The organism is Roseateles sp. P5_E8 (genome assembly GCF_054177665.1).
The window spans coordinates 1-56,889 of the sequence record NZ_JBGCUM010000027.1 but is presented as its reverse complement, the minus strand read 5'-3'; the positions used below and the strand labels follow the sequence as shown (position 1 = coordinate 56,889).

The window sequence follows — 56,889 nt, the reverse complement described above, 5'->3', positions numbered from 1 at the left end:
GGCGCTTGTCACCCCGGCCGTACAACTGAAGGTGCAGTGATGCTGACCGACCTGATGCCCATCCTCTCCACGCTGCGCCGCCACCGCATCGCAGCCGGCCTCATCGTGCTGGAGGTGGCGCTGACCTGCGCCATCGTCACCAACGCGCTGCACCTCATCCAGACCCGCGTGCAGGCGCTCAACACGGACAGCGGCATGGCGGAATCCGAGATCGCCTTGCTGTTCCTGCGCGGCAGCAAGCCGCAGCCCCCCGAGCGAAGCGCTTCCATCGTCGCCGAGGACGTGACGCGGCTGCGCGCGCTGCCGGGCATCAAGGCGGCCACGGTGGTCAACCAGATCGCCTACGGCAACAACAGCAACAACAGCGGCGTTTCGCTGGAGCCTGATCCCAAGAGCCGGCGCATCTCCGCAGCGCAATACACGGCCGACGACCAGATGCTGCAGACCTTCGGGCTGAAGTTGCTGGAAGGCCGCAACTTCACACCGGACGAGGTGCTCGACAGCTTCCAGGTCTTCAGCGTCGCCGAGCCCAAGATCGGCCAGCTCATCATCAACAAGGTGATGGCCGACAAGCTCTTCCCCGGCAGCTCGGCATTGGGCAAGACGGTCTACATCTTCGGCAGCTCGCCGTCGACCATCGTCGGCGTTGTCGAAACGCTGACGCACACGCAGCTGCACCGCGCCCGTGGCGAGGGCGACGGCGCCGCGATGATCCTGCCGCTGCGCGGCGGCGGCATGTACATCATCCGCACCGAGCCGGGCCAGCTGGACGCGCAGCTCAAGGCCGCCACCGCCGTGCTGGAAGCGGGCGACCAGGGTCGCGTCGTCACCGATGCCAAGCGGCTCACCGAGATGCGCGCCGCCTTCTACGCGCAAGACCGTTCGATGGCCTGGCTGATGGGCGGCGTCTGCGTGGCGCTGTTGCTGGTCACGGCCATGGGCATCGTCGGCCTGGCCAGTTTCTGGGTGCAGCAGCGCACCCGCATGATCGGCACGCGCCGCGCGTTAGGCGCCACCGAGGGCCAGATCCGCCGCTATTTCCAGCTTGAGAACCTGCTGCTGACGACGACCGGCATCGCCATCGGCCTGGCCGGCGCGGTGGCCCTGAGCCAGCTGCTGATGCAGACCTACGAGGTGCCGCGCTTGCCCTGGGGCTACCTGCCGGCTGGCGCGGTGTCGCTGTGGCTGTTGGGCCAGGTGGCTGTGTGGGTGCCGGCCAGGCGCGCGGCGCGGCTGTCGCCCGTCGCGGCACTCAGGAGTTAATCCCGGCGCGCACCGGGTCATGCGCGAGCTGGCAGCATGCGCGCATGACGCTTCTCCGCTCCTGGCGCCGCCTCGCCGGCCTCGCACTGATCACCGCCACGGCGCTGGGCCTGCAGGTCGGCTGCGCCACGCTGGACGAGCGCCAGCGCGGCTGGATCTTCCAGCCCGGTGACCGCACCTGGGCCGGCGGCGTGGCGGCGGCGCAGGGGATGGAGGACGTCTGGATTCCCTTCGACAGCCGCATCGCCGAATCGCGCGGCGCGGCGGTGCGCCTGCATGGGCTGTGGCTGCCGCAGGCCGACCCCAACGCCCCCGTGCTGCTCTACCTGCACGGCGCCCGCTACGACGTGCGCGGCAGCGCGCCACGCATGCGCCGTATGCACGAGCTGGGCTTTGCCGTGCTGGGCGTTGACTACCGCGGCTTCGGCCGCAGCTCGGCGGGCCTGCCGTCGGAGGCCATGGCCGCCGAGGACGCCCAGGCCGCCTGGGACTGGCTGGCGCGCCAATACCCCGCCAAGCGCCGTTTCATCTTCGGCCACTCGCTGGGTGGCGCCATCGCCGTGCAGCTGGCCACCCAGGTCGGCGATGAGGCGGGCCTGATCGTCGAGGCCAGCTTCACGTCCATCCCCGACGTCGTCAGCACCTTCCGCTGGGGCTGGCTGCCGGTGTCGCCGCTGATCACGCAGCGTTTCGACGCGGCCTCGCGCATCGCCGAGGTCGGCTCGCCGCTGCTGGTGGTGCATGGCAGCCAGGACAGCCTCATCCCCTACCGCCTGGGCCAGGACTTGTACGAGCGCGCCCGGGCGCCCAAGCGCTTCGTGCTGGTGGAGGGCGGCTCCCACCACAACACCAATGCCGTCGGCCAGGCGCAGTACCGCGCGGCACTGGCCGAGCTCTTCGGGCTGGGATCAGGCGGCCTGTAGCCACGTCGTTGGGCCCGGAGCTAGCGAGCCAGCAGCGTGTCGCGCACAAAGCGCACCAGGGCCCGCGCCGCTTCGGAGCCGGCGGGCACCGGCAGGGTCAGCGCCTGCACGGTGTCCAGGCCGACCAGCAGCTTCCAGCCCGGCAGCAGGTTTCGCAGCGGCGCCGGGTTCGGGTCGGCCACCGCGCCCATCGCCTGCAAGGCCGGGATGGCTTCGACGCAGAAGTCCGGCGCGATGACCAGGCCGGCGCCATGGCGGGCCAGCGCGATCAGCCCGTCCAGGTCGCTGCCCCAGGCCGAGGCCTGCAGGGACACGTCTGCGCGCCGGCCATCCTCGTGCTGCCATTGGCTCGCAAAAGGCTCTTCACCCTGGCCCAGCAGCAGCATGGGCGCCGTGAGCAGATCCTGCGGGCTTTGCGCTGCGGCATGCTGGCCGTTGCCATAGGCGCGGACCTCGAACTTCATCACGGGCTGGGCCACCCAGGCCTCGGGCGGCTTGCTGGTCACGCGGAAGGCGATGTCCAGGCCTTCGCGCATCAGGTCGACGCGGCGGTCGGTGAAGAACAGTTCGTAGCGCACGGCGGGGTGCAAGGCCTGGAAGCGGGCCAGCAGCGGCGCCAGCACATGCCGGCCGAAGCCCGCGGTGGCGCTGATGCGGATGGTGCCGTCGAGCTGGTCGCGGGTCTGGCGCAGGGCCAGGCGGGCGCTCTCGGCGGCCTCGCGGACGGCGCGGGCGCGGGAGTGCAGGCGCCGGCCGGCTTCGGTCAGGCCCAGGCTGCGCGTGCTGCGGGCAAACAGCGTCAGGCCGACGGCGCCCTCGATGGCGGCGATGCGGCGGCTGATGGCCGCGCGCGTGAGGCCGAGGTCGCGGGCGGCCTGGGCGAAGCTACCGGCCTGGGCGACGCGGGCGAAGAGTTCCAGCGCATTGGCGTCCAGGGCTTCCTCGGCGACCGTCTGGCGGCGGCGGCCGATGGCGGGGAGTTTCGGTTCCTTTGTCGACATTTTGTTGACGATATGAGGCTTGTTGTGGATCTAGCGGCTGGAAAGTCGCCAATCTAGACTGACTCAGCCGGTGCCGCAAGCGTGCCGATCTGAGGTTTATCGATGTCCAGCCTGCCTTTGACCCCGTTCGACGCCCTGCCGCGGCCCATCCCGGCGACGAGTGCTCTCGACGACGACTCGGAGTCCGGCGGGCTCCAGGTCCGGCATGTGCCGACGCCCTTGCGCTGCAACGACGGGCGCCTGCTGGCGGCGCAGTGGTTCGAGCCCCCGCCGGCCGTAGGCGTGAAGGCGGTGGCCGTCATCGGCGCGGCCACGGCGGTGCCGGCCAGCTATTACCGCCATTTCGCCGAATGGCTGGCGCAGCGGGGCTACGCCGTGCTGAGCTTCGACTACCGCGGCATCGCCGCATCGCGCGAGGCCTTGCGCCCGGGCGAGGACGTGCGCCTGCGCGACTGGGCGCGTGTCGACATGGCGGCCGCCTTGCATGCGGCGGACAAGCGCCGGCGTGAGGAGGCGGCGCGCCAGGGGCGCGAGCTGGGCCTGCTGTGGGTGGGGCATTCGCTGGGCGGCAATTCGGTCGGCCTGGTGCCGGGGTTTGCGGACAAGGTGGACGCCGTGCTGGGCGTTGCGGCGCAAGTGGCCTACCTGGGTCATTGGTCGGGCTTTGCACGTGTGCAGGGCTGGCTGTTCTTCCACTGGATGTTGCCGCTGCTGGTGCGCCTGCTGGGCCACGCGCCCGGGCGCATGCTCGGGCCGCGCGCGCAGGACCTGCCGGCCGGCGCCGCGCTGGAATGGGCCGCCTGGGGGCGCACGCCGGGCTTCTTGTTCGGTGACGACAGCCTGGCACGCGAGCGGACGTATCACCGCTTCGAAGGCGCCGTGCATCTGTGGAGCATCACGGACGACCATCTCTTCGGCCCCGCAGCGGCGGTGGACGCGCTGGCCGGTCAGTTCAGCGCCGCCCGGGTGCAGCGCCACGTCGTCGCGCCGGCCGAGCTGGGCGTGAAGAAGATCGAGCACTTCGGCCCCTTCCGCCGTGACCTGGGCGCCAGGCTCTGGCCCCGGCTGCTGGCGCCCATCGAGGCGGCAACGCCGCGGCTGGCGGCGCGCCTGCCAGGGGTGTAAGCACCACACATTCACGGTCGCGTCATGACGGGCCGGCAGCATGCGGGCCATGCCGACGCCGCAAGACTCCGCTGCCGCCGATACGCCCACGCTGTCGGTGCGTACCGTCTGGATCTCGGACCTGCACCTGGGCACGCCCGGCTGCCAAGCCAGAGCCTTGCTCGACTTCCTGCGCGACGTCGAGTGCGAGACCCTCTACCTCGTCGGCGACATCATCGACGGCTGGCAGCTGCGCCGCAGCTGGTACTGGCCGCAGTCGCACAACGACGTCGTGCAGAAGCTGCTGCGCAAGGCGCGCAAGGGCACGCGGGTCATCTTCATCCCCGGCAACCACGATGAGTTCGCCCGCAAATACTTGACGCACAACTTCGGCGGCGTGGACGTGATGGAGGAGGCCATGCATGTGACGGCCGACGGCAAGCGGCTGTGGGTCACGCATGGCGACCTCTACGACGGTGTCATCCAGTGCGCGCGCTGGCTGGCCATCATGGGCGACCTGGCCTACGAGTTCACGCTCAAGGTCAACCGCTGGTTCAACCGCGTGCGCGCCAAGTGCGGGCTGCCGTACTGGAGCCTGTCGCGCTACCTCAAGCACAAGGTCAAGCGGGCGGTCAGCTACATCAATGAGTTTGAGAACGCCGTTGCGCGCGAGGCCAAGAAGCGCGGCGCGCATGGCGTCGTCTGCGGCCACATCCACCATGCCGAGATCCGCGAGATCGACGGCATCCTCTACTGCAACGACGGCGACTGGGTGGAGAGCCTGACGGCGCTGGTCGAGCACTTCGACGGCCGGCTGGAGATCATCGACCGAGGCGACCAGGCGGCGCTGCCGGGCATGCTGCCGGCGCTGAAGCCGGTGGCGCTGCCCGAGCCCGAACTGGTCAGCTGAGCTTTAGGAGCGCCTGGCCAGCGCGTATCTGCACGCCGGTCGCAATGCCCTCGGCCAGCTCGAAGCCCGGCGGCACGAAGACGATGATGGTCGAGCCGTGCTCGAACCAGCCCATCTCCTGGCCTTTCGCATGCGGTGCGTCGCAGGGCATCTCGTGGGCGCCCTGGCGCCCCAGGTGCAGCAGCACGTCGAGGAAGTGCAGGCGGATGCTGGCGACGAGGATGGCCGCCACGGGCACCAGCGCGATGGCGTGACCGCTGGCCAGCGTCATGCGCACCACGGCGCGCTCGTTGCGGCAGAACAACCGCTCCACGCGCTTGAGCGCCACGGGGTTCACGTTCCAGGTGTCGCCGCTGAGGTAGGTCACATGTTCCACCGTGCCGTCGGCCGGCGCGTGGAAGCGGTGGTACATCGCCGACGTCAGCCGCAGCGTGACGAAGCGGCCGCCCTCGAAGGCGCTGGCGTCCTGCGTCGGGCCGAACAGTTCCCCGGTTGAATATGGAAAGCCCTTGGCCTGGTAGACCTGACCCTGCCGCACCACGCCGGTCGCGCCGACGATGGCGTCGCTGGGGCTGGCGAAGACCTCGGGCCGCGCATCGAAGACGCGCGAACCGGGCTTCAACTCGCGGGTGAAGCAGTCCTTCAACGAGCGGAAGTTCTTGTGCTTTGCTTCGCTCAGGTCCAGCGGGATGAACCACTGCCAGACTGCAATGGTCAGCTTCGTCAGCGGCGGGCTCTCGATGCGCGAGAACCGGCCCATCAGTTTCGTGAGCGCGATGCGGGGCACGCGGTTGGTAAGCAGGAAGTTCAGGTCCTCCTGGGCCACCAGCCGCTTGAACCAGCCGGCGCGGGGCAGGGCGCTGTCATGCGTCCCGCCGTCCAGCGCGGGCGATGCGTCTTGGTTTTTCATCGCGTTGTCCATTTCGATGTCGGTGCACTTGCGGGCCGAGCGCCGGGCCGCTCCCAAGCCGGCCCGCTTGGCGATGTGCTTGCGGCTGAACGCCGCAAGCATCGCCGTCCCCTCGGGGGACCGACCAGGCTCGCCCGCGTGCAGCGGGCGCGAGACTGGGCGAGGGGTCAAAACTTCTGGCCGAGCATCTCGCGGAATACGCTGCGGCGAATCGACTTGCTGGTCAGCTCCGGCGCCGTCCACCACCAGTTGTCGGCTCGCATCTCGTCACAGGCGGCGACGAAGCGGTCCATGACCTCGGCGAACTCGGCGTCGCCATAGTTCAGGCTGAAGATCAGCCGCCCCGTGCCCACCCAGCTCAACGCCAGGCCGTGCTTGCGCAGATAGAACTGCAGCATCCAGTGGTAGCGACCGGGTTGGTCGTACAGCACCGTCCAGATCGTCGACAGGTTGGCCATGCGAACCGGCGCGCCGGCTGCCTGCAAACGGGCGTTGAACTGCGCGCAGCGGGCATTCCAGCGCTCGTCCAGCCCGTCGTACAGCGCCGCCACCTCGGGCCGGGCGATGCGCTTCAGGAAGGCCGCCATCGCCGCCACCACGTAAGGGTGCGCATTGAAGGTGCCGCGCGCAAAGCAGATGTCGGCCGGCCGGTCCTCGCGGTAGCGCTGCATCAGCGCGCGGCTGCCGCAGACGACGCCCACCGGCAGCCCGCCGCCCAGCGTCTTGCCGTAGGTGACGAGATCGGCCTTGACGCCGAAGTACTGTTGCGCGCCGCCCGGTGCGAGGCGAAAGCCGACAAAGACCTCGTCGAAGATCAACACGATGCCGCGCGCGGTGCAGACCTCGCGCAGCTTCTTCAGCCAGGCCGTGTAGGCCTCGCGGTCATAGCTGGCGCGGCGGCTGCCGTCGATGAGGCTGGAGTCGCCCGGCGCGCTCACGTTGGGGTGCAGGGCCTGCAGCGGGTTGACCAGCACGCAGGCGATGTCGCGCCGCGTGGCCAGCACCTTCAGCGAGCGCTCGGCCATGTCCTGCAGCGTGAAGGTCTCGCGCGGCGGCAGCGGGTTGCCGGGGCCGGGCTGCACGTCCTCCCACCAGCCGTGATACGCGCCGGCAAAGCGCACCAGGCGCTTGCGCTTGGTGTGATAACGCGCCAATCGCACGGCCTGCATGACGGCCTCGGTGCCGCTCATGTGGAAGCTCACCTCGTCCTGGCCGGAGGCAGCCTTCAGGCGCGTGAGCACGTCCAGCACGCAGGGGTGGTAGGCGCCCAGCACCGGGCCCAGCTCGCTCGCCGTGGCGACGGCTTCGGCGATGCATTCCTTGTAGGCGTCATAGCCCAGCACGTTGACGCCGTAGGAGCCGGTCAGGTCGTAGAGGCGGTTGCCGTCCAGGTCCTCCACCCGCACGCCGTCGCTGTGCCGCAGGAAGGCGCCCACCTTCAGATGCTCGCGCAGCACCGGGCTGAACTGGAAGGGCACACGGTAGCGGCCGGTGAACTTCAGGTCGGAGATGGTGTCGCGCGCCTGCTCGGTGGCCGCGAGCGTCTTTGCAAAGCGCGTGTCGAAGTCCGCACCCAGCCGGCGCAGCGCGGCTCGGCGTTGCGACGCGACCTCGTCGGGCGCGCCGTCCGCGTTGAAGAACTGCGCCTCGTCATAGGCATAGCCCGGCACCCAGCGCGCCAGCCGCTTGGCCATGCGCGAATGGCCGGCGAGGGACCGGTGCTTGGCCCGCGACAGCTCGATGCGCCGCTTGGCCGCCGGCAGCAGCGCAAGCAGGCCCAGCGCCAGCGCCGACAGAGTGAAGGTTTCGTCCATCGGCTCAGTGCGCCTGCTGGCCCACGTGGTCCATGGGGTCGATCAATTGGCCGCGCAGCAGATACAGCGGCGCCTTCCAGTACAGCATCACGTCATGGAAGGGGTCGGTGATGATCTTGAAGCCCCAGGCCAGGCCTTGCATCAGGTTCTGCGTGACCCACAGCTGCACGACGCGGAAGACCAGGCCCGTGACGCCCAGGCAGAACCAGGCCATCCCGACGTCCTCGACATAACCTTTCAGACCCACGGCGGGTTCGATGAGACCGCCCAGAGACGGCGCCAGCCACAGCACGGCCGGCAGCGCCACCCACACCGCCATCAGCACGATCTTGCGGCGGATGTTGTAGCCAATCTTGATCTCTTCCTTGTATTCGTCGGTGGCCTGGTTGACATGGTCGTAGCCGCGCGGCTCGAAGAAGAAGTGACCCGCCTGGCGCGTCGTCATCGACACGCACCAGGCCAGCAGCGCCGACCACGCCGGGTTCACGAACAGCAGTGCATACGACACCAGGAAGCTCAAGGCACTGATCAGGTGCAGGCTCTGGTTGATGCGGCTGTGGTGGTAGTAGCGGTGGTCGTCCCAGCGCTGGGTCTTCAGGGTTTGGAAAAACTCGTTCACGTTGTCCCGTCCTCGGAGTGTGGTTGGCAGCGGAGCGGATGGTGGGGGCGTTGCGTGAAATCGGCGTGACGGTCGCGTTGTCATCGTTCTGTTGCATAGAGCCGTGACCATCTGCGCATGAACCCCGCACACGACGCTGACGACATCCTGGTCGACGACCTCCCTGCGCCGCGCCACTCGCGCCGGCTCGCGGTGGTGACGGAGACCTACCCGCCCGAGGTCAACGGCGTCGCCATGTCCATGGCGCGCGTCGTCGACGGCCTGAACCGCCGCAACCACGACGTGCAGCTGATCCGCCCGCGCCAGCCGGCCAAGCTAACGTCGGCACCGACCGGCAAGCCCGCCGTAGACGAGGTCCTCACCAAGGGCCTGCCCGTGCCGCTCTATCCCAACCTGCGCATGGGCGTGCCGAGCAAACGCGCGCTGGTGAAGCTGTGGTCACTGAAGCGACCAGACGTCGTGCACATCGCCACCGAGGGGCCGCTGGGCTGGTCCGCCTTGCAGGCCGCACAACACCTGGCGCTGCCCGTCACGTCGGACTACCGCACCAACTTTCACGCCTACGGCAAGCACTACCGCCTGGGCCTGCTGTCCAAGCCCATCATGGGCTATCTGCGCAAGTTCCATAACCGCTGCGACGCAACCATGGTGCCCACCGAAGCGATCCGCGTGCAGCTCGCGGAACGCGGCTTCGAGCGGCTGAGTGTGGTGGGCCGGGGCGTGGATGCGCAGCGCTTCGACCCCGCGCGCCGCAGCGCCGCGATGCGCGAGAGCTGGGGTGCGGGGCCGAACGATCTGGTCATGGGCTACGTCGGCCGCCTGGCGCCGGAGAAGAACCTCGGCGTCGTGCTGGCCGCATTTGAAGCCGTCAGGATCGCGCAGCCGCGAGCGAGGCTGGTGTTCGTCGGCGACGGCCCGATGCGCGCCGAACTCGCTGCGCGCGTGCCCGACGCCGTGTTTGCGGGCCAGCGCAGCGGTGACGACCTCGCGGCGCACTACGCGGGCCTGGACCTCTTCCTGTTCGCCAGCCTCACCGAGACCTTCGGCAACGTCACGACCGAGGCCATGGCCAGCGGTTGCGCGGTCGTCGCATTCGAGAGCGCAGCGGCGGGTGAGTTGATTCGCACGGGCGTGAATGGCTGGCTGGCGGGGGCGGGCCGGGAGGCCGATTTCATCGCCGCCGCGCGCCTGGCGGCTGCTGACGGCGCGGCACGTCGCGCGGTAGCGGACGGCGCGAGGGCGGCAGCGCGGCGGCTCGACTGGGGCGACATCACGGCGCGGTTTGAGTCGGTGCTGGAAGGCGCGATTGCGCGGGTCGAGCCAGGGTTTGCGATGCAGCGTTTGCAGCCGGCAGCCTGAGCTTGGCAATCAAGCCGGGGGCTTCGATGCAGGTCGAGAGAGGCGCGCCAGCAACTCGTTAACGCTGCCTTCCCAGCGAGAAAGGTTGTCGGCGTGCAGGCTCCAGTTTTCTCGCAGTTCTGATTTCGAGCCGAGTACACCGGCGAGGGCTGTCTTTGCCTGTGGTGCAAGCACACGGAACTTCGCACCGAACTTGGTGACGATGGGAGACAACTGCTGCGGAAACGCTTTGCATGGATGACCAAGGCTGGCCGCAACGACTTCTGCCGCAGCAATGATCGACTCACCGTCGAAGCTTTCGATAGCTTTGCCCGCGGTGCCGCGCGCCAACGTGGAGCGAAGGAAGGCGGCGGTCGGCTGTTCCTCGAACTTTCTTACCCAATCGAGCGCACTGTCGTTCTCAAAGCTCTCGTGTGACCAGGTGCCGGCATATGCGCGCGAGGTTTTCAGGCATGCCGCGGAGACGATGAACAGCATTTGGCGGCGGTTGAGCATCTGGCATCTCCGTTGGTGACAGACGGCACTATGCCGACGCTTTACCTTCGGCAGCTAGCTTCGACGACGTGAACAAGCACCCACTCGACGCATCCCATCCAAGCCGATCAGCGTCGAAATGGCGCCGGCAACCAGTACACCCGGCCCGCTCAACGTCTCCCAATCGGCACTCCCACGGCCTCACACGTCGAAAACGCCGCCAGCATCGCCAATACGCCGAGGTTCTCGTCCAGGGCGAGGTCATCCACCTGCGCGATGACCGGCATCGGCAGCTCCAGCGGGCCGAGCCCAGCTTTGGGCTGGCGAGGCTGCAGCCGGCGGCCTGAGAGGCTTCGTCGAGCCCTAACCGGCCTGCAGCGAGCGCAGCTCGGCCGCCCAGTCGCCCCAGTGCTTGCGCACGGCCTCGCGCTGCTCGGCGCTCAGGCCATTTAGCAGCTTCAACAGGCTGGCGATGATCTGTTCGCGGTAGGCCTGCTCGGCCGGCAGCGGCAGCAGGTTCTGCATCAACAAGGCCGTGCCGCCGGCCAGGTCCTGGCGCGACCAGGCCCGCAGCGACTCCAGCGTGCGCGCCTGGCGGGTTGCGCGGCCCTGGGCCATGGCGGCCAGGTCGAAATGCCAGCCCTCGGCGTTGCTGCGGGCCTGCCGGCGCGTGGCGCGGTCCAGGTCGCCCAGCCAGCGCTCCAGGTTGGTCACATAGCGCTTGCCGCGCTCGGCCGGGCCGCCCTTGCCGGCCTGCTTGTCGCGCCACTCGGTGGTCTTCTCGTCCATCTTCTTCTGCAGGCGCTGCCATTGCTCGGGCCTGAGCCCCGCCAGCAGCGGCGCGGCCAGGGGTGCGGCGTGCTGCAGGCTGCGCTCGGCGCTGGCCCGCGCGCCGCGCTCCAGCGCCAGCAGCTCGTCCTGCGTCACGCCCTCGTCAAGCGCCGCATGGGCCTGGCGCAGCAGGGCCAGCCATTGCGGCAGTTCCTCGCGTCGGTGCCAGGCCTGCCAGGCCTGCAACTGGGTCTTGAGTTGCGCGCGCTGGGTGCTGTCCAGGTCCAGGTAGTTGTCGGCCCACAGGCCGGCCAGCAGCGGCAGTTGCTGGTAGGCCAGCGTCACACTGGAGCAGCCGGCGACCGCAAGCACGGCAAGCAGCGAAAGGAGGGTGGCGAGGCGCTTGAGCAGGTGCATGGACGGAGAGAAGTTAGCGGTTGCCAGCCTCGTGGCAAACCGCGTGCCCACGGCGCTCAGGGTCTCAAGGGCAGGTGCCGCGCTGCAAGGTGAAGTCCACGCCCAGTTCCTTGCCGTTCAGCGTGCCTTCGATGCGTGCGGCCAGGCGGTCGGGCGCTGCCAGCCGGTAGATGACGCGCTGCGGGAAGCCATGAGTCGGGTTCTCGAACACCGCCTCGGGCTGCTTGGGGTCGATCTGGCGCAGCAGCTTGAACTCCGTCGGCGGGCGGCCCTGGGGCTGGGCCATGTAGGCCAGCTTGCCGTCGGCACCGGCGCGGATCTGCATGAACTCGAAGTCGACGACGCGGCCAGCCTTGAGCGTGCGCGCCATGCCCAGCATCAGGCCGCCGGCCGGCGTTGTCCACTGCTCGCCCGAGCCGGCGTCGCGGCCCTGCTCGGCCCAGCAACCCGCCAGCCAGGCGACGGATGCCAGAGGATCGGTTTGAGCCTGGGCCTGGGTGACAGGCAGGCAGGCGGCGAGCAACAGGGTGGGCAGCAGCTTCATGTCACGGATTCTGGATCGGCCGGTTATCGTTGGCTCCCGCGCAAACCCTGGTTTTTCCCTAGGTCACCATGTCCCACAAGGATCTGCCCCACGCCGCCAAGCTGCTGACGATCTGGCTGGTGATCGGCCTCGTCATCTTTCTCGGCATCAAGGCTTGGGAACGCGAGCGGGAGGCCAGCCGCTTCAAGCTTGCTGGCCAGACGGTCGTACTGACCCGCGCACCCGATGGCCACTTCCACTGGCCGGGCCGGGTGGGCGACATCGAGGTGGACTTTCTGGTCGACACCGGCGCCACGTCCACCGCCATACCGCAGGCGCTGGCCGAGCGCGCGGGGCTGAAGCCGCTGGGCACCATCAGCACGCAGACGGCCGGCGGCGCCGCCAGCGGCTTCGCGGCGCGTGCCGACGTGTCGCTGGAGGGCGGCGTGCGCGCCGACCGCCTGATGGTGGCCGTGCTGCCCAACCTGGGCGCGCCGCTGCTGGGCATGGACGTGCTGGGGCGCCTGCACTTCTCCCAGAAACCCGGCGAACTCCGCATCGAATCCAAAGAATGATCCGAATCCTTTTGCTACTTTCGTTGTTCGCCAGCAGCGCCCACGCCAGCTGCCCGCCCACTCCCGCCCAGCCCGGCGCGACTCAGGCCGCCGCCTGGGCTGCCAAGGCGCCCAACCGCGGCCCGCTGTGGCGCATCAGCCGGGGCGGCCACAGCAGCTATCTGTTCGGCAGCCTGCACATCGGCAAGCCCGACTGGGCCTACCCCGGCCCGGCGCTGCGCCAGGCCTGGGCAGAGACCGAGGTGCTGGCCGTGGAGCTGGACCCGGCCGACATCGGCCCGGCGCTGGCCGCGCTGCCGCCAGCTGCGCCGCTGGCGCCCGCGCTGGCGCAGCGCGTGGAGGCCCAGTCGCGCCTGGCTTGCCTGCCGCCCGGCGTGCTGGCCGCCTTCCCCGCCATGCTGCAGCTCAGCACGCTGACGCTGCTGGAGGCCCGCCGCGATGGTTTCGACGCCGGCTTTGGCCAGGACATGATGCTGATGGCACTGGCCAAGGCCGAGGGGCGGCCGGTGCAGTCGCTGGAAAGCGTGGCGGAACAGCTCGCCGCGCTGGAGCCCACGGCGGCCGAGCTGCCCACGGTGGTTGACGGCGCGCTGCGCCAGCTGCAGGCCGGCCAGATGCGCGCGCCGCTGCGCCGGCTGGCCGACGTCTGGGCGCGGGGCGACATGAAGGCGCTGGGCGACTACGCGCGCTGGTGCGGCTGCGCCGACAGCCCGGCCGAGCGCGCCTGGCTCAAGCGCGTCAACGACGAGCGCAATGTGCAGCTCGCCGCCCGCATCGAGGCGTTGCACGGCGCCGGCCAGCGCCTGCTGGTGGCGGTGGGCGCGCTGCACGTGAGCGGGCCCGAGGCGCTGCCCAGGTTGCTCGCCCAGCGTGGATTTAGCGTCGAGGCCGTGCACCCCGCGAAGTAGCATCGCGGGGCCAACAAGGCCTCAGGCCACCAGGAGACAACCATGAGCGACAACAGCTTCACCAAGTTCGTGCCCGGATTCGACTTCCTGCAAGGCCTCGTGAAAGGCGCGGGTTCGGCGCTTCCCGGCATCGGCCAGTGGGTCGCGCCCACGCTCAACCCGGAGGAGCTGGGCAAGCGCATCGAGGAGTTGCGCACCGTGCAGTTCTGGCTGGAGCAGAACGCCCGCATGCTGGCCGCCACCATCCAGGCGCTGGAGGTGCAGCGCATGACGCTGTCCACGCTGCAGACCATGAACGTGCCGCTGGCGCAGCTGCGCGACAGCCTCAAGCTGCCGGAGTCGCCGGTGTGGCCGAGCATCCCGCCCGAGATCATGGCCGCCGCCGCGCCGGTGGCCCAGGCTGCGGCCAAGAAGACTGTGGAGACAGCGGCCAAGGTCGCCACCAAGACGGCAAAGACTGTCGCCGAGACCGCCAGCCCGGCCGCCGTCGTCGACCCCACGCAGTGGTGGACGGCGCTGAGCCAGCAGTTCACGCAGCTCGCCACCTCGGCCATGAAGGACACCGCCACCGACGCGGCCAAGAACCTCGCCGGCAGCCTCGTCAAGCAGAGCTTTGACGCCGCCAGCGACACGCTCAAGCGCGCCGCCAGCGTGCCGGGCGCGGTGGTGGGTGGCGTGGCCAAGGGTCTGGCGCCCAAGCCCGCCGCCAGGACCGCCACGAACGCCAAGACCACCAAGTCGCGCGCGCCGCGGAAGGCTTGAACGCTCCAGACTTACCCACCCGTCGCGCCGCCGTGATCGCGGCGTTGGCACCGCTGCTGCCGTCGCATGCGCTCCTGCACCAGTCGGAGCAGACCACGCCCTACGAATGCGACGGCCTGACGGCCTACCGCCAGCGCCCGCTGGCCGTGGCGCTGCCGGAGACCGAGGCGCAGGTTGCGGTCGTGCTGAAGGCCTGCCACCGTCTCGGCGTGCCGGTGGTTGCACGCGGCGCCGGCACCGGCCTGTCCGGCGGCGCGATGCCGCATGAACTGGGCGTCACGCTGGCGCTGGCCAAGTTCAACCAGATCCTGTCCGTCGACCCGCTGGCCCGCACGGCGCGCGTGCAATGCGGCGTGCGCAACCTTGCCATCAGCGAGGCCGCTGCACCGTTGGGCCTGTACTACGCGCCCGACCCCAGCAGCCAGATCGCCTGCACCATCGGCGGCAACGTCGCCGAGAACAGCGGCGGCGTGCACTGCCTGAAGTACGGCCTGACGCTGCACAACGTGCTGCGCGTGCGCGGCTTCACGGCCGAGGGCGAGGCCATCGAGTTCGGTTCAGAAGCGCTGGATGCGCCGGGCCTGGACCTGCTGGCGCTGGTGATCGGCAGCGAGGGCATGCTGGCCGTCGTCACCGAAGTGACGGTGAAGCTTGTGCCCAAGCCTCGGCTCGCACGCTGCCTGATGGCCAGCTTCGACGACGTTCGCAAGGCCGGCGACGCGGTCGCGGCCATCATCGCGGCCGGCATCATCCCGGCCGGCCTGGAGATGATGGACAAGCCAATGACGGCGGCCGTCGAGGACTTCGTGCATGCCGGCTACGACCTGACGGCCGAGGCCATCCTGCTGTGCGAGAGCGACGGCACGCCCGAGGAAGTCGCCGAGGAGATCGCCCGCATGGAGGCGGTGCTGCTGGGCAGCGGCGCGACGCGAGTGCAGGTCAGCGAGGACGAAGCCCAGCGCCTGAAGTTCTGGAGCGGCCGCAAGAACGCCTTCCCCGCGAGCGGCCGCATCAGCCCCGACTACATGTGCATGGACTCGACCATCCCGCGCAAGCACCTCGCCACCATCCTGCTCGACATCCAGCAGATGGAAAAGAAATACGGCCTGCGCTGCGCCAACGTCTTCCATGCCGGCGACGGCAACCTGCATCCACTGATCCTGTTCGATGCCAACGACCCCGACCAGTTGCACCGCTGCGAGCAGTTCGGCGCCGAGATCCTGGAGCGCAGCGTGGCGCTGGGCGGCACGGTGACGGGCGAACACGGCGTGGGCGTCGAGAAGCTCAATTCGATGTGCGTGCAGTTCAGTGCCGAGGAGCGCGAGCAGATGCTGAAGCTGAAGGCGGCCTTCGACCCCGCCGGCCTGCTGAACCCGGGCAAGCAGATTCCGAGCTTGAGCCGCTGCGCAGAGTACGGCCGCATGCATGTGAAGCGCGGGCTGTTGGCGTTTCCTGAACTGGAGAGATTCTGAAGATGCGATCGACCCTTTGGCTTGCCGCCTTGCTGTGGACGGCCATCGCAGCGCCCGCGTCCGCCCAGCAGGCGCCCGATGTGGCGGCCTCGGCGGTGCCCGATACGTCGGCGCTGCCGCCGGCCATGGTGAGGAGCCTGCTGGACGACGCTCTGCAGCAGCTCAAGAACAGCAATGTGCCGGAGAAGACGATCAGCGCCGCCGTCGACGAAGCCAGCGGGCAGGCGCTGATGCTCGTCATCAAGGGCGATGGCCGCGGCGCGCTGGAGGCGATGAAGCCGTTGGCGAAGTTCGCGCCGCTGAAGTACTTCCCCAGCCTGCGCGTGCAAGCGAGCCTGGCGGCCGCCTACAAGCAGCTGGGCGACACGGCGCTGGCCGATCTGCACCGGACCAACGCGCAACTGCTCGGCGAATCCCTCGCACTCGGCAAGTCGGCCGACGCACCGATCAAGGTGCAGCATCAGGTGCAGATCGGCGACGTGATGATGCTCGGCGGCGGCAAGCCCAAGGACATCCGCTTCGAGACCGCTGCGAACGGGAGCCGGCTGCTGGTGCTGGAGTTCGCGGACGCGGCGAACCGGCGCTACCTCGAACTGCCCGCCGCTGCCACACGGTCACAGCCCGCCGTGCAGCGTTACGCCCCCCTGCCGCAGGACGGCATGCCTGCCGAGATGCGCGCCGCCATCACCGACGGCGGGCTGATGCTGGAGCGCTTCCTGAGCGCCAAGGACTTCAATTACATGCGGCTGGAGCATGCGCTGCGCGAGACCGTCGAGGCGGTCGACCAACTGGTCATGAAGCGCCAGTCGGCCCAGGCCCTGGCACGCCTGCAGACGCTGGCCGAGATCCGCCCGCTGGACGAGATTCCGCACGTGCCGCTGCTGTCGCGGCTGAGCTTCCTGCAAGGCGACGTCGGCAACCACGCAGAGCAGCAGCGCCTGCGCCTCAAGCTCTTCGGGCTGCAGCAGGCCATCGGCGCGAAGGGCGATGCGTCGAGCATCGAGACGGCCATCGAGGTGCCCTTCGTCACCATCGAGTACGACTGGCTGGTCGACAGGAAGCTGCGCAGCGAGCGCCAGTCGCTGGTGCACCAGGGCGGCAGGTCCTACGACGTGCTGGACGTGGTGGACGAGAACGGCCAGCAGAGCAAGCGCTATTTCGACGTGACCCGCCTGTTCGCGCTGCGCATGGCCGGCTTCGGCGCCAAGCCATGAGCATGAACGCCGCCCTGCACCCGCTGCGCGAGGCCGTGCTGGCCGGCCAGCCCCTGCGCATCACCGGCCACGGCAGCAAGGACTTCTACGGCGAAGTGCCGCAGGGCGAGCCGCTGTCCACGCTGGCTCTGAACGGCGTGACGGCCTACGAGCCCAGCGAGTTGTTCATCAGCGCGCTGGCCGGCACGCCCATCGGCGATGTCGAAGCGCTGCTGGCGCAACACCACCAGCGCCTGGCCTTCGAGCCGCCGCGCTTCGGTGGCCGTGGCACGGTGGGCGGCATGGTTGCCGCCGGCCTCTCGGGCCCGACGCGCGCGGCGCTCGGCTCCGTGCGCGACCACCTGCTCGGCGCCGTGCTCATCAACGGCGCGGGCGAGCTGCTGAGCTTTGGCGGCACGGTCATGAAGAACGTCGCCGGCTTCGACGTCAGTCGCGTGCTGGCCGGGTCCATGGGCCAGCTCGGCCTCATCACCGAGGTCACGCTGAAGGTGCTGCCGCTGCCGGCTGCCACGGCGACGCTGCGCTTCGAGTTCAATCAGAGCGCCGCACTGATGGCGCTGAACCGTTGGGGCGGCGAGCCGCTGCCCATCGAGGCCAGCGCCTGGTGGGACGGGGCGCTGCTGGTGAGACTGGCCGGTGCCAATGCCGCCGTCGAAACCGCCGCGCGCAAGCTGGGCGGCGATGTCCTGCCGGCCGACCTGGTCGAGCCGTTCTGGACCGGCCTGCGCGACCATGCCGATGAGTTCTTCATCGGCGCCGAGCGCGCCGTGGCCGGTGGCGCGCGCTYGTGGCGCCTGAGCCTGCCCAGCACCGCGCCCGAGCTGAAGCTGCACGGCGAACAGCTCGTCGAATGGGGTGGCGCCCAGCGCTGGGTCGTCACGCCGCTGCCGCCGGCCGGCATGCGCGAAGCGGCTGCGGCTGTGGGCGGGCATGCCACGTGCTTCCGTGCACTGGACAAGGCCGGCGGTGCTTTCACGCCGCTGAGCGCGCCGCTGGCGGCCATCCACAAGCGGCTGAAGGCTTCGTTCGACCCGAATGGCGTCTTCAACCCCGGCCGCCTCTACCCGAATCTCTGAACCAGGACCTCAACACCATGTCGTCTCGACTCCACCCCCTGGCCGGCCAGCCGGCGCCCGCCGATACGCTCATCGACCTGGATGCGCTGCTGGAGGCCTACTTCTCGCGCCAGCCCGACCCGAGCAGCCCCGAGCAGCAGGTGTCCTTCGGCACATCCGGCCATCGCGGCTCGTCGCTGGACGGCTCGTTCAACGAATGGCATGTGCTGGCCATCACGCAGGCCATCGTCGACCACCGCAAGCAGCAGGGCATCGCCGGCCCGCTGTTCCTGGGCGCGGACACGCATGCGCTGTCGGCCCCGGCGGTGACCAGCGCGCTGGAGGTGCTGGCCGCCAACGGCGTTGACGTGATGCTGGCACCCGCCGGGCAGTTCACGCCCACACCGGCCGTGTCGCTGGCCATCCTGGAATACAACCAGGGCAAGACGGGCAGCGCGCGGGCGGACGGCATCGTCGTCACGCCCTCGCACAACCCGCCGCGCGATGGCGGCTTCAAATACAACCCGCCGCATGGCGGCCCGGCGGACAGCGACATCACGTCCGGCATCCAGAAGGACGCCAACGCCTACCTGCAGCAGTTGCTGCAAGGCGTGCATCGGCTGGATGCCGACAGCGCGTTGGCGGCGAGCACGACGCACGAGCACGACTACTTGGCCCAGTACGTCGAGCTGCTCGGCAACGTCATCGACTTCGACGTCGTCCGCGCTTCCGGCATCCGCCTGGGCGTGGACCCGCTGGGCGGCGCGGGTGTGTCCTACTGGCCGGCCATCGCCGAGCGCTACAAGCTGCCGCTGACGGTGGTCAGCGACGTGGTGGACGGGCGCTTCCCCTTCATGTCGCTGGACTGGGACGGCAAGATCCGCATGGATCCGTCCTCGCCCTACGCGATGCAGCGCCTCACGCAGCTGCGCGACAAGTTCGACGTCGCCTTCGCCTGCGACACCGACCATGACCGCCACGGCATCGTCACGCCCAGCGGCGGTCTCATGCAGCCCAACAACTACCTGAGCGTGGCGGTGGACTATCTGTTTCGCAACCGCCCCGGCTGGGGTGCGGGCGCGGGCATCGGCAAGACGGTGGTGACGACCGCAATGATCGAGCGCATCGCGCGCGGCCTGGGTGCGCCGCTGTTCGACGCGCCGGTGGGCTTCAAGTGGTTCTCGCCGGGTCTGCTGGACGGCAGCCTGGGCCTGGGCTGCGAGGAGAGCGCGGGCGCGTCCTTCCTGCGCCGCGACGGCCGCGTCTGGACGACCGACAAGGACGGCATCGCCGCCGCGCTGCTGTCCGCCGAGATCACCGCGCGCACGGGCAAGGACCCCAGCCAGTATTTCGAATCGCTGGCCGCCACCTACGGCACGCCCTACGCGGACCGCGTCGACGGCGCCGCGACGCGCGAGCAGAAGGCGCGGCTGTCGAAGCTGACTGCCGCCGATGTGCAGGCCACGTCACTGGCCGGCGAGGCGGTCGAGTCCGTCATCAGCACCGCGCCGGCGAATGGTGCGGCCATCGGCGGCATCAAGGTGTCCACCGCCAACGGCTGGTTCGCGGCGCGGCCGTCGGGCACGGAGGACATCTACAAGGTCTACGCCGAAAGCTTCCGCGATGAGGCGCATCTGCAGGTGCTGCTGCGAGAAGCCCAGGACATCGTCAACAAGTCCCTCGCGAGCTGATGCAAACCACCCTCGCCCCCGAATTCGCCGGTACGCCCGACGGCATCGAGGCCGAGGCCATCCTGCGCCGCTGCGTGCACTGCGGCTTTTGCACCGCCACCTGCCCAACCTACCAGCTGCTGGGCGACGAACTGGACGGGCCGCGGGGGCGCATCTACCTGATCAAGCAGGTGCTGGAAGGCGTCGAGCCCACGCGGGAGACGCAGCTCCACCTGGACCGCTGCCTGACCTGCCGCAACTGCGAGACGACCTGTCCGTCGGGCGTCGAGTACGGCCATCTGGTCGACATCGGCCGGCGCGTCGTCGACGCCAAGGTGGAGCGCCCGGCCAGCGAACGCCGCGTGCGCTGGCTGCTGAAGGAGGGGCTGACCTCGCCCCTGTTCAAGCCGGCGATGAAGCTGGGCCAGGCGCTGCGGCCGCTGGTGCCTGCGTCGTTGCAGGACAAGGTGCCGGCCAAGCCGCCGGCCACCGCGCACGACTGGCCGACGCGTCAGCTCAACCGCAAGGTGCTGCTGCTGCTGGGCTGCGTGCAGCCGGCCATGGCGCCCAACATCAACAGCGCGACGGCGCGCGTGCTGGACGCGGCGGGCATACAGACCGTGGTGGCGGATGGCGCCGGCTGCTGCGGCGCCATCCGCGAGCACCTCGGCGACCACGATGGCGCGCTGGCCGACATGCGCCGCAACATCGACGCCTGGTGGCCGTTGGTGGCCGGCCCGGGCGAGCGCGTCGAGGCGCTGGTCATGAACGCCTCGGGCTGCGGCGTGACCGTGAAGGACTATGCCCACGCCCTGGCCCATGACCCGGCCTACGCGGACAAGGCCAGGCGCATCGGTGAAGTCACCAAGGACTTGAGCGAGCTGCTGCCCGACCTCGTGCCGGCGCTGAAGAGCCGGCTCAAGGCCAAGGGAGGTTCGCTGGCCTACCACCCGCCCTGCACGCTGCAGCATGGCCAGCAGCTGCGCGGCGGCGTCGAGGCCGGGATGCGCGAACTGGGCTTTCGCATCGCCTGCGCGCCGACCGACAGCCACCTCTGCTGCGGCTCGGCCGGCACCTATTCGGTCCTGCAACCCGAGCTGTCGAAACAGCTGCGCGACCGCAAGCTCGCGGCCCTGGCGCCGCTGCATGCCGAGCAGATCGTGTCGGCCAACGTCGGCTGCATCCAGCACTTGCAAAGCGGCACGACCCAGCCGGTGCGGCATTGGGTCGAGGTGCTGGACGACGCGCTGAGGGGCGTCTGAGGCGCGGCTGCTGTGCCGGTTTTCAATGGGCACTCCGATGGATGCGGCGCCACGGCTTGAGCGTTGATATCCGGGCTCAGCCTTCGGGCAGGCCAATGCCGCCGGACAGGTGATGTCCTAGGCAATACCAGCCTTGCGGCGGCTGGGTGCAAGCGCCAGGCATCCCGCGATTGCGAGCGCGATGGACGAAGGCTCCGGCACATCGTTGATCACAAATGCCATGTGGTTGCTGTCATCAGGGCGGGTTGCGCCGAGGTTCGTCACCGCGCAGCCCCAGTTGTCGTCTGGAAGGCCATTGCAATCAGAAAAGCCGTTGTACAGATCGATCGTGCCCGCCGCAGTGGTCGTGAGTGTCCAGTCCATCAGGACCGGATTCGTGCCCAGCGGGCTCCACCATCCGGGCGCAGCCGAGATGGACACCCAGTCGAAATCCCCGGTCCCGCTGGCGAAGAGATGGACGTCCATGGCGGACAGGTGTTCGGTTGGGTCTGCGTTGCTGCTGCCGATCGTCTGGAAGTGCAGGGTGTCGCCGACATGCACATTTGACAGGTCCGTGCCTGGCGCTGGCGCCAAGGTCAGCACCAGGGCGGCCCGTGAAGGAGCGGCAAAGGCCAGCAGGAGCAGCAGCGTCGCAAGCAAGGACGCGGAACGGCTGAACATGGGTGTCATGGCAGGTCCCCTTCGATCGTCGATGCGCCTGGCAGCGCAGGCCGAGCCCTCGCCCGTAACCAGGGCATCAGCAGCAGACCCGCAGCGATGAGCGAGACGGAACTGGGCTCAGGGACGGCTGGTGTGGCGTCCGGGTACGCGTGGGTGTAGTCGAATCCGCTGTCCGAACTGACGCTCAGCTTCGCAAGCGAGATCTCCGAGTCGCCCAGGTACACGCCCGTGACGCCGTTCCAGGCCAGCGTATGGCCGAGGTCGGCGAAGCCGGCGGCACTGGCGCCGTGGGTGTAGGCGTCGCAGTAGTAGCCCCAGAAGCTGGAGCAGAGGACGCCGGCCGTGCCACCCGCTCCCACCGAGCCGGAGAGCGAGAGCGTCATCGGTGTGCCGAGCACCACTCGCGTGCTGAAGTCATAGAATCGGAAGTCGTCTTGCTGGTCCGAATTCGTGACCGAGTGGAAGCCGACACCCGAAAGGTCGGCATTCGAATAGAAGCGCAGGTCCCAGTCGTAGATGCGAAAGCCGCTGGCCGTCCCGCCCTGAAGCAGGCTGGTGTTGACCCCGGTCGAGCCGTCGATGCGGATCTGGAAATTCATCGTGACCGCGGTGCCGGCGGCCAGGCCCGCGACGTTCCATACGGTGCCGTCGCGGAAGCCGCCGCTGGCGTAGCCGTAGCCTGAGGCGCCACCTGGGTCGTAGACGTCGGGGCCCGCGCCCTGCACGAAGGCCGAGCCGTTGGCCGACAGGTGCAAGCCGCCCGGCCCCACGGAAGCCCAGCCGGTGCCGCCGGCCGATTCGGTCAGGCCCATGCTCGGATCGAGCACCGACGCCTGCGTGCTGACCTGCAGCGGCGCGGACGGGTTCGTGCTGGTGACCACCACGTTGGGTGGCGCCTGCGTCACGGTGCCCGCGTGCATGCTGGCGGAGGCGCCGACCGTGGCGGTGCCGGAGTAGTCGGCCTGGGCCGGCGGGGCGGCCGCGACCAGCAAGGCGGCCATCGCGGGGGCCATCGGTCGAGTGAGCAGAAGTTTCATCACGCAATTCCTCCAGCGGCCGGCGGAATGCCAGTCCCTCCGCAATAGATGCGCAAATGCCCTTGATTTCGGACACGGCACTCGAAACTTTCTGATGAGGGGAAACCCGAGGCGGCCGTGACCCATCCCGTCCAGCCAGGCCGCAACCCGCCGCAGGGCCTGTGCCAAACTTGAGTGCATGCAGCCCGAGTCAGTGACACAACTGCTGATCCGTGCCGGCGCCGGCGACTCCGCAGCGCTCCAAGACGTGTATGCCGCGATGTACCAGGAGCTCAAGCGTGTTGCGCGGCGCCAGCTGCGCAGCAGGTCCGGACCGATGGGAACCACGGAGCTGGTTCACGAGACCTACCTGAAGCTCACCGGCGGCAAGGTGCCGCCGCTGAATGACCGCAATCACCTTCTCGCCCTCGCGGCGACCGCCATGCGTGAAGTGCTGGTGGACCACGCCCGACAGATGCAGGCGCAAAAGCGCGGCGGCGGCCAGGCCCACCTGACGCTGACCGATGACATCGCCGCCGCGCCGGGGATGGATCTTGCCGACCTGCTGGCCGTGGACCAGGGGCTCAGGAGCCTGGAGGCCTTCGATCCGCGCGCCGCCAAGGTGGTGGAGCTGCTCTGCTTTGGCGGCTACGACGTTGCCGAGATCGCCGAGATCCTGCAACTGGCCGACTACACCGTGCGTCGCGATTGGCGCAAGGCGCGCGCCTTCCTTGCAGCGGGGCTCTCGACATGATTGAGCAAGAGCAGGAGCAGCAGCGCCATCGGCGCGCCTTCGCCATCTTTGACGAATTGATCGACCTGCCCGAGGCGGATCGAGCGGCCCGGCTCGAGACGCTGTGCGTTGGCGATGCATCGCTGCGCGCCGCGCTGGAAGCCATGCTGGCCGCCGACGATGAGGCCGGTGAACCGTTGCTGCAGATCGCGGCTCGCGCCAGCGATTCCCTGCGCGCCGAAGCCTCGCAGGACGAAAGCATCCTGGGCCGGCAGATCGGCGTCTGGCGGATCACCGCGATGCTGGGCCATGGCGGCATGGGTGCCGTGTACGAGGTGCAGCGCGCCGACGCTACTTATTCGCAGCGCGCGGCGCTGAAACTCATCCGCGCGGCGTCCGACTCGCCGAGCGCGCGGTCGCGCTTCCTGCGCGAGCGCCAGACCCTGGCGCGATTGCAGCACCCCAACATCGCCACGCTGCTCGACGGCGGCATCTCGTCCGAGGGCGCCCCGTACTTCGTGATGGAGTACATCGACGGCCAGTCCATCGTGCGCTGGTGCGACGAGCGCACGCTTGGCCTGCGGCAACGCGTCGAGCTGTTCGCGCAGGTGCTGGAGGCCGTTGGCTACGCGCACCGCAACCTCGTGGTGCACCGCGACCTCAAGCCCTCGAACCTGATGGTCGACCGCGATGGCCATGTGAAGCTGCTGGACTTCGGCATTGCCAAGGAGCTCAAGGGCGGCGATCTCACGCAGACGGGCGATCGCGCGCTGACCTTCGAATACGCCTCGCCGGAGCAGCTGCAGCAGGCACCGATCACTACGGCCACGGACATCTGGCAGCTGGGGGTCGTGCTGCATTGCCTGCTCAGCGGCGCGCACCCCTTCGGCATCACGGAGGAAACGCCGCTGCCCAAGCAGCTGCAGCAGCTGGAGCGCTCGCCGGAGCCGCTGACGAAGGCGGCGGCGCATGCCGGTGTCGAGCAGGCCGCGAGTCGCGGCGCATCGAGTCCGCAGGCCTTGTCCGCGTCGATGCGCGGCGGCCTCACCGCCATCGTTGCCAACTGCCTGCAGCGCGAGCCGGAGGCGCGCTATGCCAGCGTCGATGCGCTGGCCGCGGATCTGCGGCGCTGGCTCGATGGCCGACCGGTGGCGGCTGCACCGATCAGCCGTCGCGAACGCGCGTGGCTCTGGCTGCGGCGCAATCGGCTCCTCGCAACCAGCACCGCTGCCGTGGCGGCGGCGCTCCTCGTGGGCACGGGCGTGTCCCTGTGGCAGGCGCAAGAGGCGCGACTGCAGGCCCGGCGTGCCGAGCAGCAGAGTGCGAACGCGCGTGCCGCGATGCAGTTCCTCGTCGACACGCTGGCCGCCGCAGCGCCGGAGCAGGCGCTCAACACGGAAGTGAAGGTGCGCACCCTGCTGGACAAGGCTAGAGCGCACTTGAAGGAAGACGGGGCCATGGACCCTGCCGTGCGGCAGGCGGTGCTGCGCCAGCTCGGGCGCCTGTATTTCTCGCTGGGCGAGTCGCGGATCGCGTCGGAACTCTTTGCCGAAGGCCTTCGCGGGCTCGAGCCGCAGCAGCGCGAAGAGGCGCTGTCCCTCGCMGACGATCTCTCCGCACAGACCAATGTCCTGATCGACATGGAAGAACGGTCACAGGCGCTGGCCACGGCCCAACGGGCCGCGGCGCTGCGGGTGCGCTTCGCGCCTGAGGATGTGGCTCAGCAGCTGCGCTCGCACAGGGATCTGGGCACCGGCTATTACGGCAATCAGGAGCTCGACAAGGCCGAGAAGCAATGGCAAACGGCCATTGCGCTCACGAAGACCATGGCGACACCGCCCGTGGCCGAGGTGATCAGCGTCCATGAAGTGCTGGGGTCCGTGCAAAGCGAGCTGAGCCAACGTGCCAAGGCATTGCAGACCTTCGAAGACGGCCTCGCCTTCGCGGATCGGTTCGGCGTGCCCGCCGCATCGCCGCTGCGCATCTCGCTGATGCGCCGCAAGGGCGAGGTGCTGATCGCCAGCGGCCAGGCTCCCGCGGCGGAACAGATCATCCATGCAGCCATCGAGCTGCAATCGAAGGCGGTCGGCGTGGGGGGCGTGGAAGCGGGTGCGCTGTACAACGCACTGGGGCTGGCGCAGTTCGAGCAAGGCCACTTCGGTGCGGCGGCCGCCACTTTCGCGCGCAGCAACGCGGTGTTCTCTTCAGCCGCCTATGCCCCGTCCCAGCAGGTCGCGGCGCTCGCCAACGAGGCCGCCGTCAACGAAAGTGCCGGCGATTACGCGCGCGCCAGGCTGCTGTACGACCGCGCCGTCGCCCAACTCGACGCAGCGCATGTCGGCGCAACGGACGCCGTCCGGCGCGGCGTGCTGCGCAACGCTTCACGCGTGCTCACCATGACGGGCGACTTCGGCGCAGCGCGCGAATTGCTGGAGCGATTGCAGGCGCAGGCGCGCCAGATCGACGGGCCGGACTCGCAGGAATACGCCTGGGTCCTGTGGCAGCGCGTGGTCCTGGCACGACGCATGCAGGATGAAGCCGGCGGCACGCGGCTGCTGGAGGAGTCGCGCTCGCGCTGGTCGAAGCTTGTGCCCCAGACCCATCCGATCTTCGCGCATGCCCAGATCAACGAGGCTGTGTTCGCCGAGCTTCGCGGCGACCTGGCGACGGCGGAGCGCCTGCTCCGCGAGGCCGAGACCCGCCTGGAGGCCGCCGCCAAGCCGGTCGACGTGGCCGTCACACGAGCGACGTTGGCCCGCATCCGTTTCAAGCGTGGCGATCCGGTCGGCGCACGAACGCTGCTGTCATTGGCCTTGCCGGTGCTGCGCGAGTCCGTGCTGCCAACGCATGTCGGGCGTAGCGAAGCCGAGCAGCTCGCCCGCAGGCTGCTGTGATATTGCTTGCCAGCCGAATGTGGCGAGTCGAAAGACTGCACCCAGCCTTCGGCTGAAGGCGTATTCAGCTCGCGGCCGCGGGCATCGCCGCCGGGTCCATCCAGAGCGCCGCCCACATGTGACCGTCGGGGTCGGCCAGGTCGCGGGTGTACATGAAGCCGTGGTCCTCCATCGGGTTCACATCGGCCTGCCCGCCGTGAGCCGCGGCGGCCTCGTTCATTGCGTCGACGGCGGCGCGGCTCTCCAGGGCCAGGGAAAGCATCATCCCGCACGAGCCGGCCGGCGGGAACGGCCGCTGCGTGAAGCTCCGCCACTTGGCGTGCGTGACCAGCATGACGTGGATGGCCTCGCTCCAGACCATGGCGGAGGCGTCCTCACCGCTGAAATGCGGGTTCTGGCTGAAGCCCAGCGCCTTGTAGAAGGCGGTTGAGGCGCTGAGCTCGGTGACCGGGAGGCTGATGAAGAGGGTCTTGGTCATGGTTCGCTCCATGGGCGGGTTGAGGCTGGCGTCCTGGCACATGCAGGACACGCCGTCAGTACGACGATCGGGCAGTACCTGGATCGACAAAACCCCGAAATGCTGCCGCGACGAGGGCCGACCCCTTCAGGTCTTGAACGTCGAGACCAGCTTCACCAGTTCGCCGGCCTGATGCTTCAGGCTCTCGGCGGCTGCGGCGCTTTCCTCGACGAGCGCGGCGTTCTGCTGGGTGGCCTCGTCCATCTGCGCGATGGCCAGGCCGACCTGGCTGACGCCGGTGCTCTGCTCGCGGCTGGCCGAGCTGATCTCGCGCACGATCTGGGCCACGCGACCGATGGAGGTGACCACCTGCTGCATGGTCTCGCCGGCGCGGTTCACCAGCACGGCGCCCTGACCGACGCGCTCGACGCTGTCGCCAATCAGCACCTTGATTTCCTTGGCCGCGTCGGCGCTGCGCTGGGCCAGCATGCGCACCTCGCTGGCCACGACGGCAAAGCCGCGGCCCTGCTCGCCCGCGCGCGCCGCCTCGACGGCGGCGTTCAGGGCCAGGATGTTGGTCTGGAAGGCGATGGCGTCGATGGTGCCGATGATGTCGCCGATCTTGCGCGAGCTCTCCTCGATGCCGCGCATGCGCTGCACCGCCTCGCCCACGACCTCGCCGCCCTTGCGCGCCACCTCGCTCGCGTCGTGCGCGAGCTGATCGGCCTGGCCGGCGTTGTCGGCGTTCAGCTTGACGGTGGCCGACACCTCCTCCATCGCCGCGGCGGTCTGCTGGATGGCACTGGCCTGCTGCTCGGTGCGGGCAGACAGATCGTTGCTGCCCAGGGAAATTTCGGAACTGGCGGTGGCCACGCCGTCGGCGTTGTGGCGCACCGAGCTGACGAGGTGCCGCAAGGACACCTGCATGTTGGCCAGGGCCTGGGTGAGCTGGGCCGTCTCGTCGCTGCCCACGCTGCGGATCTCGCGCGAGAGGTCGCCCTGGCCGACTTCCTCGGCTTCCTGGATGGCGACGCGCAGCGGCCTGACGACGGAGCGCGTGATCAGCCAGGCCGCGGCAACGCCCAGGCTCAGGCAGATGGCGGACAGCACCAGCATGACGAGCTGGGTACGGCGTGCAGCCGCCAGCACCGAACTGGTTTCGTCGCGCACGCGCTCGCCCTGGTAGTCGGCCATGCGGCTGATGGTGGCGACATAGGCGTCGGCGGCCGGGCGCATCTTGCCTTCCAGCGTCTGCAGCGCGGCATCGGCCTCGCCGGCCTTGAGCTGGGCGAAGACCTGGTTGCGGATGTCGACATAGGCTTTGCGGGCCGTGGCGATCTCGTCGAGGATGGCCTTGCCCTTGTCCGTGTCGACCGCCTTGGTCAGCCCTTCCTGCAACTCGTTGATCTTGGCGCTGGTCGTCTTGATGACGGGCGCGAAGAACTCGGCCACCGGCCCCGAACCACCCGCCCGCGAGACGGCGTCGGTGCGCGTCACGTTGAGCTGGGTCTGGGTGCGCCAGTCCTGCGCCAGGTCTTGCTGGCGTTGCAGCTCGATGAGCAGGTTGATGTGCGGACCGACGGTGGCCATCTGCCGGTAGCTCAGGCCCACGGCGAGCGCCAGCAGCACCAGCACCAACCCGAAGCCCAGGAACAAACGTGTCCCGATTCGCAAGGACTGCATTTTCATCACCGTCTCCTAGGTTGTTCTTTTGCAGACCGGTGAGCCGCGCGCGCACTCTGCCGGTGCGTTGACTCTACTCGTGAGGGTGTTCGATAGGCACACAGAGAAACACCGCCTCGGGGGGCGGTGTTTGGCAGAGTGGGCTCGGTCTTTTGGTCTCCTCTCACGTCGCTACGCGACATGAGCGTCGCCCACGCACCGAACCGCGCTGGCGCGCGGCGGCCTTTATAGGCCGGCAGCAGCGCGTAGCGCTGCCGCTTTGTCGGTGCGTTCCCAAGTGAATTCCGGCTCTTCGCGGCCGAAGTGGCCATAGGCGGCCGTCTTGGAATAGATCGGGCGCAGCAGATCCAGCATCTGGATGATGCCCTTGGGACGCAGGTCGAAATGCTCGTTCACCAGCGCGGCCAGCTTGTCGTCGGAGATGACGCCGGTGCCTTCGGTGTAGACGGTCACGTTCATCGGCCGGGCCACGCCGATGGCGTAGGCGACCTGGATCTGGCATTGGCGCGCCAGGCCGGCGGCGACGATGTTCTTGGCCACGTAGCGCGCGGCGTAGGCGGCCGAGCGATCGACCTTGGAAGGGTCCTTGCCGCTGAAGGCGCCACCACCGTGCGGGCAGGCGCCGCCGTAGGTGTCGACGATGATCTTGCGGCCGGTCAGGCCGCAGTCGCCCTGCGGGCCGCCGACGACGAAGCGGCCGGTCGGGTTGATCAAATACTTGGTGTCTTCGGTCAGCCAGTTCTTGGGCAGCACGGGCTTGATCAGCTCTTCGCGGATGGCCTCGTAGAACTCGTCCGTCATGCGGTCGCCGAGCGAGTACTCGGGCGCGTGCTGGGTGGACAGAACGACGGTGTCGATGCTGTGCGGCTTGCCGTCCACGTAGCGCATCGTCACCTGGCTCTTGGCGTCGGGGCGCAGGAAGGGCAGGCGGCCGTCCTTGCGCAACTGGGCCTGGCGCTCCACCAGGCGGTGGGCGTAGTAGATGGGCGCGGGCATCAGCTCCGGCGTCTCGTCGCAGGCGTAGCCGAACATCAGGCCCTGGTCGCCGGCGCCGATGTTGAGGTGGTCGTCGCTGGCGTGATCGACGCCCTGGGCGATGTCGTTGCTCTGCTTGTCGTAGGCGACGAGGACGGCGCAGCCCTTGTAGTCGATGCCGTACTCGGTGTTGTCGTAGCCGATGCGCTTGATGGTGTCGCGCGCGACCTGGATGTAGTCGACATGCGCGTTGGTCGTGATCTCGCCGGCCAGCACGACGAGGCCGGTGTTGCACAGCGTCTCGGCGGCCACTCTAGAGCGCGGGTCCTGCTCGAAGATGGCGTCGAGGATGGCGTCCGAGATCTGGTCGGCCACCTTGTCGGGGTGTCCTTCAGAGACGGATTCAGACGTGAAGAGGAAATCGTTGGCCACTTTTAAACTCCGGTTGCTTGGTTGGCGGCGTCGCCGTTGCTCCAGGAGGTGCGGCGAACGCTTTAGCGGGATTTATGAATCGCCCCGCAAGTAGTTCAGTAACTCGGCGATGCGCGAAGTATAGAAAACATGGGCCTGGTCTTTCGTTGTTTATCCCTGGTGCCTCTGGCGCTTTTGCACGCATTGGGGGCGGTGCTGGGCTGGGTCGTCTACTTCGCCTCGGGCGTCTACCGGCGGCGCTTCAAGGCCAATGTGGCCCAGGCCGGTGTGCCCTGGCCCGAGGCGCGGCCGGCGATCGCGGCGGCCGGGCGCATGGCGGCCGAGCTGCCGTGGCTGTGGGTGGCCAGTCGCGGCAAGCCGCTGGGCAGCAAGCTGCAATGGGACGGCGGCGAGCTGATCGCGCAAGCGCTGGCCGAGAAGCGCGGCCTCGTCATGCTGACGCCGCACATGGGCTGCTTCGAGATCTGCGCGCAGGCGATTGCCGAGCGCTTCACCACGGCCGAGGCGCCGATCACCGTGTTGTACCGGCCGGCGCGGCAGGCGTCCATGCGCGAGGTGATGGCCGGCTCGCGCGAGCGGCCCGGGTTGGCCACCGCGCCGGCCTCACTCTCCGGCGTGCGCCAGATGATCCGCGCGCTGCGCCGCGGCGAGGTCATCGGCCTGCTGCCCGACCAGGTGCCGCCTGACGGCCTGGGCGTCTGGGCGCCGTTCTTCGGCCGGCCGGCCTACACGATGACGCTGGCGGCCCGCCTCGTGCAGCAGACCGGCGCGGCGCTGCTGCTGATCTGGGGCGAGCGGCTGCCGGGCGGCGAGGGCTTTGTCGTTCATGTGATGCCCGCGCCCGAGATCGCCAAGACCGCGTCGAACGAGGATGCGGCCGCCACCGTCAACGCGGCGATGGAGAGCGTCATCCGCCGCGCGCCGGGCCAGTACCTGTGGGGCTACCACCGCTACAAGCGGCCGCGCGGCCTGGACATCGGCGCCGCGCCCGATAATCCCTCCCCATGAATTTGCGCTTCACCAAGATGCATGGCGCGGGCAATGACTTCGTCGTCATCGACGCGACCCGTGAGCCCTTCGCGCTGACGCGGGAACAGATGCGCCTGCTCGGCGACCGGCGCTTCGGCGTCGGCTGCGATCAGATCCTGGTCATCGAGCCCAGCCAGGCCGCCGGCGCGGACTTCCGCTACCGCATCTTCAACAACACCGGCGACGAGGTGGAGCACTGCGGCAACGGCTCGCGCTGCTTCGTGCGCTTCGTCATCGATGCCGGCCTGACGGACAAGCGCGAGATCCGCGTCGACACGATGAACCGCCGCCTGCTGCTGACCCTGCAGGATGACGGCCGCGTGACCGTGGACATGGGCGCACCGGTGTTCGAGCACGCGGCGCTGCCCTTCGATGCGAACGGGCTGAAAGCCCGCGTCGTCAACGGCTTCGAACTGTGGCCTGTGCAAGGCGTCGAGCTGGCCGTCGTCTCCATGGGCAACCCGCACGCGGTGCAACGTGTCGACGACGTCGAGACCGCGCCGGTGGCCACACTTGGCCCGCTGATCGAACACGAGGCCCGCTTTGCCAAACGCGTCAACGCCGGCTTCATGCAGGTGCTGAGCCGCGACCGCATCGCGCTGCGCGTCTACGAGCGCGATGCCGGCGAGACGCTGGCCTGCGGCACGGGCGCCTGCGCGGCCGTCGTCGCGGGCATACGCGCCGGCTGGCTGGACGCGGCCGTGGAAGTGCAGACCCGCGGCGGCCTGCTGCGCATCGAATGGGCCGGTGGCCAAAGTCCGGTCCTGATGACCGGCCCCGCTGTGAAAGTTTTTGATGGAGAGATCACGCTGTGAGTTCCAACCCGGCCGCTGACGCGGTGCAAGGCATCACCGAAACCGACATCGCCAACTACCTGGCGTCCACCCCCGGTTTCTTCGAACGGCACTCGGCGCTGCTCGCCAGCGTGCAGTTGCAGCACCCGCATGGCGCCCGCGCCGTGTCGCTGCAGGAGCGCCAGGCCGAGATGTTGCGCGACAAGATCAAGGCCCTGGAGCTGCGTGTCATCGACATGATCCGCAACGGCCAGGACAACGTCGCCATCGCCGACCGACTGCACCGCTGGACGCTGGCCGTCATGCGCGCCGTGGGCACGCCCGAGCTGCCGGAGGTGTTGCTGGCCGAGCTGCGCCACCAGTTCATGATTCCGCAGGCCAGCCTGCGCCTGTGGGGCGTGGCGGCCGATTACGAGGCGACCGAGTTCGCGGCCTCGGTCAGCCCGGACGTGCGCAGCTTTGCCTCCAGCCTGAGCCAGCCCTATTGCGGCGTGAACTCGGGCTTCGAGGCCGCGCGCTGGCTGGGGTTGAGCGAAAGCGGCGGCATCGCCACGTCGCTGGCGCTGATCCCGTTGAGCCTGCCCAAGGCCAACGAAGGCAAGCCCTTCGGCCTGCTGGTGCTGGGCTCGCCCGACCCGACGCGCTACACGGCGGAGATGGGCACGGACTTCCTCACGCGCGTAGGCGAGATCGCCAGCGCGGGCTTGGCGGGTCTGCTTGCCGCGTGATGGAGTTGTGCGCTGACTTCGGCGAGTACTTGCAGCACGCCCGCGTGCAGCAACGCCTGAGTCCGCGCACGCTGCGCATCTACACCGACGGCCTTGAGCGGCTCCAGGCCATGCTGGCCGCGGCGTCCATCAACGCCCGTGCCCTGAGCGTCGCCCAGGCCCGCCGCCTCGCCGCCCTGCTGCACCGCGAGGGCCTGGGCCCGAAGTCCATCGCGCTGCTGCTGTCCGTCTGGCGCAGTGCCTACCGCTGGCTGGGCCTGCAGGGCCGCGTCGCGCTCAACCCTTTCAACGGCCTGCGCGCGCCGAAAGCGCCCAAGCCCCTGCCGAAAGCACTGGGCGTGGACGATGCCGTGCAACTGGCCAGCCATGTGCCCGACGAGATCGCCGACTCACGGCTGGAGGCGCGCGACCACGCGATGGTGGAGCTGCTCTACGGCGCCGGCCTGCGCGCGGCCGAGCTGATCGGCCTGGACGTGCAGGCCAGCGGCCAGGCGGACGGCTGGGTCGACTTGCAGTCCACCGAGATCCATGTGCTCGGCAAGGGCGGCAAGCGCCGCAGCACGCCGCTGGGCAAGGCGGCGGCCGACGCGCTGCGGGCCTGGTTGGCCGTGCGCGGCCAGGTCGCGGTGGCCGGCGAAGCGGCCCTCTTCGTCGGCGCTCGGGGCCATCGAATTTCCGGCTCCACGCTGCGCACCATGCTGTCGGCCCGCGCCGTCAGCGCCGGCATGCCGGCCCACGTCCACCCGCACATGCTGCGGCACAGCTTTGCCTCCCACCTGCTGCAGTCCAGCGGCGACCTGCGCGCGGTGCAGGAACTGCTGGGCCACGCCCACATCACGACGACCCAGGTGTACACACAACTCGACCACCAGCACCTGGCTCGCATTTACGACGCGGCCCACCCGCGCGCCAAAAAATGAATCGCCGAATTGCAGCCCTGGTGGCGCTCCTGCCCGCCTGTGCGCTGGCCACTCCCGATGAAGCCCCTTTTGCGAATGTTGCGCGCTTGAACGCCGTGCGCCCCGCCGCCGTCGAGGCCAACTGGACGCGCATGAAGATGCCAGACGGCGGCCGCACCGCCTTCGCGTCGGTCAGCTACATGATGGCGCTGGACGACGACTGGGGCTTCGGCCCCGGCTTCTACGGCACGGCCAAGGGCAACTACGGCGGCATCTTCACCGTGGGCTTCACGGGCCAGCGGCGCTGGCGGCTGTCGGGCAACACGCACCTGGCGGCCAGCCTCTACGTCGGCGCGGGCGGCGGGCTGTCGAGCCAGGTCATGCGCTTCGGCGGCGGCCTGATGCTGCGGCCCGAGCTGTCGATCCGCACCGAGAACGGCCCCTGGTACACCGGCGTCGGCATTTCGCAGATCCGCTTCCCCAGCGGCAACGTGAGGAGCGGCGTGGGCCTGGCCTTCACGGTCGGCCGGTCCATGGACTTTGCGAGCTTCTCGCCCGACGACGCCGGCAAGCCCGCGCGCTCGGGCCGGCGCACCGGGCTGGGGTTTGACGAGATCACGCTGACCGGTGGCATGGAGAAGCCACGTGGCAGCAGCCGCACCCGCGGCGGCACGCCGTATGCGGGCAAGGTCGGCAAGGCCGGCGGCGAGCTGCGCCAGTACATCGCCGACGGCAGCTGGTGGGCCTTCGAGGCCGCAGGCGCGGCCAAGGGCGGCGTCGACGGCTACATGGAAGTGCTGGGCCAGATCGGCCAGGACTGGGCGCTGTTCGGCACGCCGCGCCTGCGCGTGGGTGGCCAGTTGGGCGCCGGCCTGGGCGGCGGCGGCAATGTCGACACCGGCAACGGCTGGCTGCTGCGCGCCGGGCCGACGCTGCGCTGGATCACGCCCTGGGGCCCCAGCCTGCGCGTGGACGCGGGCCTCACCCATGCGCCCAGCGGCCACTACAGCGCGACCTATCTGCGCGCCGCACTCAGCATGCCGCTGGACCGTACGCCCACGCTGATCGCCGATGACCCGGGCGGCACCGTGCGCGTACAGCAGCTCGGCGCCAGCGTCATGCACCTGCCGCGCGTGCGCTTCAAGGACGGGCGCCAGGAGGCCGTGAGCCATCTGGCCATCAGCATGTCGCGCGAGTTCTCGTCGCACCTCTATGGCACGGCCCAGGCCGGCAGCGCTGCGGCAGGCAGCGCGGGGGCCTACTCCTTCGGCCTGTTCGGCCTTGGCGTGCAGAGCGACCCGCTGTGGGGCAGCCAGCTGCGTGTCGGCGCCGAGTGGCTGGTGGGCGCGGCCGGCGGTGGCGGCGTAAAGGTGGGCGGCGGCGCGGTGACGCAGGCCGAGGTGTGGGCGCAATGGCAGCTCGCCGAGCGGCTGCGCCTGCGCGCCGGCGTCGGCCAGTTCCGCACGATTCGCGGCAGTGACCAGTCGACGCCGCTGACGCATCTGCAACTCAGCTACGCCTTCGGAGCTTTGCAACGATGAAGAAGGTCGTTATCCGGCCCGGCAAGGAGCGTTCGCTCGTCAAGCGCCATCCCTGGGTGTTCGAGAGCTCCGTCGCGCGCGGCGGTGGCGACCCGGGCGAGACGGTGCGCGTGGAGTCGGCCGACGGCGCCTTCCTGTGCTGGGCGGCGTTCAGCCCGCAGTCGCAGATCCGCCTGCGCGCCTGGAGCTTCGACGAGGCCGAGCGCATCGACGCGGCCTTCTTCAAGCGGCGCATCGCCCAGGCGATCGCGATGCGCAAGCGGCTGGCGATCGCGTCCGATGCCTGGCGCCTGATCCACGGCGAGGCCGACGGCCTGCCCGGGCTCATCGTCGACCGCTACGGCGACACGCTGGTGGCGCAGTTCGGCAGCACCGGCGCCGAGCGCTGGAAGGCGCAGATCGCCGACGCGCTGCTGGCCGAGACCGGCCTCACGCGGCTGTACGAGCGCTCCGACGCCCAGGCCCGCGAGTGGGAGGGCCTGCCCATGCAGACCGGCTGGCTGCGTGGTGACGGCGCAACTGCACTGACCATCMGCGAGCACGACTGGCAGCTGACGCTGGACGTGGCCGAGGGCCACAAGACCGGCTACTACCTCGACCAGCGCGACAGCCGCCGCCGCTTTGCCGACGCGGTGAAGCAGTACGGCGTGCAGAGCGTGCTGAATTGCTTCAGCTACACCGGCGGCTTCTCGGTCGCGGCTCTGGCGGGCGGCGCGACGCAGGTCGTCAGCGTGGACTCGTCCGGCCCGGCATTGGAGCGCGCCAAGGCGCATGTCGCGCTGAACGGCTTCGACGCCAGCCGCCACGAAGCCTGGGACGCGGACGTCAATGCCACGCTGCGCCGCTGCCTGGAAGAACTGAAGCATGGGGGCCGGCGCTTCGACGCCATCGTGCTCGACCCGCCCAAGTTCGCGCCCACCGTGGCCCATGCCGAGCGCGCCGCGCGCGCCTACAAGGACATCAACCGGCTAGCTTTCATGCTGCTGAACGAGGGCGGGCTGCTGTACACCTTCTCGTGCTCGGGCGGCATCGCGCCCGACCTCTTCCACAAGATCGTCGCCGGCGCGGGCCTGGACGCCGGCGTGGACGGCTACATCGTCGAGCGCCTGTCCGCAGCGGCAGACCATCCGCAGACGGTCTGCTTCCCCGAGGGCGACTACCTCAAGGGGCTGGGGCTGCTGAAGCGCTGAACTTCAGGCGCGGCGGCGGCGAGACCAGCCCAGCACGGCCAGGCCGCTCAGCAGCAGGGCATAGTTCTGCGGCTCCGGCACGGCGGCGGTGACATCCCAGCCGATGGCGTCCATGGCGCGCAGGTCGGTGGCGGTGGCGTCGCGGGACTGGCCGTAGTGCACGAACGGGTCCAGCAGCACGGGGGCGTCAGCGACGAAGTGGCTGGCCTGGTTGCCGTCGCCGTGGTAGGTGCCGGTCGAGAACGCCAGGATGGCGCTGGCGCCGCCGTCCACCGAGAAGTAGGGCCTGGGGTCGCCGCCCACGGCCAGGTTCAGCGTGTTGGGCGCCGAGTAGCGGTACAGGTCCAGCGTGGAGAACCAGGGGCTGCTCTCGAAGCCGCCGGCCGTGCCGCACTGTGCGGCGTGGTCCAGGCAGTAGTCGATGCCGTCCACGCCCGAGACGAAGCCCAGCGCATGGCCGATCTCGTGCTCGGCCACGGTGATGAAGTCCAGCTTGTCACTGGGCACCCCGCCATTGACGCGGGTGTAGGCGAAGTTGCTGGCGAAACCGGTGGAGAACTTGATGCTCGCGTCCGGGCTGCCGGCATCGGTGGCCGTGTCCGTGAAACCCAGCGCCTTGGCGTTGGCCGCCGTCAGCTTGAGCGTGCTGTTGTTGAGGGAGCCGTCGTTGTCCAGGCGCGTCGTCAGGTCGGGCTGGGTCGCCAGGAAGCTCAGCGAGGAGCCGGCCTGCAGATGGCCGACGGCGCTGGTGTCAGTGGCCGACTTGGCGTCCGCCGCCAGGCGGCCGCGCAGATTTCCATAGCTCGCCTGGTAGTAGGTCCAGGTCGCCGAGCCCAGCGTGTTGCCGCCCAGGTCGTCGAAGCCGATGTTGATGTAGACCGTGACGTTGTCGGTCAGCTTGCTCTCCCAGAAGCTGGCGGCGCTCTCGAAGGCGGCGAACTGCTGGCTGCTCATGGCCGTGGCGCCGACGTCCTTGAAGACGATGTCGAGCGCCTGGGCGGCGGGGGCCAGGCCGGCGAGGCCCATGGCCAGGAAGAGTGCAGCGGGGCGGCAGAAAGGGCGGGCAGGCATCGCGGACTCCAGGACGGGAAACGAAACAGCCGGAATTCTGGGTGGCTTCCATGAAGCTGGCGACGTGGGTGGCGCCATGACGGCCCGCAAGCTAGGGGGTGGGCAGGCAAATGCGGGGGTCGAACTTGGCCCGCTTGACGCTGAAGAAGGCCTTGATGTTGCGCACATTGGCGTCCTGGGTCAGCAGGCGCTGCGTGAGCGCGTGATACGCCGGCATGTCGGGCATCTGTGCGACGAGCACGAAGTCCGGCCCCGGCGACACGCGCCAGCATTGCTGCACGGCGGCTTCCTGCACGGCACGTGCCTCGAAGGCGTCCAGATGCTCGGCGCCCTGGCGGTCAAGCGTGATCTCCAGGATGACGGACAGCCCAGCGCCGAGCTTCTCGGGCGACAGCAGGGCCACCCGGCGCTCGACGATGCCGGCGTCCACCAGCCGCTTCACACGGCGCAGGCAGGTGGCGGGCGACACCGACACACGGGCGGCCAGGTCCTGGTTGCTCAGGGCCGCGTCAGTCTGCAAGGCGTCGAGCAGGCGGAGGTCGATGGCGTCAAATTCATTCATTTGTATTAATTTTATGAATGAAAATTTCACCATCGACGATCGAGGAAATATTCATTCAGAACTGGTGAAATTTTGCATGCATTTGCCGCTCTGGCTTGCCTAGCATGCGCGCCATCCCTAGATAGCAAGAGGTCATCCATGTGCGGCATCGTCGGCGCGGTCAGTCAGCGCAACATCGTTCCCATCCTCGTTGAAGGCCTGAAGCGGCTGGAGTACCGGGGCTATGACTCCTGCGGCGTGGCCGTGCACCAGGACGGCGGCCTGCGTCGCGCCCGCAGCACCTCGCGCGTGGCCGAGCTGCAGCACCAGGCGGACCAGGACGGCATCGCCGCCGGCACCGGCATCGCCCACACCCGTTGGGCCACCCACGGCGCGCCGGCCGTGCACAACGCCCACCCGCATTTCTCGGTGGGCCCGAACACGGAGGCTGGGGGCATCGGCCGCATCGCACTCGTCCACAACGGCATCATCGAGAACCATGACGAACTGCGCGCCGAGCTGAAGACGCGCGGCTACCAGTTCCACAGCCAGACCGACACCGAGGTCATCGCCCACCTCATCGACCACCTCTACAGCGGCGACCTGCTGGACGCCGTGCAGCAAGCCCTGCCGCGCCTCAAGGGCGCCTACGCGGTGGCCGTGTTCTGCCGTGACGAGCCGCACCGCGTCGTCGCCGCCCGCGAGGGCTCGCCGCTGGTGCTGGGCGTGGGCGAGGGCGAGAACTTCGTCGCCTCCGACGCCATGGCCCTGGCCGGCGTGACCAACCAGATCGTCTACCTGGAAGAGGGCGACGTCGTCGACCTGCAGCTCGGCCGCTACTGGCTCAGCCAGCTCGACACCAAGACCGGCCGCTACCAGTCCGTCGAGCGCGAGGTCAAAACCGTGCACGCCCACAGCGGCGCCGCCGAGCTGGGCCCCTACCGCCATTACATGCAGAAGGAAATCTTCGAGCAGCCCACGGCCATCGCCAACACGCTCGAAGCCATCACCGCCATCAGCCCCGAGCTCTTCGGCGACGGCGCCTACCGCGTGTTCAAGGAGATCGACAAGGTCCTCATCCTGGCCTGCGGCACGAGCTACTACTCGGGGTCGACAGCCAAGTACTGGCTGGAAAGCATTGCCAAGATCCCGACCTCGGTCGAGATCGCCAGCGAATACCGCTACCGCGACAGCGTGCCCGACCCCAAGACGCTCGTCGTCACCATCAGCCAGAGCGGCGAGACGGCCGACACCATCGCCGCACTCAAGCACGCCCGCTCACTGGGCATGAAGCACACGCTGACCATCTGCAACGTGGCCACCAGCGCCATGGTGCGCGAGTGCGAGCTGGCCTACATCACGCGCGCCGGCGTCGAGATCGGCGTCGCTTCCACCAAGGCGTTCACGACTCAGCTGGTCGGCCTGTTCCTGCTGACGCTGGCCCTGGCCCAGACCCGCGGCCACCTCAGCGAGGCCGACGAGGCGCAACACCTGAAGGACCTGCGCCACCTGCCCGTGGCCGTGCAGGCCGTGCTGGCGCTTGAGCCGCAAGTCATCGCCTGGAGCGAGGAATTCGCGCGCAAGGAGAACGCCCTGTTCCTGGCGCGCGGCCTGCACTACCCCATCGCCATGGAAGGTGCGCTCAAGCTCAAGGAGATCACCTACATCCACGCCGAGGCCTACGCCGCCGGTGAGCTCAAGCATGGCCCGCTGGCGCTGGTCACGTCCGAGATGCCCGTGGTGACCGTGGCGCCCAACGACGCGCTGCTGGAAAAGCTCAAGAGCAACATGCAGGAAGTGCGCGCCCGCGGCGGTCAGCTCTACGTGTTTGCCGATGGCGACACGGCCATCGAAAGCGAAGCCGGCCTGCACGTCATCCGCATGCCGGAGCACTACGGCGCGCTGTCCCCCATCCTGCACGTCGTGCCGCTGCAGCTGCTGGCGTATCACACGGCGTGTGCGCGAGGGACGGATGTGGACAAGCCGAGGAATTTGGCGAAGAGCGTGACCGTCGAATGACGGGCAGGCGCGTAGCCAAATTTGAGCCGCGTAAGCGGCGACGTGCTGCGTAGCAGCGCGCCTCGGCTTGGTCGTGGCGCGAAGCGAAACGACACAAGCCCCGCAACTTGGCGAAGAGCGTGACCGTCGAATGACGGGCGCGGGCGCAGCCAGCGTTAGCCAGCGCCCCCGCGCGTTACGCCTACGCGACGTCGCCGGCCATGCATTCGCTCCAGCGAACGCCGGCCTAAGCCCGCATCGAGCCGGCGAGCTGAGAAGCTGTTTGCCTACTTCACCATGCCATGCATGCGAAGCCACCGCGCAAAGGCATCGAACCAACCGGTGCTGGTCGTCTCCTTCGGATACATCCCGAAGCCATGCCCACCTTGTTCATAAAGGTGGAATTCGACGGGGCGCTTCGCGGCCTTCCAGCTGTCGATGATCCCGTAGCCGCTGTTCGCAAAGAATGGATCGTCAGCGGCTAGTGCAACGAACAGTGGCGGCGCATCGGCAGGTGCTGCGATGGGCGCAAGCGGGCCATAGATGTTGCCGATGAAGGCGGGTTTGGCATCTTCGCCATTGGTGGTGGTCGCCAGCGTCAACATCGCGCCCGCAGAAAAGCCCAGCATGCCGATCCGTTTCGGGTCCACTTTCCACTCGGCAGAGCGTTTACGGATCAGTGCAAATGCCGCGCGAGCGTCGGCGATCTGCGGAGCCAGACCAGCCATCATCTTTTCAGGGTCCGGCCGCGGTGGTGGCGTGTTGCCCGCAAACCTTTCCCGCATGGCTTTCTCGTTTTCCTGCAGGTCAGCCGGGGTCTGGTTCAAGCGGTATTTGAGGACGAAGGCTGCAACGCCCTTGTCCGCCAATGCGCGTGCGACGTCCCAGCCTTCGTTGTCCATGGACAAGCTCATGAAGCCGCCGCCGGGTGCGACGACAACGGCGGCGCCACTTGCCTTGGCGGGATCGGGGAGAAAGGGTGTCAGCGTTGCCACCGTCACGTTGCGCGCGAATCGACTGCCGTACTGCGTGTGCCACGCCTCGGCGTTCTTCGCGCCCGGCAGCGGGCCGGTGCCGAGTTCGATGGCATTCGGCTGCGCAGGCACGGCGATGGGTGCAGCCTTGTCGTTCTGCGCATTCGCAGGTGATGCCAGCGCCACAGCCAAAGCAAAACCAGCGAGCCCCAAACGGGACTGGATTGACCGTGCGACAGCGCGCCTCGACCAGAGAGTTGATATTTCCTTCATTTCGCTTCTCCAAGGGTGTGGTTATGGAAGGTCTGCACAACGCGACGCACCGTGCTGGTTGTCGTCGAGTGATGCCGTGGGTTCGCTGGCAAGCCGCTCTGCGTTTGCACTGCAGGATCAGCCGCTACCCGCAGGCCGTGGCGCCGCCTGCGCGCGCAGCATGAGCTCCATTCCGCGGCCTCCGCCAGTTAGCGGTGCCGGCCGTTTATAGTTATAAACGTGAACTAATTGTCCACGAATGATCGACCATCGCCGTGCCATTTCAAGGCTGATCACCCCCCTGTTAACCCTTGTGTTCGCGCCCATCGGTAAGTGCCGGCTTTGGGGTTGATCGTGCAATTGCTTGCGTTCTGTAACGTTGTTTGCCCGTCGATCCGCATGGCGTGCTGACTGGCCGCGACGTGATGAAGTTGGTCGGGCGCTTGCGGCTAGAGCGCGTTCGTCTGGACCTGACTGGAACAAATAAAGTACATCGGGCCGCCGCCCCGAGCAGCAGCCAACCGGGCTCGCTCCAGCCATCCCCGCCAAAAGGTTTGATCGTGTTCCAACGCCTGTTCCTGCTGCTCACGCTGCTCGCCGTGTCAGCCAGCGCCCACGCTTACCAGTTTCAATTCGGGAAGCGCGTCGACACCCCGCAAGGCCGCTACGCCGAGCGCATGTTGCGTTCGGCAACACCGCCGGAGCGGAGCGCCGAGCCGTCCGTCCGCGTGGATCTGGGCATCGACGCCCGCCTCGGCGCCGAGGCCTTCGCGATCAGCGCCGGGCGCCAGCACCTCACCATCACCGGTGGCGACGCGCGCGGGCTCATCTACGGCGCGCTCGAGGCGCGCGAGCAATTGCTCAACGGGACGCGCATGGACCGGCTGAGCGCGCGCAGCCGCACGCCGAAGTTGGCCTTCCGCGGCATCAAGCTGAACACCCCGTGGGACAGCTATCGCCCGAGTTCGGCGCTCAGCCAGCACACGGCGACGATGAAGGACCTGAAGTTCTGGGAGGCCTACCTCGACATGATGGTCGCGAACCGCTTCAACGCGTTCACGCTGTGGACGATGCACCCGTTCACGTACATGGTGCGACCGAAGAACTTCCCCGAGGCCAGCAAGTGGACGGACGCGGAGTTCGCCGAATGGCAGCACCTGTACGGGCAAATCTTTCGCATGGCCAAGGAGCGCGGCCTGGACACCTACGTGGTGTTCTGGAGCATCTTCGTGAGCGAGGAATTCGAGAAGGCGCACAACCCCAGCGCGAAGAACTTCTACCCGCACTACTACGTGGACGGCGACACCAGCGAGAGCACCCAGCGTTACCTGCGCGAGAGCGTCACGCAGATGCTTCTGGAGTACCGCGACCTCGACGGCATCGGCGTCTCGCATGGCGAGGGCATGGGCGGCATGACGCCGCAGCAGCGCCAGCAGTTCGTGGACGATGTGTACATCGCCGGCGCGTTGGAGGCGAACAAAACGCGGCCAGTGAAGCTCATCCACCGTGTGCCTTTTTCTTCCGGCTTGAGCTCCGAGCCCGGTGCGAGCAGCGATGTGGAAAGCCTCACACGCACCGCGATGGAAAGGCTCGGCAACCAGTTCTCCGGCCCCATCTGGGCAGAGATGAAGTTCAACTGGTCGCATGGGCATTCCACGCCCCGGCTGGTGAAGGTGCATGGCGGCAAGCTCGGCGACACCTACTTCAAGCCCACGCCTGCGAACTACCGCGTCGTCTGGCAGGTGCGCAACGAGGACTTCTTCGCGCTGCGCTGGGGAGACCCGGCGTTCATCCGCGAGCACATTGCCATGAACGGCCGGGCCGAATACGTCGGTGGCTATTTCGTGGGCTCGGAAACCTACATCCCGGCGCTGGACTACTTCACGGCCGCGGACCAGCGCGCCCCCTGGCGGTGGGCCTTCGAGCGGCAGTGGCTTTTCTACAAGCTATGGGGCCGGTTGCTCTACGACCCTGAGACGCCGGATTCGGTGTTCGCCGCGGAGTTCACACGTCGATTCGGCAGTGCGGGCGCCAATCTGTTCCAGGCCTATGCCCGCGTCAGTGAGACGCCCCTGATGCTGGCCCGCCTGTACGACTCACGGTGGGACTTCACGTTGTACGCGGAAGGCATGCTCGCGCTGCAGGGCGAGACCACGAAATACATCGGCGTCGATGCCCTCATTGCGCAGCCGCCGCTGGACCCCGCCCACGTCTCGATCAAGGATTTCGTGAAGGCGCAGGGCGAGGGCCACAGTTTTACCAGCGCACAGAAAACGCCACTCGCGGTGGCCGACGGGCTGCGTGCCGATGCGAGCAAGGCGCTGGCGCTGATCCAGGGCATCGATGTGCGTCGCTCGCCCGATGGCGCCTTGCTTTATGAAGTCTCTGATGTTGCGATCTGGGCGCACCTGGCACTGCACCTGGAAGCCAAGATCCGCGGCGCCATCGAACTGCAGCGCTTGCGCACGGCGGGCGGTGAGGCGCATCGGCAAGCAGCCATCCAGCACCTCACCGACGCGTTGGTGCAGTGGGATGAAGTGATCCGCATCTCGCGCCCTCTCTACAAGGACATGCCGCTCACGCACTACAACCACAACGCCTTCGAGGCCAACCCTAACAACCTGTTCCACTGGGCCCTGATCCGCGGCGCGGTGGCCCAGGACGTGGAGATCGCCAGGAGCGCGAAAGGCCCATGACATCGATCTTGTCCTTGATGAAACGCTTCCTCCTTCTCGCATGCCTGCTGTTTGCCGGCGCCGTGCACGCCCGGCTCGAATCCGGCGAAGTCCACGTTTGGGAAACGCAGGAGATTACGTTCGAGGCCTCGCGAGACTACGCGAACCCGTACGTCGATGTCACGGTCTGGGTCGAGCTCAGCGGCCCGGGCTTCAACCGTAAGGTCTACGGCTTCTGGGACGGCGGCCGGACGTTCAAGGTGCGCTTCGTGGCCACCGCGCCCGGAGAGTGGCGCTGGAAGGTCGCGGCCACGCCCGCCGACGACGCGGGTCTCAACGGTGGCGCTGGCGCGCTGCGCGCGGTGGCCTGGTCCGGTGCGGAGATTGCCGAGAACCCCAATCGCCGCGGCTTCGTGCGCGCCAGCCCGAACGGGCACGCGCTGGCCTACGCGGATGGCGCGCCGTTCTTCCTGCTCGGTGACACCTGGCTCGCGGCGTCGACATGGCGGCTGCCGTACCGGGGCGCAGCGGCGGCCACGAACTACGTACCGGGGCCCGGCATCTCGTTCGAGGAAGCGGTCGCATGGCGCAAGCGGCAAGGGTTCAACTCCGTGTCGTTCATCGCGGCGTTTCCGAACTGGGCTGCTGACGCGTACGGCGCCACGCACGCGAACAAGGACGGCGTCTTCTTGCGCAACGCCTGGGAAAAGTTCGGCGCGTGGGCGCCGAACGCGAAGATCTCGACCGCCGACGGCGCCACGACGACGGCCAAGGACATGCACGACGAGCAGGGCCGTCGTCCGTTCGAAGTGTTCCCGGATCGCGAAGGCCTCGCGAACTTCGATCGCATCGACCCGCGCTACTTCGCGAGCCTTGATCGCAAGATGCGGCATCTTTCAGACCAAGGCTTTGTGCCGTTCCTTGAGACGATCCGCCGCGACAACGCGCCCTCGTGGAAGCGCTATTTCGATTTCAACGAGTCCTACTCGCGCTTCGTGAACTACATGATTGCGCGCTACGGCGCGTACAACCTCGTGTTCAGTGGCATCCACCTCGACTGGATCCCGAAGGACTTCAGCCTCACCGCCGACGAGTTCAACGAGGCGCTCACGCATCACCACCGCAAATACGGCGGCCTTCCTTTCGGCCAGCCGTACACGACGCTCATCGACAGCTCCACCTACAAGGCGTTCGGCCATGCGGAACACGCGCCGTGGCTCACGATGCACACCGTGGGCAACAACCCGCGCAATCACGCGATCTACTCGTCGATCGAGCAGCTGTTTCACCTCGAACCTGCGATGCCGGCCGCGAACCTCGAGCCTTACTACACGGGTTGGAATCACGCCATCAATCGACCGGGTGGCGAGACGCCCGACGAGAACTCACCGCGCGACAACTATTTCGCGCGCGCGCAGATGTACGGGTCCGTACTGTCGGGCGCGCTTGCCGGCCATGTGCATGGCACCGCCGCGTACGACGTGACGACGACTGGAGAGGCGGCCGGCTGGCGGCCCTATATCTGGACTGCGCTCGCCTACACATCGGGCACCTACATGCAGCACCTGCGCGCCTTCATCCTGTCAGAGGGCGCGCGTTACCAGGAACTCGCGCCCGTGCCAAAGGATCTCGCGCCTCGCAGCATTCCCGGCGCGCTCGCCGACGGCCTCGACGGTTGGTCGTTCCTCGCGCGTACCCCAGCGCGCGACTTCGCGCTCGCGTACTTCGAGCATCACGCTGCACGGCCGAAGCTCGCAAACTTCAAACCGGGTGCCCGCTACGTGTGGACGTGGTTCGAGCCTGAGACGGGCCGGTGGCAGCGGCCGCTCGCGCTGACTGCGGATTCGGCCGGCACGCTCACGGCACCACCGTTCCCCGGGGGCGCCGACACGGCGACGCGCGACGCGGCCGCGAAGATCGTTGCCGTGCCGGCCAAGGCGCGCTGAGTCGAGGCTCGTCCCGTTGAGACGTCCGGCGGACCTGTTCGTAGCCGGGCAAGAGTGGCCTCCTTCACGGCGCTCCGGTGCGCTCGAAGGTTTGGTGGTAAAGGGCGCTCGGCCATCAACCGCGCATCAAATCCGCGTCGAATACAGCGCGTGATGCGTCAAGATAAACAGCGTCCGCTTGTCCGCCCCGCCGAAGATCAGCTGCAGTGGCCGCGCCGGCACATCGATCCGTCCGGTTTCCTTGCCATCCGGCCCGTAAATGAAGATCTGCCCGTTCGCCACATACACGGTCCCATCAGGCCCGACCGCCGCGCTTTCGCCACCGCGGTCCGCCACCTTCTTCAGGTCGGTGATCGCGCCGCCGGCACCTACCAGCCCGCTATAGGTGATGTTTTCCGAGCTGTTGGTGAACACGGCGCGCTGGCCGACCGCGGCGTAGACGAAGCCGTGCGTGTCCAGCGTGTCGGACCAGCGGTAGCCCAGGTGGTCGAGCGTGCCCTGGCGTGTCACGCGGAAGGCCGGCAGCACCAGCGAGCCGTCCGGCGAGACGTATTCGCGCGCCTTCGGTTGGGCCACGTTGCGCACGAACATCTCATTGAGCGTCGTGAACTCCATCGTGTCGTAGTTCAGCTGGTCCCGGAACTCGCCGTTGTTCCAGAAGTTGACCGGAATGGCAACGCGCGCATTCGGGTGCGCGGCGCTCGCGGTCGGAGGGATCACGGAGATCGTGGCGCCCGGCACGTTCGGCTTGAGCGAGTACACGGTCGCTTCCTTGCCGCCAGACGACAGCACCATCAGGTTGTCGCTGGCGTCGACGGCCAGGTTGACCGGGTCGAGCGGGTAGTCGCTGACCATCTTCAGGCCTTCGCCCTGGGCGTAGCTGTAGATGTTCTTGAACCAGCGGTCGATGAAGTACAGGCGGCCTTTGGAGTCGACGGCGGCGCCGGCGATCGAGTGGAAGCCGTCTTCCAGCTTGTCCACCTTGGCCCGGTTGGCCTGGATCGCGGCGGCCGGGGCGCTGGTCTGCTTGCCGGTGTAGTCGAGCACGGAGAACATGCGCTCGCGCACTTCTAGCTGGTGCGTCACGTCCGTGATCGCGTTCTCGTACGGGTACTTGGAGGCGCGCAGGTAGGCGGTGCAGCCGTTTTCGTCGCAGGTCGGGAAGCCCGATTCGGCGTTGGCTGCCATGTTCCGGAAGCGGATGTCGCTCGAGTTCGTGATCTTGACGGCGGAAGGGGCCGGCTTGATCGAGCGGGTCACGCGGTAGGCGTGGTAGTTCGCGAACAGCAGGTTCTTCGAGTTGCGGATGTCGAGCGAGACGGAGTCCATGCCGTCGCGGACTTCTTCTTCCGTCTGCGGGGCGTGGAATTCCCAGTTCTCGACGCCGTCCAGCACGATCTCGTTGCGGATGTGGTGCTCGGCCGAGAGTTGGTACACGCGGCCTGGCGTCTTCGTGTTGGTCACGTAAAAGCCCGCCTGCGCGTAGCCGCTCGGCGACCAGATTCCGGTGAACGTGCCGCCGCCGCCGTCGGTCACCCAGATGCTCGGGTACTGGCGGTCCCACCAGGCGGTGGTGTCGAATTTGTCGGTCTTCTTGTACGGGTCGGCGCGCGAGCCGTCGTACAGGTGCGTGCCGTGGCCGCCCTGGATGCGGATGTCGTCCACGATGGAGCGCTCGCCGGCGCGCCACAGCAGGGCCACGGCGCGGTTGTTGACTTCACCGGTGGCCAGGCCAATGCCGGTGATGAAGGCGTCGCCGCCCTTGGCCGACTCCAGCAGCGCCTTTGGCGTGTCAGCACCCTGGTACAGCGGGGAGCCGTTCGGCAGCATCAGCTGGGTCAGGCCCGGGTGAAGGCCGACGAGGACCGTGTCGGCCTTCAGGCGGATCGTGTTGTTGACGGCATAGAAGCCCAGCGGTAGGTAGACCACGCGTTTCGCATCGATGGCCTTCTGGATGGCGGCGGTGTCGTCGGCGATGCCGTCGCCCTTGGCGCCGAAGCTGTGCACGCTGGCCCATTCGCTGACCGGCGGCAGGTTCCGCCGCACGCGCTCTTCCTTCGCCTTGCCCGCGCCGGCCGTCATGTCGACGTGAGTGTCGAAGTGACCGGGGGCGCCCAGGGTGTCGATCTTCAGGCCGTGGGTGAACTCGTTCACCTGGTAGCTCTCGCCGTTGCCGGCGACATCCCTGCCGCTGTCGCGGAAGTGCGCGAACACGGGCGTGTTCTTCGCGCTGATCTTTTCTAAGCCGATCTGGGTGTAGACGTTGTTCTCGTTGCTGATCACGACGCCGGCTTTCGACACGTTCTCGAAACGTACGCCAGAGCCCCAGAGCCAGTCGCCGTAGCCGCGGTCGATCTCGATGCCGACCGGCGTGTTGCGGATGTCCGAGTTGACGATGGTGAGGTTGGCTTCGTGTTCGCGCACGGCCGCGTCGCGCTGGCCGTCGAAGGTGGAATCGAGCAGCGTGAACTGCCAGGCGGGCGAGGTCTTCTCAGACAGGATGCCGTAGCGGCCGCCGTGGAAGTGCAGGTCGTAGGCGTAGTTGCCGACCTGGTAGACGCCGGCCAGGCCCGAGCCCATGCGGAAGTCGATGTGGGACAGGTTCGAGTGCTGCGCGGTGTGCATGCGCACGCCGGCGGCGGCCGGGTTGCCGTCGCCGACTTCGATGTCGACGTTCGACAGCACCGAATAGAAGGTCGCCGAATTCGCGTCACGCACAGGCTTGGCACCCGGCGTGCCGGGGGGCGGCACGGCGCTTGGCACCGGCAGGGCGACGCCGCCGATGTTGTAGGTGTCGGTGCCCGTGAAGATCACCATGTTGGCCACGCCCTTCTGGAAGCCTGGCGTGTTCGCCGCCAGCACCAGCACCGGACGGGTCTTGCCGATGCCGTACACGCGCACCGCGATCGGAATGACGATCGTGCGCGTGATGCGGTAGCGGCCCGAGGGCAGGAACGCGACGCCGCCCTTGTTGCCGTTGGCCGCGCTGTCGATGGCCTGCTGCAGCGCATCGCTGTCGTCGGCAATGCCATCGCCTTTCGCCTTCACGACGATCGCGCGCGGATCGTCCGGCAGCGTCTGGTAGGCGGACACGGAAGCGGCGGGGGGCCCGGCAAAAGCGCTACCGGCGGCGGCGAGCATGGCGGCAAGCGTTGGGGTCCGCAGGCCGGTCGGACTGAAAGTCATGGGCAAGTCTCGGGGATGTGTAAAAACTTGGACTGGTGATGCAGCGATTCCCAAGCGCCGACGATGCTCGGCGGGACTACGAAGGCCAGTGAACTCTTGCGGGACGGCGCTTTAGTGATAGAACCAGCGCAGCGGCGCCAGCACTGTCTGAGGGAAGAGCACCATCACGAACATCACCGCGAACTGGGCGGCCATGAATGGCAGCACGCCGCGCGTGACCTCATCCATCTTCATGCGGCCCACGCCGGCCACGACGTTGAGGATGGTGCCCACCGGCGGCGTGACCAGGCCGATGGAGTTGTTGATGATGAACAGCACGCCAAAATAGACGGGGTCGATGCCGGCCGCCTTGATCAGCGGCATCAGGACGGGCGTCATGATCAGGATGGTGGGCGTCATGTCCATGGCCGTGCCGACGAGCATCACGAGCACCATGATGGCGGTCAGGAGCAGCGTCTGGTTGCCCAACAGCGGACGAAGCAGGTCCACCATTTGCGCCGGCAGGTTGGCCACCGTGACCAGCCATGCAGACACCATCGCCGAAGCCACCAGGAACATGACCACCGCCGTTGTACGGGCGGCCGTGATGAAGATGCGCACCAGCGCCCGCAGCTTCAGCTCGCGGTACAGCACGGTGCTGACGAACAGCGCGTAGACGGCGGCCACCACGGCCGCCTCGGTGGGCGTGAACACGCCCATGCGCAGCCCCACCAGGATGAAGACGGGCAGCATCAGCGCCCACACCGACTCGCGTGCCGCGGCCCAGATTTCGGCCGCCGTCTTGCGTTGCGGCAGTGCCAGCGCCTCCTTGCGGCCCACCCACCACCAGGTCAGCGCCAGGCCAATGCCGATCATGATGCCGGGGACGATGCCGGCAATGAACAGCTTGCTGATGGACACGTTGGCGGCAACGCCGAAGATGACGAAGCCGATGCTCGGCGGAATGATGGGCCCGATGACGCCGGACGCCGCGATCAGCCCGCCGGAGACTTCCCTCTTGTGCCCGGCCTTGATCATCATCGGCAGCAGCAGCGCCGTCAGGGCAGCCGCGTCCGCCACCGCCGAGCCCGACAGCGCCGACAGCAGGCAGGCCGCGAGGATCACGACATAGCCCAAGCCGCCCTTGACGTGGCCGACGAGGGCCAGCGCGAAGTTGACGATGCGCTGCGACAGCCCGCCGACGTTCATGATCTCGCCGGCCAGCATGAAGAAGGGCACGGCGAGCAGCGGGAAACTGTCGGCACCGTTGATGAAGTTCTGCGCCAGGATCTGCGCGTCGAACAGGTCCAGGTGCCACATCAATGCCACGCCGCTCGCCAGCAAGGCGTAGGCGATGGGAATGCCCAGTGCCATGGCACCGAGCAAGCTGCCGAGGAAGATGAGGACGGTCATGGACTTGTGCGGCTGGGTGTGTCGCTGCGCGCCAACTCGGCCTGCAGGGCTTCGAATTCCGCCTGCTCTTCCGACTCCTTGACCATCACGAGTTCGTTCTCCCCGAGCTTGCCGCTGAGCAGGCGCGCGAGCTGCAACAGCAGCAGGACGCCGGCGCAGACCGAGAAGACCACGCCAGAGGCGTAGAAGATGGCCATGGGTGCGCCGGTCACGGGTGCCGCCACGTCCAGGTTGATGCGGGCTTGCTGCCAACTGCCGTTCAGGAACAGCCAGGTCAGGTACAGCATGAGCACGTGGCCCAGCACCATGCAGGCCTTCTTGCCGGCCACCGGCAGGCGCGACACCAGCATGTCGGTGCCCAGGTGGGCGCCGTCCTTCATCGCCACCACGGCGCCCAGGAAGCACAGCCAGACGAACAGCCAGCGCGAGACTTCTTCGCTGACGGCGATGCCGGAGTTGAAGGCGTAGCGCAGCACGACATTGCCGAACACCAGCACCACCATCACCGCGAGCGCCGCGGCGATCAGCAGATCGATGGCGCGGCAGAGCCGCTCGATGGCGGTGTCGATCAAGGTGCTTGCCCCGTGAGATGCCCGGCAGTCACAGCCGCGCCCCCTGCAGCAGGCCGCGTTCCGCCAGGTTGCCCATCAGGGCGCGCAGCCCAAAGCGCCAGGGCGGCGCCTTCTCGCAATGCGTCACCCGGTTTTGCAGGCTGCCCAGCCAGTGGCTGTGGATGGTGACCACGTCGCCCAACTTGTGGGTGAAGCCACTGCCGGGCTGGTCACGGTCTTCGGTCGGCGCGAACAGCGTGCCAAGGAACAGCATGAAGCCGTCGGGGTATTGGTGGCATGCCAGCGCCTGGGCCACGAGGTCGGCCGGGGCTCGGCTGATGCTCGCCATGGTGTTGATGCCGCGCAGCGTGAAGCCGTCGCCGCCACTCACGTGGAGGTGCACGGTCTCCCGGCACACGTCGTCCAGGCCGAACTGCCCGTCGAACAAGCGGATAAAGGGGCCGATGGCGCAGGAGGCGTTGTTGTCCTTCGCCTTGCCAAGCAGCAGCGCGCTGCGACCCTCGATGTCGCGCAGGTTCACGTCGTTGCCCAGTGCGGCGCCGACGATGCCTCCGCGGCTGTTGACCGCCAGCACGACCTCGGGCTCCGGGTTGTTCCAGGCCGAATCGGCGCGAATGCCGACGTCCTGGCCATGGCCCACAGCGGCCAGCACGGGCGCCTTGGTGAAGATCTCGGCATCCGGGCCGATGCCAACCTCCAGGTATTGCGACCACAGCTTCTTCTGCAGCAGCAGCGTCTTCAGCGCCTGCGCCTGCGCGGATCCGGGGCGGATGTCGGCCAGGCTGTCGCCGATCAGCGCCAGGACCTGGCTGCGCAGCGCTTGGGCACGACCGGGGTCGCCGCCCGCCTGCTCCTCGATCACGCGCTCGATCAAGCTCGACGCGAAGGTCACGCCGGCGGCCTTGACCACCTGCAGGTCGCACGGCGCCAGCAGCCAGGGCAGGGCGGCGTCGCGGTCGTTGGCCTTGCTGTTGTCCAGCAGCGCGTCGACGGTGCACAGGAACTCGCCGCTCACCGCGCGCACGGCTTGCGCCGGATGCTCGGTCTCGAGCAGCGTGCTCATGGTGGCGAAGTGCTGGCTCAGGTCGAACACGCCATCCGGGCGCAACACCGCCACGGCCGGGCCGCCCGGCGTGCCGCCTGGCTTTTCGGCCAGCCAGACACGACCCACCAGCGTGCCGGCGAGGCCGTCCTGCGGCAGCAGGGGATGCAGCCCATCGGTGCGCACCGGCAGGGCCGTCGTTGTTGCTGTCATTCAGGCTTCCTCGGGCGGTGTCAATGGTTTTGGCGGGGCGTGGACCGCCTGCATGGGCAGCGAACTACTTCCCGGCTGATGCGCTGCTGCGCACCTTGGCCAGCTCGCCATTCAGCTCTGTGTTCGTGTCTTCGCCGAACTCCTTGCTGAACTTCGCCAGCACCGGCTGCAGCTTGCTGCGCATCTTGGCCTGTTCGGCGGCCGGCAAATCGGTGATCTGCATGCCGGCCTTCTTGAGGTCGGCCAAGGCCGTCTCGGAGAACGCGCGGATGGTCTTGCGCTCGTACAGCGTGGCTTCGCGTGCCGCGTCCTGCACGATCTTCTGTTCCTCCGCCGAGAGGCTGTCCCAGGTCTTCTTGGACATCAGCAGCACCCAGGCGCTGTACATGTGCCGCGACAGCACCATGTGCTTCTGCACTTCGTAGAACTTGCTGGCCAGGATGGTGGCTGCGGGGTTCTCCTGCCCATCCACCGCCCCCTGCTCCATCGCCGTATACAGCTCGGTGAAGGGCATGGGCGTGGCGTTGGCGCCCAGTGCGCTGAAGGTGTCCAGGAACAGCGGGCTCTGGATCACGCGAAGCTTCAGGCCGCTCAGGTCTTCGGCGCGCTGCACCGGGCGGCGCGAGTTGGTGACGTGGCGGAAGCCGTTCTCCCAGAAGCCCAGTCCGATCAGGCCCTTCTCGGGCAGCGTGGCCAGCAGCTTCTGGCCGAACGGGCCGTCCAGCACCGCGTCGGCTTCCTTCTCGTTGTTGAAGGTGAAAGGCAGGTTGAGCACGCCGAAGGGCTTGACCAGCGACACGAGCGTGGAGCTGTCGGGGACGGTCATTTCCAGGGTGCCGCCGCGCAGCGCCGACGTCATGCTGATGTCGTTGCCCAGCGAGCCGCTGGCATAGACCCGCGCCACCAGCTTGCCGCCGCTCTTGGCCGCCAACTGCTCGGCGAAGAACTTCAGCGCCTTCGCCTGCGGATGGTCTTCGCTGAGGCCGATGCCGACCTTGAACACGTGTTCCTTGATTTGCGCCGAAGCGGAGCCGGCCAGAGCGGCCAGCAGTGCGGCGGCCAGGGCGAGTGATCTGATTTGCATGATGTCTCCAAGCTCGTGAGTGCGGGGCGCGGCCACCGTGCCCCGATGCGTAGGCCCTCTGTGGGGCGGTTCTTGATGGGAGCGAAGGCTAGGTGAGCGCCCTGGCCCGGTCCACTGAATTTTTTAGCTAGCATCCATTCCAAATGCTGATGAGTCCGGACACCCCTTCTGGCAAACCCTTGGCCGTCGCGCAGGTCTCGCGGCTGCGGTTCAGGCATCTGCATTTCCTCGACATCCTCGGCAAAACGCGCAACTTGCGGCTGACTGCCGAGCAGATGCACATCACGCAGCCGGCGGCGACCAAGGTGCTGATGGATATCGAGGCGATGCTGGAATCGCGTCTGTTCGATCGCTTGCCGCGCGGCATGCGGCCCAATGAACTGGGGCTCTTCACCCTGCGTTATGCCCACGCGGCCCTGGACACCCATCGCAAGTTCGTCGACGAGTTCAGCACGCTGAAGCAGGGCGGGCACGGCCATTTGTCGATTGGCGCCATCTCGGGTTCGGCGGCGCATCTGCTGATTGCGGCCGTGGCCGAGCTCCAGCGCCTGCGGCCGCTGCTGGTGGTGAAGGTGCTGGAACAGAGCAGTGACCAACTGATCGTGTGGCTGGCCGAACGCAAGATCGACGTGATGATTGGCCGTTTCACCGACGAATCCCAACGCGACCAGTTCCAGTACGAAAGGCTGGCCGGTGAAGGGTTGCAGGTCACTGCCGGCGTGCACCATCCGCTGCGCGGCGTCCAGGCACCCGGGCTGCTGGAACTGTCGCGCTGGCCGTGGATTCTTTATCCGCCGTCCACAGCGCTGCGCAAGGTGTCGGACGACATCTTCAGCAGCACGGGCCTGTCGCTCACTTCTGGCGTCGTCGAGACGCCGTCGTTCCTGTTCGCGATCGAGTTGATGCAGAGCACCCACATGCTGTCGCTTCAGCCTGCTGCGTTGGTGGACAAGTACGTGCGGCGTGGGCTGCTGACGCGCATCGCGGCCGAACTCCCCGATCGCATGCCCGACTACGGCCTGATCACGCTACAGGGCGAGCCCCCCAGCACCGCCGTGGAGGCGTTCATGGACGTGATCCGCAACCTGGCAGACCAGACGATCGCCATCGCTTAGGCCGCAGCAGGGCTGCATAGCCGACTGACTCGATTTGTTGCGCTCAGGGCAGCTTGAACATCGCCTTCAGCGTGGCCGCCAGTTCGACATGCGTGGCCTGGCGCGGCGCCTCGCCGCGCGGGCGCACCAGGGGCATGGCCGGGGAGCTGATGTCCTGCGACAGGTCGATGCGGTCGTCGCGCAGCATGCGTCGCCAGGCGTCGAAGGCCGGCAGCAGGCCGGTGCGCGCGATGGCCGTGCCGTCCGACACCGCGCCGGCGCCCGGGGCCAGGCGGTCGGCCTCGATCTCGGCGGCGCCGTCCAGGCCCACCAGCAGCCGCCATTCGGCCTCGCGCCGCTCGTCCAGATTCCAGCGCCGCAACACCTCGCGGCCGGCCGTCAGGTTGGCGGCATTGGCGCTGAGCGTGGGGTCGAACACCGGTGCCAGTGCCATCTGGAACACCGCGGCCAGGTTGCCGGCCAGCCCGAGCGCCGTGCCTTCGAGGTCGCTGCCCAGCGGGTCGACCGAGTCGAAACCGGGCACCGGCCTCAGCGGCGCTTCGGCCGGCGACCAGGCGCCGCTGGGCGCGCCCACCTGCGCGCCCGTGCGGCTGCGCGGTGCGTGGCGCAGCCGGTAGGCGTCGTCTTCGTCGTCGGGGAGGTCGCGCCAGTCCTGCGCGCGCAGGTCGTGCAAGGCCCAGGTGGGCTGGTCGTCGCCATGGTCGGCCAGCCGCACGGGCCAGGGCAGCTCGAAGCCGGCCGGCGTGACGACGCTGCCCTGCAGGCCGGCCACCGCGCCCTGCAGCTGCGCCAGCAGCGCGGCGGCGTCCTGCACCTTGGGCAGCGTGACGGTGATGGGCGCCCCGGCGTTCTGCCGGAACTCCACCTGGCCCGCGGCCGGGCGGATCTGCCAGCCCGCATCGGCATGCCAGAGCTTGAGCAGCGGGCGCATGCCGGCCGGGAAGCGCTGGCCGGCGAGGCCGGCCGACTGCTGCCACAGCTGGTGGTCCGGGTAGACCAGCGCGCGTGCCGGCGGCAGCAGGCGCAGGTCGGCGCCGCTGAAGGCATCCAGCGTCAGCACCGGGTCGCGCCGGTCGCGCAGCATGGCGATGAGGCCGCCGCCCGCCGAGAGGCGCCAGGCCATCAGCGCCGCGCCGCCCATCAGCAGCCCGGTGAACAGCGCCCACAGGCCCCAGAAGGCGCCGTCGCTGCGCAGGTTGGCGCCGCGGATCAGCAGGCAGAACAGCCAGCCGATGGACAGGCCCATCATGGGCAGCGTCTGCATCAGATACATGAAGCCGGAGCCGGGCCGCCCCTTGGCGTAGTGGACGATGCTGCGCACCAGGAAGTAGAGGTCGGTGGCGATCCACGGTGCGAACAGCACGCCCCAGCGTATGCCTGCATCGGCCGGCATGGTCGCCGCGGCCACGACGGTGAAGACGATGCGCAGCCCGCCGGCCACCGTGAACTGGACGAAATCGGCATCGCGCCGCGGCACCATGGCCCACAGCGCCAGGCCGTAGGCAAAGGGCATGGGCGCGCCGGCGCCGAGCAGGAAGTTGGCGGCCTGGTACCAGCTCTTCTCGTCGCTGTCGTTGGCGGGGTCGTCGGGGCCCTTGCTGTCGTCGCTGATCTTCAGCAGGTGGCCGCTGTGCTCGCCCAGGCGCGCGAACAGCACACCCAGCGACGGCGCCAGGAACACCGGCATCAGCACCAGGAACCAGATGCCCATGCCCCAGTGCCGCTGGTGCAGCACCTTGGTCATGAGGCCGTAGCCTTCCTCGAACTCGTCCTCGGACAGCGTCGGCGCATGGTCGGGCGTGGTGTCCACGCGCAAGGCCCGCATCGTGTCGGTGGCCACCTCGCGGATGGCCGTCACGAAGGCGCGACGCAGCGCGGCGGGCATCTCCTCGGGCAGCCATTCGAGGAAGGCGTCGGTCTCGGGCACGCGGTTCAGCAGCACCCGGCTGACCCAGGTCTCGGCAATCATGCGGTCGACCGACGGCGCATCCGCCGGCCCGCGCGCCGCTGCGGCGCCGCGCAGCACGGGGCCGATGATCCAGTCGGTCGCCACGCCGCAGGCCAGGCCGGCGCAGAAGGCGCGCACCTCCTGCGTGCGATCGGCGTTGCCGGCGATCTCGGCATCGGCCAGCGCCAGCTGGGCGGTGCGCGTGATGACGGTCAGCGCGTCGGCCACCGTCACCGAGACGTCGGTGTCGGCGCTGCCACGCCTCAGCGCGTCGCGCAGCCAGCCCGGGCCGGGCTCCAGGTAGTCGGCCCACTCCGGCAGGTCGAATCCCATCGCGCCCAGTGCGGCCATGCGGCTGATGGTGGCGCCCGGGCCGGCGGCCAGCAGCGGCGCGCCGCCGCGCAGATGGCGTTGCGCACCGCGCAGCAAGGCCTGCAGCGCACGGTCGACATCCTGCAGCGCGTCGCCCGAGACGCCGCGGATGTCGGCGTCGCGCAGCAGGTCCGTCAGCCGGCGGTCGCAGGCCATGGCCACGGCCAGCGGCAGCGCGGTGGGCAGGGCTCGCGGCGGCAGCTGGTCCACCGGCGGGTCGCCGGCCAGCAGCACGACGGTGATGGCGCGCAGCGCGGCCTGGCGCTGCGCATCGACCAGGGCCTGCACCGGCAGCGCGACATCGGCGAAGGGGTCGAGCTCGTGCGAGACCAGCGCCAGCAGATACCAGCTCGCATTGCCGGCCAGCGCCGCCGGCGCGGGCAGCAGCGACGAGTGCAGGTCGAAGGAGGCGATGACCGGCTCGCGCGCATCCAGCGGGCCCAGGCGGCGCAGGCCCACGGTGGACCAGCC

At 68.4% G+C, this 56,889-nt stretch carries 47 protein-coding genes (1 of these 47 only partly in view); 26 read left to right on the top strand and 21 right to left on the bottom strand.

What is annotated here, in order from left to right; translation table 11 throughout:
- The 3 genes in view from ACXRVZ_RS16475 to ACXRVZ_RS16465 are tightly spaced (at most 44 nt apart) and all read left to right on the top strand, a layout consistent with a single transcriptional unit that may run on beyond the window.
- Positions 1-40, top strand: the 3' end of a protein-coding gene (locus ACXRVZ_RS16475) for an ABC transporter permease (RefSeq protein ID WP_457426104.1). Its footprint begins 1,268 nt before the window's first position; the window shows 40 of its 1,308 coding nt (coding positions 1,269-1,308); the start codon falls outside the window, past its left edge; it ends in the stop codon at positions 38-40.
- Positions 40-1,263, top strand: a complete 1,224-nt coding sequence (locus tag ACXRVZ_RS16470; protein WP_457426102.1) for an ABC transporter permease — start codon at positions 40-42, stop codon at positions 1,261-1,263. Before ACXRVZ_RS16475 ends, ACXRVZ_RS16470 begins: the two co-directional genes overlap by 1 nt.
- 44 nt (positions 1,264-1,307) lie before the next feature.
- Positions 1,308-2,186, top strand: a complete 879-nt coding sequence (locus tag ACXRVZ_RS16465; RefSeq protein ID WP_457426100.1) for an alpha/beta hydrolase — start codon at positions 1,308-1,310, stop codon at positions 2,184-2,186.
- Between the two features lie 20 nt (positions 2,187-2,206).
- On the opposite strand, the gene ACXRVZ_RS16460 is transcribed toward ACXRVZ_RS16465, so the two are convergent.
- Complete coding sequence (locus ACXRVZ_RS16460; protein WP_458232587.1) at positions 2,207-3,187, bottom strand: LysR family transcriptional regulator; 981 nt, start codon at positions 3,185-3,187, stop codon at positions 2,207-2,209.
- Between the two features lie 102 nt (positions 3,188-3,289).
- On the opposite strand from ACXRVZ_RS16460, the gene ACXRVZ_RS16455 reads away from it, so the two are divergent.
- Both ACXRVZ_RS16455 and ACXRVZ_RS16450 read left to right on the top strand, forming a co-directional pair.
- Positions 3,290-4,312 carry an alpha/beta hydrolase family protein gene (locus ACXRVZ_RS16455; RefSeq protein WP_457426096.1) on the top strand — a complete coding sequence of 341 codons (1,023 nt, stop codon included), beginning with the start codon at positions 3,290-3,292 and terminating at the stop codon, positions 4,310-4,312.
- A 40-nt stretch (positions 4,313-4,352) separates the two neighbouring features.
- Positions 4,353-5,201: a UDP-2,3-diacylglucosamine diphosphatase gene (locus ACXRVZ_RS16450; RefSeq protein ID WP_457426094.1), complete on the top strand. Its 849-nt coding sequence runs from the start codon at positions 4,353-4,355 to the stop codon at positions 5,199-5,201.
- On the opposite strand, the gene asd is transcribed toward ACXRVZ_RS16450, so the two are convergent.
- The 3 genes from asd to ACXRVZ_RS16435 form a co-directional block, all read right to left on the bottom strand.
- Entirely contained in the window at positions 5,194-6,111 is a 918-nt protein-coding gene (gene asd, locus ACXRVZ_RS16445; protein WP_457426092.1) for an archaetidylserine decarboxylase, read from the bottom strand. The genes ACXRVZ_RS16450 and asd overlap by 8 nt on opposite strands.
- 167 nt (positions 6,112-6,278) lie before the next feature.
- A complete protein-coding gene (locus ACXRVZ_RS16440) occupies positions 6,279-7,925 on the bottom strand; it encodes an aminotransferase class III-fold pyridoxal phosphate-dependent enzyme (RefSeq protein ID WP_457426090.1) in 1,647 nt (548 codons plus the stop codon).
- Between the two features lie 4 nt (positions 7,926-7,929).
- The gene (locus tag ACXRVZ_RS16435) at positions 7,930-8,544 is read right to left on the bottom strand and encodes an Mpo1-like protein (RefSeq protein ID WP_457426088.1); all 615 of its coding nucleotides are present in this window, start codon (positions 8,542-8,544) and stop codon (positions 7,930-7,932) included.
- A 117-nt stretch (positions 8,545-8,661) separates the two neighbouring features.
- Here ACXRVZ_RS16435 and ACXRVZ_RS16430 point away from each other — a divergent pair, with 117 nt between their 5' ends.
- The gene (locus ACXRVZ_RS16430) at positions 8,662-9,903 is read left to right on the top strand and encodes a glycosyltransferase family 4 protein (protein WP_457426086.1); all 1,242 of its coding nucleotides are present in this window, start codon (positions 8,662-8,664) and stop codon (positions 9,901-9,903) included.
- Positions 9,904-9,912: 9 nt separating this feature from the next.
- On the opposite strand, the gene ACXRVZ_RS16425 is transcribed toward ACXRVZ_RS16430, so the two are convergent.
- From ACXRVZ_RS16425 to ACXRVZ_RS16415, 3 genes are all read right to left on the bottom strand, one after another.
- Positions 9,913-10,398, bottom strand: coding sequence for a DUF4259 domain-containing protein (locus ACXRVZ_RS16425; protein ID WP_457426084.1), 486 nt, complete (start codon positions 10,396-10,398; stop codon positions 9,913-9,915).
- Positions 10,399-10,740: 342 nt separating this feature from the next.
- The gene (locus ACXRVZ_RS16420; RefSeq protein ID WP_457426082.1) at positions 10,741-11,565 is read right to left on the bottom strand and encodes a DUF6279 family lipoprotein; all 825 of its coding nucleotides are present in this window, start codon (positions 11,563-11,565) and stop codon (positions 10,741-10,743) included.
- Between the two features lie 64 nt (positions 11,566-11,629).
- On the bottom strand, positions 11,630-12,109 hold the full coding sequence (locus ACXRVZ_RS16415) for a DUF6265 family protein (protein ID WP_457426080.1): 480 nt from the start codon (positions 12,107-12,109) through the stop codon (positions 11,630-11,632).
- A 68-nt stretch (positions 12,110-12,177) separates the two neighbouring features.
- Here ACXRVZ_RS16415 and ACXRVZ_RS16410 point away from each other — a divergent pair, with 68 nt between their 5' ends.
- The 8 genes from ACXRVZ_RS16410 to glcF are packed head-to-tail and all read left to right on the top strand — an operon-like array spanning position 12,178 to position 21,006.
- Entirely contained in the window at positions 12,178-12,663 is a 486-nt protein-coding gene (locus tag ACXRVZ_RS16410; protein WP_457426078.1) for a retropepsin-like aspartic protease family protein, read from the top strand.
- Entirely contained in the window at positions 12,660-13,571 is a 912-nt protein-coding gene (locus ACXRVZ_RS16405; protein ID WP_457426076.1) for a TraB/GumN family protein, read from the top strand. The genes ACXRVZ_RS16410 and ACXRVZ_RS16405 overlap by 4 nt, the downstream gene beginning before the upstream one ends.
- 42 nt (positions 13,572-13,613) lie before the next feature.
- Positions 13,614-14,333 (top strand): PhaM family polyhydroxyalkanoate granule multifunctional regulatory protein, encoded by a 720-nt coding sequence (locus ACXRVZ_RS16400; RefSeq protein ID WP_457426074.1) that lies wholly within the window; start codon positions 13,614-13,616, stop codon positions 14,331-14,333.
- Positions 14,330-15,805, top strand: coding sequence for an FAD-linked oxidase C-terminal domain-containing protein (locus ACXRVZ_RS16395; protein ID WP_457426072.1), 1,476 nt, complete (start codon positions 14,330-14,332; stop codon positions 15,803-15,805). Before ACXRVZ_RS16400 ends, ACXRVZ_RS16395 begins: the two co-directional genes overlap by 4 nt.
- 2 nt (positions 15,806-15,807) lie before the next feature.
- The gene (locus ACXRVZ_RS16390) at positions 15,808-17,019 is read left to right on the top strand and encodes a hypothetical protein (protein ID WP_457426070.1); all 1,212 of its coding nucleotides are present in this window, start codon (positions 15,808-15,810) and stop codon (positions 17,017-17,019) included.
- 2 nt (positions 17,020-17,021) lie between these two features.
- On the top strand, positions 17,022-18,095 hold the full coding sequence (gene glcE / locus ACXRVZ_RS16385) for a glycolate oxidase subunit GlcE (protein ID WP_458232592.1): 1,074 nt from the start codon (positions 17,022-17,024) through the stop codon (positions 18,093-18,095).
- A gap of 17 nt (positions 18,096-18,112) precedes the next feature.
- Positions 18,113-19,765 (top strand): phosphoglucomutase (alpha-D-glucose-1,6-bisphosphate-dependent), encoded by a 1,653-nt coding sequence (gene pgm, locus ACXRVZ_RS16380; protein WP_457426068.1) that lies wholly within the window; start codon positions 18,113-18,115, stop codon positions 19,763-19,765.
- Entirely contained in the window at positions 19,765-21,006 is a 1,242-nt protein-coding gene (glcF, locus tag ACXRVZ_RS16375; protein WP_457426066.1) for a glycolate oxidase subunit GlcF, read from the top strand. The genes pgm and glcF overlap by 1 nt, the downstream gene beginning before the upstream one ends.
- A gap of 117 nt (positions 21,007-21,123) precedes the next feature.
- Here the strand turns inward: glcF and ACXRVZ_RS16370 are convergent, their stop codons facing one another.
- Together ACXRVZ_RS16370 and ACXRVZ_RS16365 are read right to left on the bottom strand one after the other, a co-directional pair.
- A complete protein-coding gene (locus tag ACXRVZ_RS16370) occupies positions 21,124-21,675 on the bottom strand; it encodes a hypothetical protein (protein ID WP_457426064.1) in 552 nt (183 codons plus the stop codon).
- The gene (locus ACXRVZ_RS16365; RefSeq protein WP_457426062.1) at positions 21,672-22,703 is read right to left on the bottom strand and encodes a hypothetical protein; all 1,032 of its coding nucleotides are present in this window, start codon (positions 22,701-22,703) and stop codon (positions 21,672-21,674) included. The genes ACXRVZ_RS16370 and ACXRVZ_RS16365 overlap by 4 nt, the downstream gene beginning before the upstream one ends.
- 193 nt (positions 22,704-22,896) lie before the next feature.
- On the opposite strand from ACXRVZ_RS16365, the gene ACXRVZ_RS16360 reads away from it, so the two are divergent.
- Positions 22,897-23,436 carry an ECF-type sigma factor gene (locus ACXRVZ_RS16360; protein WP_457426060.1) on the top strand — a complete coding sequence of 180 codons (540 nt, stop codon included), beginning with the start codon at positions 22,897-22,899 and terminating at the stop codon, positions 23,434-23,436.
- Positions 23,433-26,309, top strand: a complete 2,877-nt coding sequence (locus tag ACXRVZ_RS16355; protein WP_457426058.1) for a protein kinase domain-containing protein — start codon at positions 23,433-23,435, stop codon at positions 26,307-26,309. The genes ACXRVZ_RS16360 and ACXRVZ_RS16355 overlap by 4 nt, the downstream gene beginning before the upstream one ends.
- Before the next feature lie 64 nt (positions 26,310-26,373).
- Here ACXRVZ_RS16355 and ACXRVZ_RS16350 read toward each other — a convergent pair whose 3' ends face one another.
- From ACXRVZ_RS16350 to metK, 3 genes are all read right to left on the bottom strand, one after another.
- Positions 26,374-26,787, bottom strand: coding sequence for a VOC family protein (locus ACXRVZ_RS16350; protein WP_457426056.1), 414 nt, complete (start codon positions 26,785-26,787; stop codon positions 26,374-26,376).
- A 126-nt stretch (positions 26,788-26,913) separates the two neighbouring features.
- The gene (locus ACXRVZ_RS16345) at positions 26,914-28,455 is read right to left on the bottom strand and encodes a methyl-accepting chemotaxis protein (RefSeq protein WP_457426054.1); all 1,542 of its coding nucleotides are present in this window, start codon (positions 28,453-28,455) and stop codon (positions 26,914-26,916) included.
- Between the two features lie 219 nt (positions 28,456-28,674).
- Entirely contained in the window at positions 28,675-29,856 is a 1,182-nt protein-coding gene (gene metK / locus ACXRVZ_RS16340; RefSeq protein WP_457426052.1) for a methionine adenosyltransferase, read from the bottom strand.
- 129 nt (positions 29,857-29,985) lie between these two features.
- Between metK and ACXRVZ_RS16335 the strand changes: the two genes are divergently transcribed.
- Genes ACXRVZ_RS16335 through ACXRVZ_RS16310 form a run of 6 tightly spaced genes read left to right on the top strand, consistent with a single transcriptional unit; the run spans position 29,986 to position 36,037 of the window.
- Complete coding sequence (locus ACXRVZ_RS16335) at positions 29,986-30,864, top strand: lysophospholipid acyltransferase family protein (RefSeq protein ID WP_457426050.1); 879 nt, start codon at positions 29,986-29,988, stop codon at positions 30,862-30,864.
- The gene (dapF, locus tag ACXRVZ_RS16330) at positions 30,861-31,700 is read left to right on the top strand and encodes a diaminopimelate epimerase (protein ID WP_457426048.1); all 840 of its coding nucleotides are present in this window, start codon (positions 30,861-30,863) and stop codon (positions 31,698-31,700) included. The genes ACXRVZ_RS16335 and dapF overlap by 4 nt, the downstream gene beginning before the upstream one ends.
- The gene (locus ACXRVZ_RS16325) at positions 31,697-32,407 is read left to right on the top strand and encodes a DUF484 family protein (RefSeq protein ID WP_457426046.1); all 711 of its coding nucleotides are present in this window, start codon (positions 31,697-31,699) and stop codon (positions 32,405-32,407) included. The genes dapF and ACXRVZ_RS16325 overlap by 4 nt, the downstream gene beginning before the upstream one ends.
- On the top strand, positions 32,407-33,327 hold the full coding sequence (locus ACXRVZ_RS16320; protein WP_457426044.1) for a tyrosine recombinase XerC: 921 nt from the start codon (positions 32,407-32,409) through the stop codon (positions 33,325-33,327). Before ACXRVZ_RS16325 ends, ACXRVZ_RS16320 begins: the two co-directional genes overlap by 1 nt.
- Entirely contained in the window at positions 33,324-34,847 is a 1,524-nt protein-coding gene (locus ACXRVZ_RS16315) for a hypothetical protein (protein WP_458232586.1), read from the top strand. Before ACXRVZ_RS16320 ends, ACXRVZ_RS16315 begins: the two co-directional genes overlap by 4 nt.
- Positions 34,844-36,037, top strand: a complete 1,194-nt coding sequence (locus tag ACXRVZ_RS16310) for a class I SAM-dependent rRNA methyltransferase (protein WP_458232585.1) — start codon at positions 34,844-34,846, stop codon at positions 36,035-36,037. The genes ACXRVZ_RS16315 and ACXRVZ_RS16310 overlap by 4 nt, the downstream gene beginning before the upstream one ends.
- A 3-nt stretch (positions 36,038-36,040) precedes the next feature.
- Here the strand turns inward: ACXRVZ_RS16310 and ACXRVZ_RS16305 are convergent, their stop codons facing one another.
- The gene (locus ACXRVZ_RS16305; RefSeq protein WP_457426038.1) at positions 36,041-37,108 is read right to left on the bottom strand and encodes an NF038122 family metalloprotease; all 1,068 of its coding nucleotides are present in this window, start codon (positions 37,106-37,108) and stop codon (positions 36,041-36,043) included.
- A gap of 91 nt (positions 37,109-37,199) precedes the next feature.
- Complete coding sequence (locus ACXRVZ_RS16300) at positions 37,200-37,670, bottom strand: Lrp/AsnC family transcriptional regulator (RefSeq protein ID WP_457426036.1); 471 nt, start codon at positions 37,668-37,670, stop codon at positions 37,200-37,202.
- Between the two features lie 138 nt (positions 37,671-37,808).
- Here ACXRVZ_RS16300 and glmS point away from each other — a divergent pair, with 138 nt between their 5' ends.
- Positions 37,809-39,668, top strand: a complete 1,860-nt coding sequence (glmS, locus tag ACXRVZ_RS16295) for a glutamine--fructose-6-phosphate transaminase (isomerizing) (RefSeq protein ID WP_458232584.1) — start codon at positions 37,809-37,811, stop codon at positions 39,666-39,668.
- Between the two features lie 266 nt (positions 39,669-39,934).
- Here glmS and ACXRVZ_RS16290 read toward each other — a convergent pair whose 3' ends face one another.
- Positions 39,935-40,894 carry an alpha/beta hydrolase gene (locus ACXRVZ_RS16290; protein ID WP_457427332.1) on the bottom strand — a complete coding sequence of 320 codons (960 nt, stop codon included), beginning with the start codon at positions 40,892-40,894 and terminating at the stop codon, positions 39,935-39,937.
- A gap of 362 nt (positions 40,895-41,256) precedes the next feature.
- Between ACXRVZ_RS16290 and ACXRVZ_RS16285 the strand changes: the two genes are divergently transcribed.
- Together ACXRVZ_RS16285 and ACXRVZ_RS16280 are read left to right on the top strand one after the other, a co-directional pair.
- Positions 41,257-43,569 (top strand): hypothetical protein, encoded by a 2,313-nt coding sequence (locus ACXRVZ_RS16285; protein ID WP_457427334.1) that lies wholly within the window; start codon positions 41,257-41,259, stop codon positions 43,567-43,569.
- A gap of 17 nt (positions 43,570-43,586) precedes the next feature.
- On the top strand, positions 43,587-45,494 hold the full coding sequence (locus ACXRVZ_RS16280) for an apiosidase-like domain-containing protein (RefSeq protein ID WP_457427336.1): 1,908 nt from the start codon (positions 43,587-43,589) through the stop codon (positions 45,492-45,494).
- Positions 45,495-45,620: 126 nt separating this feature from the next.
- Here the strand turns inward: ACXRVZ_RS16280 and ACXRVZ_RS16275 are convergent, their stop codons facing one another.
- The 5 genes from ACXRVZ_RS16275 to ACXRVZ_RS16255 all read right to left on the bottom strand — a co-directional run bounded on the left by ACXRVZ_RS16275 (position 45,621) and on the right by ACXRVZ_RS16255 (position 52,983).
- On the bottom strand, positions 45,621-48,680 hold the full coding sequence (locus ACXRVZ_RS16275) for a glycosyl hydrolase family 28-related protein (protein ID WP_457427338.1): 3,060 nt from the start codon (positions 48,678-48,680) through the stop codon (positions 45,621-45,623).
- Between the two features lie 111 nt (positions 48,681-48,791).
- Positions 48,792-50,072 (bottom strand): TRAP transporter large permease subunit, encoded by a 1,281-nt coding sequence (locus ACXRVZ_RS16270; RefSeq protein WP_457427340.1) that lies wholly within the window; start codon positions 50,070-50,072, stop codon positions 48,792-48,794.
- Positions 50,069-50,644: a TRAP transporter small permease gene (locus ACXRVZ_RS16265; RefSeq protein WP_457427342.1), complete on the bottom strand. Its 576-nt coding sequence runs from the start codon at positions 50,642-50,644 to the stop codon at positions 50,069-50,071. Before ACXRVZ_RS16265 ends, ACXRVZ_RS16270 begins: the two co-directional genes overlap by 4 nt.
- Before the next feature lie 28 nt (positions 50,645-50,672).
- Positions 50,673-51,899, bottom strand: coding sequence for a fumarylacetoacetate hydrolase family protein (locus tag ACXRVZ_RS16260; RefSeq protein ID WP_457427344.1), 1,227 nt, complete (start codon positions 51,897-51,899; stop codon positions 50,673-50,675).
- Between the two features lie 64 nt (positions 51,900-51,963).
- The gene (locus tag ACXRVZ_RS16255) at positions 51,964-52,983 is read right to left on the bottom strand and encodes a TRAP transporter substrate-binding protein (protein ID WP_457427346.1); all 1,020 of its coding nucleotides are present in this window, start codon (positions 52,981-52,983) and stop codon (positions 51,964-51,966) included.
- Between the two features lie 149 nt (positions 52,984-53,132).
- On the opposite strand from ACXRVZ_RS16255, the gene ACXRVZ_RS16250 reads away from it, so the two are divergent.
- A complete protein-coding gene (locus ACXRVZ_RS16250; protein ID WP_457427354.1) occupies positions 53,133-54,098 on the top strand; it encodes a LysR family transcriptional regulator in 966 nt (321 codons plus the stop codon).
- A gap of 43 nt (positions 54,099-54,141) precedes the next feature.
- On the opposite strand, the gene ACXRVZ_RS16245 is transcribed toward ACXRVZ_RS16250, so the two are convergent.
- The coding region (locus tag ACXRVZ_RS16245) for a hypothetical protein (protein ID WP_458232583.1) at positions 54,142-56,889 on the bottom strand (2,748 nt) is incomplete at its 5' end.

What these genes read in the sequence shown, in the direction of transcription:
- ACXRVZ_RS16320 (WP_457426044.1), top strand. Translation starts at nt 32,407, where the DNA reads ATGGAGTTGTGCGCTGACTTCGGCGAGTACTTGCAGCACGCCCGCGTG.
- ACXRVZ_RS16275 (WP_457427338.1), bottom strand. Translation starts at nt 48,680, where the DNA reads ATGACTTTCAGTCCGACCGGCCTGCGGACCCCAACGCTTGCCGCCATG.
- ACXRVZ_RS16465 (WP_457426100.1), top strand. Translation starts at nt 1,308, where the DNA reads ATGACGCTTCTCCGCTCCTGGCGCCGCCTCGCCGGCCTCGCACTGATC.
- ACXRVZ_RS16335 (WP_457426050.1), top strand. Translation starts at nt 29,986, where the DNA reads ATGGGCCTGGTCTTTCGTTGTTTATCCCTGGTGCCTCTGGCGCTTTTG.
- ACXRVZ_RS16460 (WP_458232587.1), bottom strand. Translation starts at nt 3,187, where the DNA reads ATGTCGACAAAGGAACCGAAACTCCCCGCCATCGGCCGCCGCCGCCAG.
- ACXRVZ_RS16255 (WP_457427346.1), bottom strand. Translation starts at nt 52,983, where the DNA reads ATGCAAATCAGATCACTCGCCCTGGCCGCCGCACTGCTGGCCGCTCTG.
- ACXRVZ_RS16365 (WP_457426062.1), bottom strand. Translation starts at nt 22,703, where the DNA reads ATGAAACTTCTGCTCACTCGACCGATGGCCCCCGCGATGGCCGCCTTG.
- glcF (WP_457426066.1), top strand. Translation starts at nt 19,765, where the DNA reads ATGCAAACCACCCTCGCCCCCGAATTCGCCGGTACGCCCGACGGCATC.
- ACXRVZ_RS16315 (WP_458232586.1), top strand. Translation starts at nt 33,324, where the DNA reads ATGAATCGCCGAATTGCAGCCCTGGTGGCGCTCCTGCCCGCCTGTGCG.
- ACXRVZ_RS16405 (WP_457426076.1), top strand. Translation starts at nt 12,660, where the DNA reads ATGATCCGAATCCTTTTGCTACTTTCGTTGTTCGCCAGCAGCGCCCAC.
- ACXRVZ_RS16420 (WP_457426082.1), bottom strand. Translation starts at nt 11,565, where the DNA reads ATGCACCTGCTCAAGCGCCTCGCCACCCTCCTTTCGCTGCTTGCCGTG.
- ACXRVZ_RS16300 (WP_457426036.1), bottom strand. Translation starts at nt 37,670, where the DNA reads ATGAATGAATTTGACGCCATCGACCTCCGCCTGCTCGACGCCTTGCAG.
- glmS (WP_458232584.1), top strand. Translation starts at nt 37,809, where the DNA reads ATGTGCGGCATCGTCGGCGCGGTCAGTCAGCGCAACATCGTTCCCATC.
- ACXRVZ_RS16450 (WP_457426094.1), top strand. Translation starts at nt 4,353, where the DNA reads ATGCGGGCCATGCCGACGCCGCAAGACTCCGCTGCCGCCGATACGCCC.
- ACXRVZ_RS16370 (WP_457426064.1), bottom strand. Translation starts at nt 21,675, where the DNA reads ATGACACCCATGTTCAGCCGTTCCGCGTCCTTGCTTGCGACGCTGCTG.
- ACXRVZ_RS16400 (WP_457426074.1), top strand. Translation starts at nt 13,614, where the DNA reads ATGAGCGACAACAGCTTCACCAAGTTCGTGCCCGGATTCGACTTCCTG.
- ACXRVZ_RS16440 (WP_457426090.1), bottom strand. Translation starts at nt 7,925, where the DNA reads ATGGACGAAACCTTCACTCTGTCGGCGCTGGCGCTGGGCCTGCTTGCG.
- ACXRVZ_RS16350 (WP_457426056.1), bottom strand. Translation starts at nt 26,787, where the DNA reads ATGACCAAGACCCTCTTCATCAGCCTCCCGGTCACCGAGCTCAGCGCC.
- ACXRVZ_RS16270 (WP_457427340.1), bottom strand. Translation starts at nt 50,072, where the DNA reads ATGACCGTCCTCATCTTCCTCGGCAGCTTGCTCGGTGCCATGGCACTG.
- ACXRVZ_RS16345 (WP_457426054.1), bottom strand. Translation starts at nt 28,455, where the DNA reads ATGAAAATGCAGTCCTTGCGAATCGGGACACGTTTGTTCCTGGGCTTC.
- ACXRVZ_RS16415 (WP_457426080.1), bottom strand. Translation starts at nt 12,109, where the DNA reads ATGAAGCTGCTGCCCACCCTGTTGCTCGCCGCCTGCCTGCCTGTCACC.
- pgm (WP_457426068.1), top strand. Translation starts at nt 18,113, where the DNA reads ATGTCGTCTCGACTCCACCCCCTGGCCGGCCAGCCGGCGCCCGCCGAT.
- asd (WP_457426092.1), bottom strand. Translation starts at nt 6,111, where the DNA reads ATGAAAAACCAAGACGCATCGCCCGCGCTGGACGGCGGGACGCATGAC.
- ACXRVZ_RS16410 (WP_457426078.1), top strand. Translation starts at nt 12,178, where the DNA reads ATGTCCCACAAGGATCTGCCCCACGCCGCCAAGCTGCTGACGATCTGG.
- ACXRVZ_RS16280 (WP_457427336.1), top strand. Translation starts at nt 43,587, where the DNA reads ATGAAACGCTTCCTCCTTCTCGCATGCCTGCTGTTTGCCGGCGCCGTG.
- ACXRVZ_RS16470 (WP_457426102.1), top strand. Translation starts at nt 40, where the DNA reads ATGCTGACCGACCTGATGCCCATCCTCTCCACGCTGCGCCGCCACCGC.
- ACXRVZ_RS16430 (WP_457426086.1), top strand. Translation starts at nt 8,662, where the DNA reads ATGAACCCCGCACACGACGCTGACGACATCCTGGTCGACGACCTCCCT.
- ACXRVZ_RS16455 (WP_457426096.1), top strand. Translation starts at nt 3,290, where the DNA reads ATGTCCAGCCTGCCTTTGACCCCGTTCGACGCCCTGCCGCGGCCCATC.
- ACXRVZ_RS16305 (WP_457426038.1), bottom strand. Translation starts at nt 37,108, where the DNA reads ATGCCTGCCCGCCCTTTCTGCCGCCCCGCTGCACTCTTCCTGGCCATG.
- ACXRVZ_RS16260 (WP_457427344.1), bottom strand. Translation starts at nt 51,899, where the DNA reads ATGACAGCAACAACGACGGCCCTGCCGGTGCGCACCGATGGGCTGCAT.
- ACXRVZ_RS16290 (WP_457427332.1), bottom strand. Translation starts at nt 40,894, where the DNA reads ATGAAGGAAATATCAACTCTCTGGTCGAGGCGCGCTGTCGCACGGTCA.
- ACXRVZ_RS16250 (WP_457427354.1), top strand. Translation starts at nt 53,133, where the DNA reads ATGAGTCCGGACACCCCTTCTGGCAAACCCTTGGCCGTCGCGCAGGTC.
- ACXRVZ_RS16425 (WP_457426084.1), bottom strand. Translation starts at nt 10,398, where the DNA reads ATGCTCAACCGCCGCCAAATGCTGTTCATCGTCTCCGCGGCATGCCTG.
- dapF (WP_457426048.1), top strand. Translation starts at nt 30,861, where the DNA reads ATGAATTTGCGCTTCACCAAGATGCATGGCGCGGGCAATGACTTCGTC.
- ACXRVZ_RS16390 (WP_457426070.1), top strand. Translation starts at nt 15,808, where the DNA reads ATGCGATCGACCCTTTGGCTTGCCGCCTTGCTGTGGACGGCCATCGCA.